Source organism: Neobacillus sp. D3-1R, assembly GCF_052180215.1.
Lineage (GTDB): Bacteria > Bacillota > Bacilli > Bacillales > Cytobacillaceae > Pseudoneobacillus.
Genome location: NZ_CP197471.1, coordinates 2,362,853 through 2,420,523, shown reverse-complemented (window position 1 = coordinate 2,420,523; position 57,671 = coordinate 2,362,853). Strand labels below are relative to the sequence as shown.

Sequence of the window (57,671 nt, the reverse complement as noted above, 5' to 3'; positions counted from 1 at the left end):
GGATGATACATTCGTTATTCATACACCATTAATGTGGTTAAATAAAGCAGAAACTTGGGCTTTAGCCCATCAATTAGAAGCGTTTGAATTTGTACGTGAAAAAACGTTAACTTGTTATAACGGTGTTATTTCTGATGGATGTGGACAGTGTCCTGCATGTGTTTTAAGGAAAAGAGGACTTGATGATTTCCTAAAGGGGGAAGTTAGCGATGTACGGATTTAGAATCGTGGATAAACTCCAAAAAATAGACGAAGACATCCAACGTAATCAGTTGAAATACCATTCCAAGCGTGTATTAGTAAGTAAGGAATTCACCTTTGATGCGGCCCATCATTTACATGCCTATGAAGGAAAATGCAAAAATCTCCATGGTCACACGTATAAAGTCGTTTTTGGGATAAGTGGTTTTGTGGATGATATCGGGTTAATGATTGATTTCGGTGATATAAAAGAAATTTGGAAAAATGAGATTGAGATTTTTCTAGATCATCGATACTTGAATGAAACTTTACCATCGATGAACACAACGGCTGAAAATATGGTCGTTTGGATTTATGAAAAAATGAAAGAATCCTTATTAAATAGAAAAAATCAGTATCAGCAAGCAAGAGTGGAGTTTGTCCGATTATATGAAACTCCTACAAGTTACGCAGAGGCTAGACGGGAGTGGATGGAAGAATGAGTAGAATTCCAGTAATGGAGATTTTTGGTCCGACCATACAGGGAGAAGGAATGGTGATTGGACAAAAAACAATGTTCGTTCGTACAGCTGGATGCGATTATTCGTGCAGTTGGTGTGATTCTGCATTTACTTGGGATGGTAGCGGAAAAGATGATATTAAACAAATGGATGCTAATGAAATTTGGACTGAACTAAAAGCGGTTGGTCAAAGTAATTTTTCGTTTGTTACTATTTCTGGTGGGAATCCAGCTCTACTTAAGAATTTAGATTCTCTGATTAGTATTTTAAAAGAAAATCAGATAAAAATAGGGATTGAAACCCAAGGAAGTAAATGGCAAGATTGGCTGCTCGATATCAATGAGCTGACCATTTCCCCGAAGCCACCAAGTTCAAATATGGTTACAAACTTTGAAATTTTAGATCACATTTTTCAAAAATTAGAAGCGGGAAATTTTAAGGGGAATGTCAGTTTAAAAGTTGTTATTTTTAATGAAGCGGATCTGGATTTTGCAAAAACGGTTCATAAAAGGTATTCCAATATACCATTCTATTTACAAGTTGGAAACGATGATGTGACTAATCCAAATAATATTGAACTGATTCAAAATTTATTAAATAATTATGAAACGTTAATTAATAGAGTAATGGCTGACAATGAATTAAATAATGTAAAAGTATTACCGCAGCTTCATGCCCTTATTTGGGGAAATAAAAGGGGCGTTTAAGAAGAAAACTTTTTACTTTTTTTAGACCTAAAATACCTATTTTAGGTCTTTTTATGGTTAAGGAATTTATTAATTTTAAACATGTGAATAACTTAGGACGAAGTTTTTCGTAATCCAGCTCCAGCGCCTAGCCCCTCGAGGTCATATAACCTGTTTTGTAAGAAGTCAAAGTGCAGACTTCTTACAAAACAGAACATTTGCTTGTCGGGGCTGATCGAGGCGCTTGCGCTTTTTGTTCTTGAATTTGTCGAAAAAAAGGAAATAGGTCTTTTGTCTCGAATATTTTACTTGAAACAAAATTCATTTGATAGGAAGAAAAAAATGCTAACAATATTACTTATCCTTATCATATTTATGACAATGGCAATTGTAGCGAGCCTTATTATTAGAAAGATAAAACAGAAAAAAGTAAGAAGAACTATCTCAGCAATAAAAGAAGTTGGTGGGATTAGTGAGATAGACATTGTCGAAATTGGAGGCATTAAACAACATATTGTTTTTGAAGGTGCTGATCGGAAGAAGCCAGTATGTTTATTTATTCACGGTGGTCCCGGTTCCCCCTTTCCATTTGGGGTAAGCTCACGCTCTATATTCCCTGATCTGACTGAAAATATGATAGCTGTTTATTTTGATCAAAGGGGGTCAGGTAAAAGCTATAACAAAAACATCGATATTCAATCAATGAATCTCGAACAGTTTATCTCGGATGCGAATGAAGTCGTTGATTATACAAGAGATAAAATGAAAAAAGATAAAATTTATATTGTTGGTAATTCTTTCGGTACTATAGTAGGAACTGAATTAGCATACCGTTATCCTGAAAAGTTTCATGCCTACATTGGATTAGGTCAAATTTCAAATATCATGGAAGGGCAAAAGCTTGCTTATGATTGGTTAAAAACTGAAGCAACAAATAAACATGATCAAAAAACATTAGGCATATTAGAGAAAATAGGAGAACCTCCTTTTTACCATGGGAAACAAGAAGGTAGATTTGGTGATTTGTTAAATAAATACCCTGGCTATAACTATTCAGATGATCAGACAGAAAAGGCGAGTATTTTCAGTATAATTAAAGGGGCGTTTATTTCTCCGGATTATACACTTTCTGATATTTATAAAGTTCTGGTCTCTGGTCCAAAGTTTAGTTTATTTGATAGTAAAGATTTACAGAATAAGATTATTCGTACAAATTTTATCGGAAGAATCATCGAATTTAAAACATCCATATATTTTATTCAGGGTATACATGATAAGGTTGCTAACTATGATTTAACAAAAGAATACTTTGAGATCATACAAACTACTGGAAATAAGGAGTTTATTAGTTTAGAAAATTCGGCGCATTATCCGAATAAAGAAGACTTTGAGAAATTTAAAAGGGAATTAATTAGAATTGTTAATTCTTAAATTGTTGGTTGTTTAATGTAAAAACGGTAAGGAGTGTATTCATAATGTCAGAGGCTCAAGCAATATTAAAAAAGTTAAATTATAAGGACAACGGACAATCGGTATTAGTCATAAATGCTCCTAATTCATATAATAAAGTTTTAGAGGTCTTTATTGGTGAAGTTCATAAGGAAATAAGAGATGAATCTTATGATTTTATACAAGTGTTTGGAACGAATAATGTAGAGTTAAAGGAACTTGCACTTGGCGTTTCTACCTTAATCAGTGATGATGGCTTACTTTGGCTATGTTATCCAAAGAAATCATCAAAGGCATATAAAGATTCGGATTGCAGTCGTGAAACTGTCATGGGTATGCTGGCTGATCAAGGTTATGAACCGGTCCGTATGGTGGCTATTGACGAGGATTGGTCGGCTTTACGTTTCCGAAAACCTGAAAATATTAAATCTATGAAACGCAAATTTGCTGTAACGGAAGCAGGAAAGCAACGTGCAGAATAAAAATGAAAAATGAAACAACCCCTCTAAAGCTTTAGTGCTTTAGGGGGTTTTTTGTATATTAATGTATTTAATAAATTTTTCCAATTTATACATTGACCAGAGTAGTCAGTGGGAGTAAACTTTAATTGACCGGATTGGTCAATTGAGTATTACCGGAGGAAAGGCATGTTCTCAAAATTTTTTAATTTAGATTTAGAAAAGCAAGAACGTATCATAAATGCAGCCGTTAAGGAATTTGCTCAAAAAGGGTATGTTAAAGCATCTACCAATGAAATCGTAAAAGAGGCAGGGATTTCTAAGGGCTTGTTATTTCACTATTTTAATAACAAACAAGAGCTTTTCTTGTTTTTATATGATTATCTAATTGATCTTATCATGAATGATTTTTACGCAAAAATCGATTGGACAGAAAAAGATTTACTGCTAAAGCTCAAGCAAATCACTATGATGAAATTTGAATTATTTTCAAGATTTCCTGACATGTTTGACTTTGTCCGAATGGCCTATGAGGAAGAAGCGTATGAGATAAAAAAGGAACTTGAAAAAAGAAATAAAGATGCTATTGCTAGTAGCTATCGTAAGCTTTTTGAAAATGTTGATGCTTCATTATTTAAAGAAGGTATTGATGTACAAAGAGCTATTGCCATTATCATGTGGACGATGGAGGGATTAGGAAATCAGTTACAGGAGAAAACGAGAATTTTACCATTAAATCAAATAAAGATTGATGAGATTTTAACTGAAATGGATGTCTATATTGAAACACTAAAAAAAGGCTTTTATAAGTAATAGAAATAGCAGGGAGGGTAATTTAGATGAATGTTATTGAAATTAACCATTTGACAAAAATGTATGGTAACGCTAGAGGAATTACTGATATTAGTTTTAATGTGGAACAGGGTGAAATTTTTGGATTTATTGGTCCAAATGGTGCTGGTAAATCAACCACCATTCGAACCTTACTTTCACTCATTTATCCAACTAGTGGCAGTGCAAAGATTTTTGGAAAAGACTGTATTCAATTTGGTCCTGAAATAAAAAAAGAAATAGGTTATTTACCGTCTGAAGTATTTTACTATGACAATATGAAAGTAAAAGATTTATTAAAATACTCTGCCAGCTTTTACAAAAAAGATTGTAATAAAAGAATAAAAGAGCTCGCTGAGATTATGGATTTAGACCTCAATAAGAAAATTGATGACCTTTCCTTAGGTAACAAAAAGAAAGTGGGTATTGTGCTAGGGTTATTGCATGAACCTAAACTCATCATTTTGGATGAGCCAACTAGCGGATTAGATCCTCTTATGCAACAACGTTTTTTTGAATTGCTTGAAGAAGAAAACCGAAAAGGGGCAACGATTTTATTTTCTTCACACATTCTAAGTGAGGTTCAACGATTATGTAATCGGGTTGCCATCATTAAAGAGGGTAAGATTATAACAGTTGAAAAGATTAGTACATTAAAAGAAAATACCTACAAAAAATTTAAGGTTGAGTCAAAAAAGAAAATAGACCCACTCTCTTTTACTATTAGTGGAGTAACAAATTTGGTCACTAATGGGAATATCACAAGCTTCATATTTAGAGGAGATCTGAACCTCATGTTGAAAAAACTTTCCGAAATGGAATTAACCAATCTATGGATCGAGGAACCAGACTTAGAAGAAATCTTTATGCATTACTATGAATAGGAGGTTTAGAAAGCTATGAATATCTTTTTATACGAATGGAAGGCTTATCGAAAGTCAACCATTATTTGGTCAATCGTTTTACTAACATTAGTGGTACTTTTTATGTCAATGTTTCCCTCCATTTCTAAGGATGCAGTACAATATAAAAAGTTGCTTGAAGGATATCCGGAAGGTGTAAGAAAAGCAATTGGTCTTAATATTGATAGCTTTTTTTCTCTACTTGGCTTCTATTCATATTCTTTTCTGTATATTACCCTTTGTGGGGCCATCCAGGCTATGAATTTAGGAGTCTCCATAGTTAGTAAGGAAGTCAGAGAAAAAACAGCTGACTTTCTATTAACAAAACCAGTTACACGTTCAAGTATTATAACTTCTAAAGTTATGGCGGCATTGACAGCATTATTGGTCACAAATATTGTTTTTATTATAGGGTCCAGCTTAGTAGCCTCCCAAGTAAAAGTAGAGGATTTCAGTAAACAGGCATTTTTTCTTATCTCGTTAACTTTACTCTTTACACAGTTCATTTTTTTTGCGCTAGGACTCGTTTTATCAATATTGATGAAAAAAATTAAATCTGTTATTACCGTTTCGCTTGGAACAGTGTTTTTCTTTTTTATAATAGCCATGCTAAGTTCAACAAGTGGAGATGGTGTAGAACGCTATTTATCTCCTTTTAAATTTTTTGATACAGCCTATATTATCAAACATTCAAGCTATGAACTTTCTTTTTTAATTACTGGGATTGTGATTATGATCGTTTCCATTTTTACAAGCTATTTGGTTTATATAAAAAAGGATATCCATACCGCTTAAAAATAGGAAAGGAGGGACAGGAATGAATATTTTCTGGCGTGAATTAAAAGCCAGCAGAAAATCACTTATTATTTGGTGTATCGGAGTCATTTTCATGATTATATCCAGCATGAGTAAATATGCTGGGATGTCATCTTCAGGTCAATCCATGAATGAATTGATGGAAAGTATGCCTAAATCACTTCAAGCAATAATGGGTGCAGGAGCTTTTGATTTGTCAAAGGCTAGTGGCTATTACGGGACCATTTTTCTATATTTATTGTTAATGGCAACTATTCATGCAGTTATGATAGGAGCCAATATTGTATCAAAAGAAGAAAGGGATCATACTGCCGAGTTCTTATTTGTAAAACCAATCTCAAAAAAGAACATAATCACTTTTAAACTAGCAGCAGCCCTTTTACAAATCATTGTATTTAATATAATTACACTGATTTCTTCAATTCTTGCTGTTGCTAAGTATAGCAGTGGGGAAAAGGTGACATATGACATCACTTTATTAATGCTGGCGATGTTTATTTTACAACTTTTGTTTATGGTGATTGGCAGTGCCTTGGCTGCTGTTATGGAAAATCCCAAATCTTCAACAGCGCTTTCAACAGGACTTTTATTAATAACGTTTATTTTATCCATCATAATTGATTTAAATAGAAATTTAGAGAGTTTGAACTACTTTACTCCATTTAAATACTTTGAAGCTAAAAATATAATGTATGGTGGAAGTTTTGACATTCCATTTGTCATATTATCACTTGTTTTAATTGCTACACTTTCGACTATTACATTTGTGTTTTTTCAAAAAAGAGATTTACATTTGTAAATGATGGGGAAATCTAAAAAGGAACCTCTTTTAAAAAGAGGTTCCTTTAAGAGAAGATGAATTCTCCACCTATTTGAAAGTCGATCCAGTAAACTTTATATGATTACCATTGGTTATCATCTAGTCTCTTATCTTGTAGCTGGCATTATTATCGGGTTAATGTAAAAAAACAGCAAATTGAGATCTTTCGCTCATATTGCTGTTTTTTTGTTGGTCTTTTATTTATTGATATCCCCTATATACATATTGTTCCTTTGGAGCATTGGTTTTTGACCAACTTTCCACTTTCACATATGGAATATTTGTCTTAAATGGCTGATAGTAGATGGTTGATAACTTACCTTTAACCGAAATCCACTGATCATTATTTAACTTTGTTCCTTCAGGCATATCCACCATCATTCCAAAAACTCCTGAATCGGCAATACAATGGATCACACCGAACCGAAAAACAAAAAGTTGGTCTTTATCCGCTGATTCTTCATCGTGAAAAACAAATCCAGTAAATTCTATTTCCTTTCCATCAAACTCGCCTGGGAAATTATAGATTGTTTCCATTGCTTTCAAATAATTTGTATCAGTTAATACAATGGAATTCTTTGAAATTAAATTCTTCTTATCTTTATTGATTAATTCACGATAAGCTTCCTCACCAAAGTATACACTCGTATCGGGACGTAAAAATTGCTGCTGTGCGTAAGGGTCACCTTTACCCTCATTATAGATAGGAAAATGAAAACCTTTTGCCTTTACTATATTTGAGTCAAGAGTAGCTACTGGAAAAAACAGTCCAGATATGATTGGGAAGGCAAAGATAGGGTAAACAATTAATTTTTTATACCATTTGTCTTCCTTTGAATGATGATGACCACAATGGTCATGTTCACAGTCATGATGATTTTGTTCTTCCTTAAGAATAATGATGATTTGAACAATTGATAAGATAGCTAAAGCAATACCAGCACTAATGGAAAGATAAGAATATTTCATATTGATATATTTACTAATTTCACCTGAAGTGTGTAGGTGCATAATTAAAAAAGTGAAGCAAATTAATATAAGTCCTCTTACCATAATCGACCCACCTTAAAATAGTAATGAGTATAAGAATACGACAATCGTAACTGTCGAGATAACGATAAAAACTAGCCTTCTATTAAAAGTGCCTAACATCATTAGTAAATTTTTTATATCAAGCATTGGACCAAACACTAAAAAGGCAACTATTGCTCCGGTAGAAAATGTTGTTCTGAATGAGGAAGCAATAAATGCATCAGCTTCGGAACAGAGAGATAGAATAAAAGCAAGAGCCATCATAACTAATGATGATGATGCTTGACCTTGTCCGATTGAAACAAGTGTAGAGGTTTTAATAAAGGTTTGCACACACGCAGCAATTAATGAACCAACAATTAAATACTTACCCATTGAGAAAAATTCTTCAACTGCATGCTCAAGAGTCTGCCACATTTTCTTTTTAAAAGAAATAGGAGCTACAGAGTGTTGATGTGAGTGAAGTTTTTCAAGCAAAGGATTTCCTCTATATAAAAATGCAATGACAAGACCAACAATAATGGATACTAAAGCAGCTCCCAATGCTCTGTAAAATGCCATTCTCCAATCACTACCAAAGGCAATATAAGTAGAGAACAAGACAACAGGATTTATGATTGGTCCCGTTAGCATAAAAGCAATACCAGCGTATATAGGAACACCTTTTTGGACTAATCTTTTTACTATAGGGACAATTCCGCATTCACAAGCAGGAAACAAAGCTCCTAGGAAGCTAGCAAAAAGGACAGCTAATATTGGATTTTTAGGCATGATTTTTGCCACCATCTCTTCTGTGACAAACATTTGAATGATACCAGCAATTATGACTCCTAAAATAACAAAGGGCAAAGCTTCTATTAATATAGAAATAAATATGGTGTTCATTTGAAAAAAGGACTGTTGTAGTTGTGAGTTTATCATTTTGATACCTCCAAGATAGAAGGATACTTTTCCGTAAACCACTATACTCTGATTTTTACCATTCGTCTATTATTAAATTATAGAAACATCGTTCTACAAAAAGATAAGATCTGTCTCATTACATGTATAAATATGGTAAAATTTTTTGAGATGAATCTTTTTAATAGGAGGAGAAATATATGAGTCTATTTGAAACACAACCAATAATAGAAACAAAACGATTTTTATTGAGACAAATGACATTAGATGATGCACAAGCTGTATTTGAAAACTTATCTGACCCTGATGTGACAAAGGATATGGGAGTTAGTCCATTTCAAAGTGTCGAGGATGCAATAAGTCTAATTAACTTTATGAATAACCTTTTCGAACAAAATATCGCACTCAGATGGGGAGTTATAAGAAAAGAAGATCAACAGTTAGTTGGAACATGCGGCTTTAATGCTTGGGATACCAATCGTGGTTCACGAGTTGAAATTGCCTATGACCTAGGTAAAGCATACTGGAGAAAAGGATATATGTCCGAAATTTTAGAGTCACTTATTCAGTTTAGTTTCGAACAAGTTGGGTTTCACCGTGTTGAAGCACTTACAAATCTTGATGCGACACCATCCATGAATCTACTCATGAAACTAGGCTTTAAAGAGGATGGTATCCTAAGAGGTTACGCGGCACACGAAGGTCATTATGTTGACCAAAGATGTTTTTCACTACTAAAACATGAGTGGAAGTAATGAAAATATCAATCTAAAACAGCAGTTCTATACTGCAGTTTTTTAGATGATTTTTAGGGGGAGTTTATGAATGTTTGTTTTAGTTTTAAAGTACAAAAAGTCACTTGAGGAAGTAGATAAGGAATTGACCTCACACATTGACTATTTAGAAAAATATTATAAACTACAAAAATTTATTTGTTCTGGAAGAAGAGACCCAAGAATTGGAGGAGTTATTCTTTGTAGGGTAAGTAATAAAGAAGAAGTAGAAACCATCATTAAAGAAGATCCATTTTATTTTAAACAGATTGCAGAATACGATATCATTGAATTTTCACCTACCAAATATGCTGAAGGATTTGAACGTTTCTTATAAATGGAATCATATATAAAAGAAAATAGACCAAGCAGTAGATGCCTGGTCTATTTTTGATAGGTTAATGGATTAATAGCTTTGCAATCAGAATAGCACCTAGAGCCAATGGTCCTTGCAAAACAAATCCTATCCAAAAATAAAATAGTAGTTGTTTGATTGTAATCCAATGTCCTTTAAATAAATATCTTAGAACAAAATAACAATACGGAAAGATGACCATAAATGTTGTCATGATACCAGGGACGTAGCTATGAAAAAATACAAACTGCATGACGTGACCTAATCCATTTGCTAAAAAAATACCAGGTACTAGAAAATAAAAAAGGGTCAATGGACTCATACCTAAAAAACGTTTCCCGTTTACCGAATAATAACAGCCAATTAAGGCAACTATCCACAACAAAATAAATGCAAACATAAATTGAAAGGTGTTTATTTGGACAGGAATGATATTGGAGTGTTCTTTAATAAATCCCTCAATGGTTAAAATTTCCTCAATGTCATGAATTAGAAAAAAAATAGGGAAAAGCCATATAAATCTAGTCATCTTCGTATCGAACATTTTCTTCAACTCACTTGTAAAATTTTTCTAATTATCATTTTAACATGAACAAATCTAAATTGAATCAATTTATTAAATTCAACTTGACTTAAAGTTAACTTTAAGTTGTAAGATTTCCTTAGGTAACATAAGGAGGAAGTCAAATGATGAATCAAAGAGTATACATTACCAAGCCTGGGGAAGCATCTGTATTAAAATTAATCGATGAACCCTTAAAGGAAATCGCTGAAAATGAAGTAAGAGTTAAAGTAATAGCAACTGGTGTAGCATTTGCTGATATGATGATGAGAAAGGGAAAATATCCTGGAGCTCCTGGATTTCCTTTTGTCCCTGGTCATGAAGTCGTTGGAGTTGTAGAAAATATTGGGAGAGAGGTAACGAATTTTAAGAAAGGTCAATTTGTAGCATCGTTTTGTAAATATGGGGGATATTCTCGTTTTGTGCACTTATTAGAAAAGGATCTTGTTCTCATCCCGGATGGTGTAGATCTCTATGAGGCAGCAGCGATTATATTAAATTATTTAACTGCCTATCAATTACTTTATCGAATTGCTGAAGTCCAAAAAGGCAATACTGTCCTAGCACACGGTTTAGGTGGAGGAGTAGGAACCGCTCTTTTGCAATTAAGCAAAGAGCTAGACATCAAGCTTTATGGAACAGCTTCTGCAAAAGATAGACAAAAGTTTATTTCAGAAGGTGTATTTTACATCGATTATCGAACTGAAGATTTTGTGAAACGAATGAATTCCTTAGAGCCAAATGGGGTCGATGTAGTTTTTGATGGGGTAGGGGGATTTAACTGGCAAAGATCTTATCAGACTTTAAAGCGGGATGGTCTTTTTATTGGTTATGGATTTACCTATGCTGCTGAAGATTCAGTTCAGTCAAATGAACAACAATTTATGGTGGAAGAGTGGAATCGAATTTTACATACAGAGAAGACATCATCAGGTCATAAAGGAAAATTCTATAGTATTTCAAAAGTTTCCCAACAGGAACCAAATACAATTCTCGAGGACTTAAATCAACTATTTAAACTCTTAAAAGAGTATAAAATTAAACCAAAAATTGCCCACAAAGTCCCGTTAGAGGAAGCAGTAACAGCTCACCAATTGTTTGAAAAGGGTATAGATGGTAAAATACTGTTAATCTGTCAGTAAGTAGGTGGACCTAAATGTATACGATTGGGGAAACTTCCATAAGAACAGGAGTACCGTCCCATACGATTAGATATTATGAAAAGTTGGGATTAGTTCCTTTCGCAGAAAGAAGAAATGGAAAAGACCGTCAATATTCCGAAAAGGATATCCGTTTTTTACAGTTTCTAATTAGTTTAAAAGCTACAGGAATGAGTTTACATGAATTAAAAGAAATCGTAGATGCTGGCTGTCTACTTGATGCTTCGCCAGATGATCATAAAGACATTCTAGTAAGAAGGAAGCTCATCTTTGAAAAACACTTATCTAAACTTATTGACCAACAGGAATCTCTTAATCAAGTCATTATACAAACAAAAGAAAAAATGCAGATTTATGAGGATTTATTAAAATCCATCTAGTACGGGAGAGTTAATGAAAAAAGAGCATCGAAAAACTGCTTCGATGCTCTTTTCTATTAACCTCTTATTTTTGAGGTTTTACATATATTGCACCAGAGGATTGAATAGAAATGCATCCTTCCAAATCATCATTTGTTAAAAATCCTAAGTTTAATGCAGCCTTTACTTTTTCTTCATCTGGCTTTTTGATAATTTGAATTAAATCTAACATATTTAAACTCTCTAAACGATCGACTGTTTTCGCATTATCAAATTTTTCAACTCTACGAATTTGTCGCTGTAATTTGAAATCCTCAATAATCAGTTCTCCTTTTTCGTTGACTCCAACGCTTTCATCAAAATAGTGATGAAAAATCTTCTTTAACTCTTCAAGTTTCATCTCTATTTCCTTCTTTTGTTCATTTAATTGGTTATACTCCCATAACATCGTTTTGCTTATTTCCTTATACATTAGTTCCTCATTCCCCCATCCAAATTGATACTTCATCATATGGTCAGGGGCTTGAAATTATAACATTTAAACAGTGGAATTTTGGGAATAACTTAAATCTCTATGTAATCAATTCTATTTTTTGTCCACTTTGTCCAGACAAGCCATTATTCGGTTACGTATATTATTAGTAATAATTATTTGTAAAGGAGTAAGGTTTTTGAGCATACCGGACAAAAATAAAATGCACATGGACAATAAAGTTAAAAATGGGATTATTAAGGTGGGAGTTATTGTATTACCTGGGGCACAAATAGGTGCTTCAGACCCACATTCAAGAACTCCGAAAAGAGTGAAAGATGAAATAGCTGCAGCCAATGAAATATGGAAACAAACAGTAAACGGTAGATCACAGGGAATAACCTTTAAGATTGTAAGTTGTAATTATGTAGATAACTATCCAAAAGGAATAGGAAGAAATTTAAAAGACTTTCCATGGCACGAAAATATTGAATCCATTTTATTGGAAAAGGGAAGAGAACTATGCCCAACCGCACATGTTTATATATATTATATGAATGGAGATCACATTGGACCTAAATATCCAAATGGATCCCATACTGATGCCATTACCTTTCGTGATGCACCTATTGTTATCTTATCTAATGGAGCGATTACTCAGAAATATATTCTTGCTCACGAACTTGGTCATATTATGTATCTTCACAATCTGCATGGAAATATCTATGATCCAAATCCCTTTCCTGGGGATCCTGACCATAATGCATCCCCTCATAATCTAATGTATCCTGTAAGTGATTATTGGCCAGCACCTCCGAATAAACCTAGCATTACATTTGCCCAACTACAAAAAGCATTAAACACAAGTTTCATCTACTAGTCATTAGTTTAGTAAATAATTTTAAGAGCCCAGTAACTTTTTCCTGCATTTCTCGTCTCTTATAGTGCCGGCAATAAAAGAACAAGAGGTGTAAGGATATGAATATCACCAAACGTATTGTGTATGGATTATCAACGTTTGTTTTAATAACATCATTAGTCGCTTGTGGAACATCCGAAAAAGGGACTGTTGAACCTAAAAAGGAAGTAAATGGGGCATCACCAGTAAATGAAAATAAAGGAATTGCAGCTGGGAAATTAGTTGGAAGCCTTTCAAAGGGTACTCAAAATGGCCAGCAAAAGTATCAATTTTCGATTAGAAATGATAAAGAAAAAGAGGAAGTCTTAAAATATAGCAGTACTCAGGAATTTGATTACACAATAAAGGATCAATCAGGTGTGGTTGTGTATACCTATTCTATGGATAAAATGTTCGCCCAAACACAATCTGAAAAGGTGTTAAAGCCAGGTGAAATAATCAATTTAGATATTGATTTAACGGAGGATCTAAAAAAATTAAAACCAGGAACCTATCAACTGGAAGTCTGGTCTTCTGCACTAGAACAACAAGACTTACGCGCCGAGACACAATTTAATTGGGGTGGAGTTGGTGAAGGGCTGGAAGAGGAAGGCAAATTAAAGGGTTTTACCGTTACTTATGTTGGATTAATGGATAATAATTCTATAGAGGTTATTAATGAAGCGGGAGAATATGAACATTATCGTTTATCTGAAAAAGTAAAACCTGATTTTGATTCCCTAAACAAAGATGATAAAATAACCATCTACTATATTGAAAAAGATGGACAAAAGATCATTGAACAGGTAACAAAAGAATAGCTTTAAAAATATGGACTGTACAAATTAGTACAGTTCTTTTTTATATTATTAGATAGAAAATGTTACTATAATAGAATATATTGGAAGAATTAAATATAGGAGTCAATTTAGATGGAACAAATGTTAAAAAAAGCTCTCTATGCTTACTCTATTGGAAACGATTCATTAATAATTGAAATGGTACTTCATCAAAATAGCTGGCATAAGGATTTACATTTTAAAATTAAGGTAAATGGATTGTCTTATTCAGCTAGATTTATGCCTTATAATAGAAGCCAAAATGAAGTGTTTGGCCATATTTCTGATGAAGTACTATACGAGCAAATTCAGTTTTGTGAGCATTTAATTAGCCATGATATACCATTCATGAGACTAGTATATACGAATGAAAATAAACCTTTTGTATTTTTAAAATGGAATAAGGAAACATATCGTTTTCTGTTATTTGAATGGATAGAAGGGACGCATATTGTAAACATTAGTGAAAATAGTGCAATGAATTTTGGTCAATATGCTAGAAAAATTCATGACATTTCCAATACCTACCACAGTGCTATTTTTAAAAAGACATCTCATTTAGTTGGATATACAAATTTTAAGGAGAAACTCCTTGATATTATAAAGACAAATCAATTAACAGAGCGTTCTTCTAAGAATCTTAAGCAATATATAGAATTGACCCAATATCATCTAGAAAAAGGAAAGACTACTGATCTAGATTATATTATTCAATCTGACCTCAATCCACTTAATATCCTTTGGGATGAGCAAAATAAAGTTATAGGGATTGTTGATTTTGAATCAATAGGCTACAGTGACCGAATTGAAGGATTAGCATGGTTAATAAAATGGTATTCTCGAACAAACGGTATACACTCCCGTAAGATGTCATCAGATGTTGCCCGTGCTTTTTTAAACGCTTATAATCATGATTCCTTTCTTAAAGATTTAGATTTTGATAGACTATCATCCCTTATTTGGCTTTCAGGTTGTATGAATTGGAACTTTTTACAGAAAACGACCAAATTACTTGAATCTAATTCAGATGAAAAAGAGCTAGAAGCCCATTTAGATGATTATTTAAAAAGGGGAGAAAGTCTTTTAAACTTAATAAACAATCCTGTTAGCTAAATAAGTGACGTATATCATTAAGGTAACTTATTTTATGAAGTTTTTATACTATTTACGATTTTTAATTGGAATAACTTCAAATATCTATTATGATGTAAGAGGGAATCATATGATTCAATTATCAACCATTTTTCGGGGGGATACAAAATGGAACACGTACAATACCGTGTAGAAAAAGATTTTCTCGGTGAAAAGGAAGTAAATGTAAACGCTTACTATGGTATTCAAACCTTACGTGCTGTTGAAAACTTTCCTATTACTGGTTACCGTATTCACGGTGAATTAATAAAAGCAATGGCAATGGTTAAAAAAGCAGCAGCGTTAGCTAATATGCAATCTGGTCGACTTTATCATGAGTTAGGAAATGTAATCGTTCTAGCGGCTGATGAAATTATTGAAGGTAAGTACCATGATCATTTTATTGTGGATCCGATTCAAGGGGGAGCAGGAACTTCTATCAATATGAATACGAATGAAGTTATTGCTAACCGAGGGTTAGAATTATTGGGTAAGGAAAAAGGGGATTATTTTCATTTAAGTCCGAATTCCCATGTTAACATGGCTCAATCAACGAATGATGCTTTCCCAACAGCTATACATATATCAACTTTATCTTTATTAGAAACATTACTTGTAACGATGAAAAAAATGCATGATGTTTTTGCAAAAAAGGCTCAGGAATTTGATTCGATCATTAAAATGGGTAGAACTCATTTACAGGATGCTGTTCCCATTCGTCTTGGACAAGAATTTGAAGCATACCGTCGAGTGGTTGAACGCGACATTAAGCGCATTAGCAATACACGTGAGCATTTATATGAAGTTAATATGGGTGCAACCGCTGTTGGAACAGGCTTAAATGCTAACCCTAAATATATAGAAAATGTTGTTATTCACTTGCGGGAAATAACGGGTTTTCCTTTAGTGAATGCTGAACATTTAGTAGATGCGACTCAAAATACTGATGCATATACGGAAGTTTCTGCGGCGTTAAAGGTTTGTATGATGAATATGTCTAAGATTGCCAACGATCTTCGTTTAATGGCTTCAGGCCCACGCGTTGGATTTAACGAAATCTTTTTACCAGCACGTCAACCTGGTTCATCTATTATGCCTGGAAAAGTTAACCCTGTAATGCCAGAGCTAATAAATCAAGTAGCATTCCAAGTGATTGGAAATGATCATACCATTTGCTTAGCCTCTGAAGCGGGTCAATTAGAGCTGAATGTAATGGAACCTGTTTTAGTTTTTAATTTAATTCAATCGATAAGCATTATGAATAATGCATTCAATGCGTTTACTGATTATTGCTTAGCAGGTATTGAAGCGAATGCTGATAAAACGAAAGCGGATGTGGAAAGAAGTGTTGGTATCATTACCGCGATTAATCCTCATCTTGGATATGAACCAGTTGCCAGAATTGCTAGAGAAGCAATTTTAACCGGTAAATCGGTCCGCGAACTTTGTCTGGCTTATGATGTTTTAACAGAAGAAGAACTAGATCTTATTTTGGACCCATTTGAAATGACACATCCTGGTATTGCTGGCGAATCATTATTAAATAAAGATTAAAAAAAGGAAGCTTGGCTTTGATGCCAGGCTTTTTTAGTTGCATGTATTTTGTTATGGTTTGGTGATTGTAGAAAAATGTCGAATTTTGCAGTATAACATTACCTTCCGATGAAATAACTATATATAAGCAATATAGAAATAGGTGGTAGAATGATTACAGATACAGGTTATCGATTTATTAAAGAAGGAAATGAAATGTTAAGGTCTATTTGGCTTAACGATGTATTATTTTCCATGCATTGGTTTTTCGTTGTACTATTGACGATTGCACCTTGGGTTGTTTGGTATTTTTTACGAGATCCCTCTAAATCGAGGCAATATTTTATTTCGTCTTGGGTTATTATTTTATTTTCCACTATTTTAGACCTAATTGGTCTGTCATTTGATTTATGGCGTTATCATACTAGTGTTTTTCCAATTATGAGTGGCATTATTCCATGGAATTCTTCTCTTTTGCCAGTATGTTTATTAATTGTTTATAAAATAAAAGAAACATGGAGTCCCATTATTAAAGGACTGGTCGTTTCGGCAATCATAGCTTTTATTGGTGAACCCTATTTTGATTTTTTAGGAATAACCGAACATCATCAATGGAGGCATATTTATTCGTTCCCAATTTATTTTCTTATTTATCTATTTAGTTATTATATCGGTTTATCTATGTCCAAAAATCCAAACCATTCCATTGATAGGGATGAATCCGATGAGAAATATAATACTTTATTTCAGTATTCCTGTAATGCCATTTATTACATCGAGAAAACTCACCTAGAAAAGAACTATAGATTTACGGACGTAAATGACACATTTATTAAAGAGATGGGGTATTCTTTAGAAGAATTAAGACGACTTGACCCACGAATGATTTCAGATCAAAGCTTTTATAATATAGATATAATATAAAATATCGTCCATTAGTGAATAATGGTGAAATACAGTTAAATACAGTTTTAGTTACAAAATCTGGGGAGAAAAAATATGTAAAATTATTCTGTAAAATGTTTAAACATAAATACAAAACGGAAATCTTATCGATAGCCCAATTTTTAAATGAAAAAATAGGTGAAAATAAAGTCAATTAACTTAAGATTTTCTCGAATACTAAATACATGAAAAAAGCCCAGCTGATGCTGGGCGTACTTTCAAAAATTTAAACACTCTGATTAACTGCTTCAAGCCTTTTTCTCATGCCAGTAGAATACAATAGTACAATAATACTAGTGGTAATTAGCGTTCCATGAAAAATCCAAACCATTTTTGGCAACGATAATGCTTCCAACACAAAAGGTGCAACAACAAATCCAAGAGCAAAACCTAAAGATTTTAATAACATTCCAACCCCGAAGATTCTTCCTCTAATATGATTGTCTGTTTTTTGTAGGATTGTTGCATGCAGAGTCGTAAAGCATGCATCAAAAATACCCGTTAAGAAAGCAAATGGCAATATGATCCAAATGTTGATGTTTGACAGGAAGGTAATAAACCCTGTTGACATAAGCATCGCGGTAATAAAACAGGCGTAATAGAGACGTGTTCCTTGTAAAAATTTCAATTTTGGTATAATCATTGTTGCTAGTACAGAACCTATTCCCCAAACGCCCCAAATTAACCCGTAATAAAAGCTTTGTTTAGATGCATCAATTTCTTGTGCAAGTAATGGTATTCCTAAATTATGAGATGCACCGGCAAACGCACCAACTAAGAAAACGATATTTACTAGAAACAGCATTGGCGCTAACAGAATGAATGAATAAACCTCCTTTAAGTCTCTGCCAATTGATATCATTTTCTCTTTAATCCCATTGGTTAGTGCCCCGTTCTTAGTAGATGAAGTTGTTTCCCACTTCAGTTTTAATAAAACAACAGCTGATAAAAGATAGGTAACAGCGTCGATAATCAAAGTGACTTGATTTCCGAGAAAGTCGGTTATGACCCCAGCACCGATGAAACCAAAAACTAAGCTAATGGAGGTCAGTCTTGAGATTAGTGCATTTGTTTCCAACACCTTATTTTGACCAAATATTTGAGGAATTTCGGCACTATAACTAACGGCAAAAAAGCTGCTCGTTAAACCGATTAGAAAACAAACAATAATAATCATAATGGGATTTGGAAAAGGAATTAAACTAAGAATAATAACGGCCCGAAAAAGATCGGTATAAATCATGATTTTGCGACGATCAAAACGATCGGCTAGCACTCCGGAAAATAAACTAGATAATACTCCACCTAACGTTCGAAAGGCCATAGTAGCAGCTAACCAGGCAGAGCTCCCTGTTGCTACATACATTAAAACATTGATGGCTATCAAATCCATAAATGTCCCTAGATCTGAAAAGGCTTTGACATATAAGAAAATTTTGCGATTCATTTGCTTCTCCCTTATTCATGAGGTAATTAACGTATTTTCTATTTTAAAGATTTTGAATTTACTTCGCAATACGAAATTTTAGAAATATTAGGATTATAAAACTTTTTTATTTAGAGATTTTCCTATATAATTCTTCCAGAAAGATTAACAGTAAGGAGAAATCAAATGAATTTAAAATCACCTGAACAACTTGCGCAGCTTCAATTAGATGCCTACAATTCCAAGAACCTTGAAGACTTTGTAGAGCAATACGATGACAATATTATTGTGATGGATTTCCCTTCCAATCATATTACTTTAGAAGGGAAAGCAGCCTTTACGGAACGTTACAAAAAGCTTTTTTTAGATAATCCACAGCTTCATGCAGCATTAAAAAATCGTACGATCATGGGAAATCATGTTATTGACCATGAATATTTAACAGGCAGAGCAGATGGTAGTACTGGTGAAGCTATAGCTATTTATGAAATGAATGACACACATATTACCAAGGTGTGGTTTATAAGATAGGGAAAAGCACGCCTTTTTTTATCAGGCATACGCTAATGAAAAAAGGTGTGATGGATAAATGATCCATACGGTCAAGCCTGGAGAGTCACTGGCTTTGATTGCATCCAATTATCGTATTCCTTTTGGAAGGATTTTAGCTGCCAATCCTAAGATCACAAATCCCAATATTTTATTTGTTGGTCAAAAGGTAGAAATCCCTGGGCTACCAGAACCAAGTAGCATTCCATATCATATTCAAGTTTCACTAGGTCAGAGAAAATTGACTCTTTTTCATAACGGGCAAATTTATAAAATTTATCCGATTGCAATAGGGAAAATTTTAACGCAAACACCATTAGGAGAGTATGTGATTGTTAATCGTGAGCCCCAGCCTGGTGGCCCATTTGGTGTTATGTGGCTATCCCTTTCAAGAAGGGGCTATGGTATCCATGGTACAAATAATCCATCATCTATAGGAAAAGCTGTCTCGCACGGATGTATTAGAATGTATAACAAGGATGTATTGGAAGTAGCAAGACTTGCTCCAAATGGTACTAGAGTAGTTATTCAATCTTAATTTAATAATTTTAGGGCATAAATCTAAAATTTCTAGGGAAAATAATCATAAGACTTGTAGCTCAATGGTAGAGCAGCCAGCAAAGTTCAATCGTTCTTTGTCTGAGCATCTCGTAGGTTCGATTCCTACCAAGTCTTATTCTACATGTCTTTGGAGTGATACCTATGAAAAAAGAACCTACATTCCCTAATAGAGAGCAGTTAGACGAAGCATTTACACTTCTTCAAGATCAAATAACCAGAATCACCGTTGAGGAAGAAGAAGAAATGATAAAAATGGATGATGAAAAGTAGAAGATAGCTTGTGTTAAATTTTAAAAAAATGGTTCTGTTAAAGAGCAGTGTTGATTTATAACAAAGTTGATTGGAGCGGAAGGTACGAGACTCCTGCGGGAGCAGCGGGACAGGTGAGACACCACAGGAGCGATAGCGACGAGGAGGCTCACTGCACGCCCCGCGGAAAGCGAGTGCCTGTAGCGGAAATCAACATTCTTGTTTAACAGAGCCTAAAAAATAAATATGTTGACAATCGAAATAATTTACACTATTATCAGCTTATTAAATTAAATTATTAAAATATTTCTTCTTATCAAGAGAGGTGGAGGGACTGGCCCTTTGAAGCCTCGGCAACAGGTTCTTTTGAATACTGTGCCAATTCCATCAAACAAGTATTGTTTGAAAGATGAGAAGAGAGTTTAAATTGAACTCTCTTCTTTGAAGAGAGTTTTTTATTTTTGCGAAAACCCTACTAAGTAGGGTGGAAAAGTAGAGATTGAGCAAAGTGTAGAGGAGAATGTGCAATGAAATATGGATTTTGGTTACCCATTTTTGGTGGTTGGTTACGCAATGTAGAGGATGAGAATATGCCGCCAACATTTGAATATGCAAAAGAGGTCATACAATCAGCGGAAAATTGGGGGTACTCAACAACACTCATTGCCGAGTTGTATTTAAATGACATTAAAGGACCGGAGCATGACTCTCTTGAAGCCTGGTCAACAGCAGCAGCCCTTGCAGCTGTTACAGAGAAAATAGAAATTATGACTGCCATTCGTCCTGGTTTTCATAATCCAGCCATTGCTGCAAAAATGGCTGCTAATATTGATCAAATTAGTAATGGCCGTTTTACTCTTAATGTGGTTTCTGCATGGTGGGCTGAAGAAGCGCGTCAATACGGTGGAATATTTACAGAACATGATGAGCGTTATGCTAGAACTGAAGAATTTATTGATGTATTAAAAGGTTTGTGGGAAGAGGAAACATTCTCATATGAGGGTAAATTTTATGATTTAAAAGATACAAAGCTTTTCCCAAAACCAGTTCAACGCCCTAATCCTATCCTTTATGCGGGAGGCGAGAGTGAGAAAGGGAAGCAGACAATTGTTGAAAAATGTGATGCTTACGTCATGCATGGTGGGACGGTTGAGGAAATTAGAACGAAAGTAGAGGATATGAAGCTACGTCGTGAAAAAACTGGAAATGTACCTTTGTCCTCGTTTGGAATGGCGGCGTATGTCATTTGCCGTGATACAGAGGAAGAAGCTTTAGCTGAACTTGAAAAAATTACAACTGTAAAAGAAACAAGTGGTTATGCGGGCTTTAAGGATTTTACAACTAAATCACAGCTTGAACAAAAAATCCAATTACAAGATTATTCTGTTTCTAACAGAGGTTTACGGCCTAACTTAGTTGGTACCCCTGATCAAATTGCTGATCGCATTTTACAGTATGAAGAAGCTGGTTTGGACTTATTATTACTTCAATTTTCACCACAGCTCGAGGAGATGGAGCGTTTCGCCAAACAAGTAATGACATTAGTTGAACAAAAACGTGGTCTGGTAACAAACTAGGAGGATAATAGAGATGAGTAAAGTATATGTAATTCATGAAAACAGTGAATGGACTGTTCATTTAACTAGAAGATTAGAAGAGCTAGGCATTCCTTTTGAGGAATGGCATTTAGACGAGGGAACTGTGGATTTATCTAGTATTCCGCCGGAAGGAATTTATTACAGTAGGATGAGTGCGTCATCTCATACACGTGACCATCGTTATGCCCCAGAATTTACTTTGCAAGTGTTAGCGTGGTTGGAAGCACATGGACGTACTGTTTTTAATGGTACACGAGCATTACAGCTCGAAGTTAGTAAGGTTCAACAATACTTAGAGTTAAATAAGTATGGTGTTCAAACTCCGCGTACCATTGCGGCAGTTGGAAAAGAGAATATTTTAAAAGCGGCAAAATCGTTTGAAGGTAAACCTTTTATTACAAAGCATAATCGCGCAGGTAAAGGTCTAGGGGTACAATTATTTCAAACTTTTGGGTCATTAAAAGCTTATGTGGAAGGCCCTGCGTTTGAAGAGCCAGTTGATGGTATAACATTGATACAGGAATACATACAGGCTCCAGAAAGTTTTATCACTCGTTGTGAATTTGTTGGAGGAAAGTTTGTCTATGCAGTAAAAGTTGACACTTCCGAGGGCTTTGAATTATGTCCAGCAGATGCTTGTCAAATCGGCGATTTATTTTGTCCAGTAGGAGAAGAAGTAGAAGAAAAACCAAAGTTTCAAATTCTTGAAGGATTCTACGACCCAATTCTTGCTAAATATGAACAAGTATTAGCAGGAAACAATGTAAAGGTTGCTGGTATTGAATTTATCCGAAACCAAGATGGCGAAATTTTCACCTATGATATTAATACAAACACCAACTACAACTCAGATGCTGAAGCAAAAGCAGGAAAATACGGCATGCTCGAACTCGCCAAATACCTAAAAACTGCACTAGAGCAAAGCGTTAATGCAGTGGGGGTCTGACCCCCGTTGCTTTAAAGCGTTAAAAAAGCCCCATGTTTGGGGCTTTTTGTTTATACGATTTTCTATGGATGAACTTTATCTTTATTCTGTACCTAAATTCTCTCTAGTTAATTCATGTTGTTTGTTCCAATAAATTAATTTTAATGACCATAAGAAAAAGAGTAAGCCAAAGATAAAATATAAAGATCCATTTAGTAAACCCATTGTTCTTGGCTCAAAGAATTCTAATAATACCCCCGTTAAAAACATAGATATTCCAAGTAAAGTGTTAGCTAAAGTAGCGGATAAACCAAAATACATACCTTGAAATTTTACAGGGATGGTTTCCATGACAACCGTATCAATTAAAGTATTACCAACCCCTCCGAAAATGGTTAATATCCCAAACAGAATAACAACAAGGGCAAAAGACTGGGATTGACTAACGATTGTTAATATTAAACCTTCCATCATCATACAAGAAAAACCAAATAGAAGGTAATGCCCCTTTATCCATTTCGTAATAATTGGACTTAGCACAAAACCTGTTCCAAGGACACTATATAAAATCCCAACTCCTAAATCTGCGGCATGAAAAGTTTCAACAGCATAAACACTAATTAATACATTCTCAATTCCATTCGCAAAAGGAACAAGCATTTCAATAGACACGAGCATGATTAATAAAGAGGAAGAAAGTATTACAGCAAATAATTTTGTCATCTTTGTCTTTTCAGTTTTATCGGTAACGTTTTCCTCTAATTGAACTTCTAAGCTAGGAATGGTTGTAATAATCAAGCCTGCTATCAAAAACGACAAAATATTAATGATAAAGGCAGCCTTTGCTCCAAAGACGAATGAAACCAATCCACCAGTTAAAGCCCCAATAATTAAAACAAAACCGACTAACACTTGTTCCCAGGAATTCACCAATTTTATGTTTTTTTGTTCAACAATAGCAGGAATACTTGCTCTTCGTGTAGGAGCATATAGGGCTTCACCAGAAGCTAATAAAAACGACCCCACATAAACAATCCACATGTCATCGGGGCTATTAATCCATAGAAATGATAACGCAATAATAACACGGGAAAAGTCTGTATAGATTAATAGTTTCTTACGCGAAAGTTTTTCTGCAATGGTGCTGCTAAGGGGCCCAAAGAATAAGAATGGCAGCATCCGTACGGCAAGTGTGATTCCCACTGATAAACCAGAGCCTGTCATTTGTAAAATAAGCGTCATTAAAGCTACCTGGCTAAATCTATCACCAATACCATTAATGATCCCTGCATACAAAAGCCTACGATAGGCTTTTTCTACTTTTAATGTATGAAACATTTTCAACACCTTCATTCGAATAATATCTAATTTAATAATTATCTAATTAGATATTAATCGAATCTATAGAAAAAAGAAACCATATTTTGAAAAATATTTCCTATTATTTTCGAAGGATGATTTATCAGATACTTATACAAACATTTTTAGAAGGTGTATAATAAATAGGCAATCGGAATAAATTTCGAAAAGAGAAAAACGACAAACAAAAAACTAGTCTCCTAGTATAAGAGGAGGAGCATTATATGTTTGAAACAGCTAAGCAAATATTAAAAACGCATTTTGGATACGATGAATTCCGTTCTGGACAAAAATCAACTATTGAACACGTGTTCGCTGGTGACAATACTTTATGTGTTATGCCAACTGGTGGCGGGAAATCATTATGTTATCAAGTTCCAGCCCTCGTTTTTTCTGGGACTACCATTGTCATTTCACCACTAATTTCCTTAATGAAGGACCAAGTAGATACGTTAGAGCAATTAGGGATTGCTGCCACTTATATAAATAGTAGCTTATCTCAAAAGGAAATTCAGGAACGCATGCAGTTAGCCAAAAAAGGAGAGTACAAGCTTCTTTATATTTCACCTGAGCGACTCGAATCAGGATTATTTTTAAGAGAGTTAGCGGAGGTGGAAATACCACTTATTGCCGTTGATGAAGCACACTGTATTTCCCAGTGGGGACATGATTTCCGCCCTAGCTATCTATATATCTCCAGTATATTAAACCATATCCCAACCAAGCCAATCATTCTTGCTCTTACGGCAACTGCCACCTCACAGGTACGTCAAGACATCTGTCAGTCACTTCGTATTGAAAAGGAAGTAGTCACTAGTTTTGAACGTAATAATCTTTCTTTTTCTGTGATTAAAGGTCAGGATAGAGATAAATTTTTGCTTGATTATGTCAAAAAGAATAAAAACGAATCTGGTATTATTTATGCAGCCACCCGTAAAACGGTGGACCAATTGTATGAAGCTTTAAAAAAAGCAAAAGTTGAAGTTGCACGTTATCATGCAGGACTTAGTGATCATGAAAGATTAGAACAGCAAAATGCATTTTTGCAGGATGAAAAGCCGTTAATGGTGGCGACTTCTGCATTTGGCATGGGAATTGATAAATCGAATGTTCGATATGTCATTCATTATCAGATGCCGCGAAATATGGAGAGCTATTATCAAGAAGCAGGAAGAGCTGGCCGTGATGGTCTTGAAAGTACATGTATTTTATTGTATGGGGCCAGTGATACGCAAATCCACCGTTTTCTCATCGACCAAACATTAGAACGCGACAGAATTTCGATGGAACTAGAAAAACTTCATCAGATGGTTGGGTATTGTCATACGGAAAACTGTTTACAGTCGTGGATTGTTGAGTATTTTAATGAGGCATCGCCTGGAAACTGTGGACGTTGCAGCAATTGTACTGATACAAGACAAGCTGTTGATGTAACGAAGGAAGCACAAATTGTCCTTTCATGTTTGGTTAGAATGGGTCAGCGATTTGGTAAATCAACGGTGGCTAAGGTCCTAACAGGATCAAAAAGTAAAACGATTACCCAATTTCATTTCGATCAATTAACCACTTATGGAATGATGCAAAACAAGAGTGCAAAAGAAGTAACGGAATTCATTGATTACTTAATCACGGAAGGTATCATTGGAATTGAAAACGGACAATTCCCAACTATTTTTGTTACAAATAAAGGGAAAGAAGTTTTAAGAGGAAATCAAACCGTTACTAGAAAAGAAGAAATGCAAGCGAAGACGATTACGAAAAGTGATCCATTATTTGAGGAGCTTCGACTTCTTCGTAAAAAAATTGCAGAAGCAGAGAAGGTTCCGCCGTTTGTGATTTTTTCAGATACTAGCTTACAGGATATGTGTGTAAGACTCCCGATGTCTAATCCAGAATTTTTAAATGTTAAGGGTGTCGGTACCCATAAACTTGAGAAGTATGGATTAGAATTTATCCAAAAAATACGAGCGTACTGTGAAGAAAATCCAGAAAGATTAAGTGATAACCTAGAAGAAAAAGAGAAAACAAAAGTTCTAAAGCCAAAAAAAGACCCCGAGGCAAAAGCATCTCACCTTGTTAGTTACGACATGTTCATAAATGGTTCGTCAATTAAAAACATTGCCACGGAGCGAGATATGTCTACAACGACGGTTGAATCACATATTATTCGCAGCGCGGAAGAGGGGCTTTTTATAAACTGGGAAGAAGTCCTACCAATCCAATATAGACCATTAATTGAAGCAGCTGTTTGTGAAGCAGATACTGAAAAATTAAAGCCAATAAAAGAACGATTACCAGAGGAAGTTACGTACTTTATGATTAAAGCTTACTTTTTCTTAAAGCATCAATAAGTATTTTAAACAAGGATCAATTTATTGATTCTTGTTTTTTTATGATGGACGAATGAACCTCAGATTGACTTTTTAGAATATTTAAAATAGTATCTGAATAAACAGGTATTACTGAAAATAAATGTAGGGAGGCAATAAATTGACTCTGAGTGATATAAAAATAGAAGAACCGTTATTCTCTGATGCAGATTTTGAATCCACCATGTTAACCCCGAGTTACCGAATAGACCTTCGGAATCCCACTAATGAGCATCTTGACCGATTTTTCAATGCAAATATAGTTTCGGATTGGTCACAGCTATCTTGGAAAGAGGTTGGAAAACCTTATGAAGTAAAAACGATTGCTAATTCAAAGCGCGAATGGGAACAGGATAACGGAGAAATGTCTGTGAAAGCCTCATGGGAATTTTTTAATCGTTCATTCCATGAATGGTTTGTAAAGGATATGCCAACTGAATTGTCCAACTCAAAAGGTGAACTTAAAAAGTATCTTGCACGTTTCCAAATGCAAGAGGTAAGTAAAGCACTTGGGGAAACGATTCGGCTATCTTTATGGAATTATGCTCATCGAATTGAAGATGGTGTCTGGGATCCAAGAGGTAAAAGAGCTTTATTTGAAGGGATAGATGTAAAAAAACCACGAATTCTATTTCTAGGTGCAGCGGAAGGCTACGAGGCAATGCAGTTATATGCAATGTATCCTGAAGGTGAAGTAGTTATGGTGGATTATGATGAATTTTGCAAAACGGATCGCTTTGGTCATTTTCCAGATAGTTATCCATTTTTAGGAGCCAACCCGCGTTCGGGAAACCCGAGAGTATGGCACAAAAATCAAATGAATATTCATTATCTGGTTGATGATATCCGAAACCTGCCATTTGGTAAGGAATTTGATATTGTTTTGAGTGTTGGGTTATTAGAACATTTTCCTGATGAATTTAAAGCGGAAGCAATGGATTGGCATAGGAAATTCCTAAAACCTGGTGGCTATGCGATCATGACAACACCTAGACTTCAATTAAAATCACGACTATTTTATACCATTATGGCGGATGTTATGAATCATACATATAGAGAGCTCATGGATATCCGTCAAATGGGATTGTATGTCTATGAAGCCGGGTTTGATATTTTACGTCATGGATATATTAAGGTCCATAATGGGATTGTTGCAAGACCGAGGTAGTCTATCATATTTTATAATTAGAGGATAAAAGATGAAAAAAATAATTATTATTGGTGCCGGCATAGCCGGCCTTTCTTCTGCCATTTGCCTTCAGAACATTGGCTACGATGTGAAGGTTTATGAAAAATCTAATAGCATTAGAAATGGTGGAGCTGGTATTACATTATGGAATAATGCGATTCATGCACTGAACTATATGGGAATTAGTTCAGAAAAACTCTATGAAAATAGTAAAATTATTACCCAGTCAAAGATCATTACTTCAAATGGCCAAATTCTAACGAATATTCCATTGGAACAAATATCTACTAAATATGGTGGGAATACAGTAGGTATAGAACGGTCCAAATTACATTCTTTATTAATAGAAAGAATGAATAATACACCAATTATTACGAATAAAAAGTTCTTAAGATTACAACAAGAAAAGAATAAGGTTTTGGTTTTTTTTGAGGATGGTTCAGTAGATTCCTGTGATTTAGTCATTGGAGCAGATGGTATACATTCAAATGTTCGAAAACAAATGACAAAAGATACGAAGCTGCGTTGGAGTGGTTACACTTCATGGAGGGGAGTTACTACCTTTAGTCATGAATACTGTCAAACAGGATATATGTTTGAAGCTTGGGGTAAGGGAGTACGTTTTGGATTGGTTCCTGTTTCAAATCACAAAGTCTATTGGTTTTCTACAAAAAATCAGCGACATCCGGATTCTCAGCTAGATAAAACGAATAAAGAATACCTTGTGGATTTATTTTCCAATTTTATCGAACCTATACCACTAGTATTACAATCTACAAATGAAGATGACATTATTAAAACCGATATTTTTGATTTATCTCCACTCCAATAAAAAAATGGACCTCAGGGAGAATTATTTTGTTGGGAGATGCTGCCCATGCAACCACTCCAAATTTAGGACAAGGGGCTTGTTTAGCTCTAGAGGATGCTGTTGAATTAGCAATGTGTTTAAAACGCCAAGGTGAAATGGAAACAAATCTAAAAATGTTTGAAAAGAAAAGAATGAAAAGAGCACATTCCATTGTGAATCAATCTTGGCAACTAGGAAAAGTAGCACAAATAGAGAATCCACTCTTAGGTTACATTAGGAATCACCTTGTAAAAAAGACACCAAACAAAATCAAACAAACACATTTTGATAAGACAATAGGATACAAGATAACAGAGTTAAAAGGATAGACCTATTTGGTCTGTTTTTTTATTAAAGCTCTTTGTCATTGCTACTCACTGTACTATTTATCCATATCACAACCATAGACTATTATAAAGTATGAAAAAAGGTGTGATATCCATGGCAATTCATATTGTTAGAAACGGAGATACACTTTTGGCAATTTCACAAAAGTATCGGGTATCTATACCCTCCATTTTGAATGTGAATGGTCTTGATTTAACAAATTATTTAATGCCTGGTCTAGCACTTTATATTCCTACATCGGAATTACCCATACGAACTTATCGAATTCGGCCAAGAGACACATTATGGAACCTTTCAAAGATCTATAATACCAGTGTTTCCAATATAATAGCGGCAAATCCCGGAGTGAATCCAAACTTTTTATCCATTGGACAAAAAATAAATATACCATCTCCTCTTAAAATGAATCTTGAAACGTTAGGGTTTATTTTACCTACAACTCCAGCAGTTCCGCTTTTAAGTCAATTAGCCAATCAATTAACATACTTAGCCATTGTTTCTTATTCGCTTACAAACGAAGGTTGGGGGTATGTTCAGCAAGAGGATCTCCCTATCGTTACCGAATGTAAGAGAGTAGGAATAAAGCCATTATTGTTAATACGAAATTATCAAAATAATGTATTTAGCCCTGAACTAATTGGTGGAGTCCTAGGGAACCCTGTTTATAGAAGAAACTTAATATTAAGTACTACCAATCTAGCAAGGCAACGTGGTTACGAAGGGGTAAGCATTGACTTTGAATTTATTCCGCCGGCGAATAGAAATGATTTTATTTTATTTCTAAAAGACCTAAAAGGTGCCTTAGGTAACCTTATATTACATGTAAATGTTCATGCAAAAACAGAAGATATCCCAAATAATCCGATCATTGGTGCTTATGATTATCAAGCTATAGGAAAGTTTGCGGATATAGTTGGAATCATGACCATTGATTATGGTTATCCGGGTGGTCCTCCTGACCCCATATCACCCGTATGGTGGGTAGATCAAGTTCTACAATATGCTACTACTTTAATACCTTCTAATAAAATACAGATAGCTTTTCCGTTATATGCTTATAATTGGAGAACATTAGACAATAAAGTAGTTTCAATGTCTAATTTAGATGCGCAAAATTTTGCACTTCAACAAACGGCTATCATTCAGTATGATTTACTGGCCGCAGAGTCATGGTATCAATATTGGAGTGGTACAGAAGAACATATCGTTTGGTTTGAGGATATTAGAAGTATTACAGAAAAATATAAATTGATTGATTTCTACCAGCTACGAGGAGCTACCTTTTGGCATATAGGATTAAACTTCCCACAGAATTGGTCTTATTTAGGGCAAACGATGAATGTAATGAAATAAAAAATAGAAACCCATATATAATGGATTTCTATTTTTTTTATCGATTCAATGTTTGCGAAGGAAAAACATTTAACGGCTGTTCACTTTTTTTATAAAAACGAATCGCCCACAACATAAATAAAAACATAAGGGCTGGAATACCATAATCGACGATTTGTGAAAAAATCGTATTATCCCCTACCTTATTAATGATAAATAAACTACTGTTCGGTTTTCCGAGTTGTCCTGACATTAATCCATAAAACATATTGGAACCAAAATGGATTCCTGTATTAGCCCAGATTGATCCGGTTTTGTAAAATGCATATGTTAAAGAGAGCCCTAAAATAATTGAAAAAATAATATTGCTCAAACTAAATCCTGCATACCAAAAATCCTCTAATGCATAAATAAGGATACTGATAGCTAAAACCCATTTAACATTTAATGAATTCCTTAATAACCCAATTAAATAACCGCGGATTATAATGTCATTAATCAGCGATCCTAACAAATAACCAACCACTACCTCTAATAAGGGCATTCCAATAAAGTGGTTATTTATCCCTTCATATTGATAATCACCAATTAAGAAATAATAGCTGTCCCATAATGCCCAAAAAGAAAAGCCAATGATAAAGCTAATAAGAAAATTTCTTCCCCAGCCTTTATGAAAATGAACTCCCATACCTGGTAATCCGTTTATTCCAACAAATTTTGCTACTAAATGAGCAAGTGGGAAAAAGAGAAGAATGGTAGCCAATTGCAAATATGAGTTTGATAGCTTAACAGGAACGAGATTAAAGTATAAATCTAAGAAAATAAAACCCAAGATACCAATTAATATTTTTCGGTTCACTATAAAATCCCTCACAAATCAAATTTGAATCCATAGTACCATAATAGAGGGAAAAATAGTAAAAAATAATTAATATTGGAATATATAGTTGACATAACATTATTATGTGAAATAAAAAATAGATTTATATTACTAGAGAATGAAAAAAAGGGGTAGCGAATATAAATATTTATGATAAAATCAATTTTGTGAATTAAATAATTATCCGCTTCCAGCGGTAGAGGTTCTAGCTACCCTCTCTAAAAAACTAAGGAAATCAGTACAGCTTTCTTAGTTGTGCTGTTTTTTTATTTATAAGGGATTATTATTTGTTCAAAAATTATACAGAGGAGACATCCATATGAGAATCTTTTTATATTTAATTTCTATTGTAACGGCCAATGTGGTAACTGCCGCTTTTGCTCCATTAAACATAGGTGCATTTATTGTACCGATGGGAACATTGTTGATTGGAGCTACTTTTATTTTTCGTGACCTTGTACAAAATAAATATGGACGTAAAAAAACCTATATATTTATCGGACTTGCGTTAATCTTGTCCGCAATAGTTTCGAATATATTAGGAGATACACTTTTAATCGTACTGGCTTCTGCGGCATCATTTGCAGTAGCAGAAACGACAGATACAGAAATTTACTCTCGTTTAAAGTTACCAATGGCATGGCGTGTTTTTTATAGTGGATTAGTTGGTGGTTTGCTAGATTCTGTTATTTTTGTCATTATTGGACTTAGTCCATTAGGGGCTAACTTTTTACCATGGGAAGCAGTACCGTTTGCTATTATAGGGCAGGTATTGGTAAAAACCATCATCCAAGGTATGGGTGCTGTAATCTTAAATATGGTAAACAATCATTCCACAAAAAATGCCATTTCAAATTAATGATTCAAAGTTAAAAAGGACAAAGCATCTGATGGCTTTGTCTTTTTTAAATTGAAAAAATGAGTTTTAATAAGCAATTTAATAATGTTTTGCTAGAATTTATTAGTGTAATTATTCCTAAATACTCTGTATTAAAATGATAAAATGGTTTTTTCTCAATAAGTTATTCGCCTATTTTGTGTCTAATTTATAAATTTTGGTGACAATGGGTAGGGTAGAGGATTCATTTATTTTTTGTCTTTATAACTATAAAGCTTTATTTACATGTATAATGGACACGTTATGACTTAAACGTTAAAGAATGGAGTAGTACTAGTTGAAAAATTCTACTAAGAAACATTTCATAACAATTCTTAAATTGCTTGTCCCTTTAGGGCTTTTGGCCTTTATCTTTTGGGAGGGAAGAAAGTTTATAAATGACATTGATTTGTCTTTACTAAAGAAACATATAAATGACATGAATATTTATCAATTACTGTTAATCCTGTTTGTGGGATTAGCTGGCGTTTTTTCAATGACTTTTTATGATTTCGTTCTTAATAAGCGATTAGATATGAAAATACCGAAATTCAAGCTTATTAAGTATTCCTTTATTAGTAATACAATGGCTAATTTATTTGGCTTTGGAGGGTTTGCTGGAGCAGCACTTAGAACGTACTTTTATCAAAGGTATAAAAAAGATCGTGTCTTGGTATTAAAGGGAATAGCAGAGAATTCTGTTTTCTACCTTACTGGTCTTTCTGTCTTATGCAGCATCTTTTTGTTTGGTTTTTTTCAATCATCAATTCTAGAGGAATATTCTTGGCTGAAATTCGTTATTTGGGGAATTGCTCTATATTTGCCAATAATGGTAACCATTTTAGTTTGGACAAAGAGGATTGATTTAAGAAAGAAAGAAGAACGTACGTTTACATATAGTTTAATAATCATTTCAACAGTAGAATGGTTTTTTGTTTTTTTTACCATTTATGTTATTTCAAAGGTATTAGGACTTCCGGTCACGTTTGCCGAAATACTTTCTATAGGTGTTGTAGGAGCATCTGCCGGTGTAGTAAGTATGATACCAGGGGGATTAGGATCGTTTGATTTAATCTTAATCTTGGGTTTAACGGGGCTAAACGTAATGGAGGAGCAGGCGCTTCTACTTTTATTACTTTATAGAATAAGCTATTATTTTTTCCCGTTTATAGTTGGTTTTGTGTTGCTTATCCGCTATGGATGGAAACAATTAAATGAAAAATGGAGTGGTGTTCCAGAAATTCTTCTTGAACATATTAGTCATTTGATCTTAACACTATTGGTCTTTTTTTCTGGGGTTATCTTATTGACATCTGCATCATTACCGGCCGTTATTGAGCGGTTAAGGTTTATGCACCGAATTATCTCCATGCCCCTTATGAATTTATCCCATTTGCTTTCCGTTGCAGTTGGTATCACTTTGTTAGGGTTAGCCCGCGGGATTGAATACAAAGTGAAACGGGCCTATTATTTAACATTCGTTATGCTAATAGTTGGTGCTATCTTTACTCTATCGAAAGGCTTTGATTATGAGGAAGCCATCTTTGTTCTGTTTGTTGCTTGGGTTCTATGGTTATCTAGAGGGCGTTTTTATCGTTTAAATTTCGTCCATACCTGGGGGAGAATGAGTGTCGATTTAATTATTATACTTGGTGTATTGAGCTTCTATTTAGTTTTGGGATATGCAAATTTACCTGAAGCCCCTTTTAAAATTCCAGCTAAATTTCGGGATTTTATTTATACAGAGCCTTCTGATTTATGGTTTAGTGGAATTATTGGTTTCCTTTTGGCGAACATCATTTTATTATTATTTTTCTGGATCAAAGGTCCTTTGAAATGGAAAAAAATGTTGTCTAATAACCATACGTCTGCCATTTTGAACCATCTTGATAAATATGGTGGAACTGTACTTTCCCATCTTATGTTTTTACATGATAAGGCTGTTTACTGGACAAGCAATTCAAAAGTATTATTTTCTTATCAAACGGTTGCAGATAAATTAGTTGTACTAGGGGACCCTGTTGGTGAGAAAGAGTTGATTTTTAAGGCGATTGAGGAATTAAGAGATAATACTGATCGGTTTGGATATACTCCAATTTATTATCAAGTCAGTCAAACCATGTTACCTTATCTACATGAAAACGGATATGACTTTTTAAAGCTGGGGGAAGAAGGATATGTGAACTTAGAAGATTTTTCTCTCAGCGGAAAAAAAATGAAGTCCCTAAGGGCCAGTAAAAATAAATTCGATAAGGACGGTTATAGGTTTGAAATCATTCATCCGCCGTTTTCACAGGAGTTATTTCAGGAATTAAAAAAGGTTTCTGACCATTGGTTGGGAGGGAGAGAAGAAAAAGGGTATTCTCTTGGATTTTTTGATAGAGAGTATCTCTCCCTAACTCCGCTTGCCATTGTCAAAAATCCGGAAGCAGATATTATCGCCTTTGCCTCTATCATGCCAGTTTATGACCGACACCAGACCGTATCTATTGATTTAATGAGATTTATGCCAGAGTCACCAAATGGAACGATGGATTATCTTTTTCTAAATACAATGGAATGGTCCAAACAGGAAGGTTACAAACGTTTTAATCTTGGAATGGCTCCATTATCTAATGTTGGAATATCAAAATACTCTTTTCTAAGTGAGAAGATTGCTGCTCAAATCTATAATCAAGGTCATGTCTTTTATCATTTTCAAGGTGTGAAGAGATTCAAAGAAAAGTATGCAGATTATTGGGAGCCTAAATTTTTGGCTTATAAGAAAAAGACTTCTCTATTTTTTACGATGTTGCAATTAACCTATTTGATTGGGAGAAAAAATACGAAATAATAAAGCCCCTTAACTTTCTAAAGGTTAAGGGGTATTTTATCGGTGGTCTTATGTAACAGATTACTTATTTTAAAGTGCTTTCTTTTGTATTCATTGCTTGAGGAATGTATACACAGAAAGGTTCACTCTCCATATAATCTCCTGTCACTGCATATGTGCGGGAACGGGAGCCCCCACACACATATCTAAATTCACAAATGCCGCATTTACCTTTATAAAGATCAGGTTGGCGAAGCTCTTTAAACACTTTTGATTCACGATAGATGGTGCTTAAAGGGGTTTCCCGAATATTTCCTCCCTTAATAGGTAATAGTCCACTAGGAAATACATCTCCAGTATGTGAGACAAAAGCAAATCCATTCCCATCGTTTACTCCTCGTGGTGCCCGTTTTAATCCGTCAATCATAGAAGCCATATTCTTCGTTAATGTATCTTCATAACGTATTTCATTTATACTTACCTGATTTTCGCGAGCTTTCTGCTGAAAGACTACTCTGCGATAGTGTTGAGCTGCCGTTGTTTTAATATCATAAGGAGCTGTTTTGCTTAATTCGTATAGCCATCTAAAAACTTTTTCATGCTCAGCAGGGGTTATACACGCATCCAGCTGGCCGCGTCCAGTTGGAACCAACAAAAAGATGTACCACATAACCGCTTTTAGCTCTTTTATTAATTCCGCCATTTGCTCAAGTGAGTTGTAATTATAGCGAGAAATAACCGTATTGATTTGTAGCGGCATATTTAATTCATTTAAGTATTTAATTTTTTCAATGGTTAAATCAAAAGAACCTGGTGTCCCACGAAAATGATCATGGATTTCTGGAGTTGGACCATCCAAACTAAATCCCCATCGTGATAAACCGACTGCTTTAGCACGCTCCATTTTTTCAATTGTCACGTTTGGGGTTGCACTTGGTGTCATGGAAACACGCATTCTCTTTTTTATAGCATAATCTGCTAATTCAAAAAGATCTTCTCGCATCATGCAGTCCCCACCTGTGAACACCAGCATAGGATTGTTCATTTCATAAATCTCATCAATAAGTTTCATACCTTCTTCATGGGTAAGTTCATTCGGATCTGGTCTTAGCTGAGCGTCAGCTCTACAGTGCACACATTTTAGCTGACAAGCTCTGGTAACCTCCCAAATGACAATATAGGGGTTGAGGTTATAATCTATCATCGTATCACTGTGCGGATGACCTTGTGAATGAAGGTTCATTTTTTATCACCATACTTCTCTCAATATTAAAAATAAAACAAACCATACTTATACATTCATTATAAAATTCAATCTACACTTACTGGCTAGATGCATTGTTACAATATTTCTACAAACTTATGAGCAATTCGTGAATAAGGAGTTTAGGTTTCGACAAAATTCGGGTGATAACTGCCGCTTGTCGAATTTTAAACATTAAAGTTATGTTACAGGAATGTTACAAAGTTCGGGATAATAGTCCTAGGTAAGGCGCTTGGTTCTTTTTGTACCAAGAGTCAAGGAATTTGTTCTATTTGAAAAGAAAAATGTTTATTTTACCAATATAGTAATTCGGTGGCAGCTCATCCAGTTTTTAATTCTATTAAAATACTTTTCTGACAATTAATATAAAACTATAAAATATAAGAGTAGGAGAGAACATCATGAAAAAACAACTACTTGTTGCTGCAACTGCTGCTGGATTATTATTTACAAGTTTTAATGGAACGGCAAGTGCTCACGAAAATACATACAGGGTGCAATCCGGTGATACCCTCTGGAAGATAGCTTCTGCAAATGGGATTACTGTGACTGACCTTAAGTCATGGAATCAATTATCCTCTGATATGATTTACATCAATCAATCTTTAACACTATTAGCTCCACATACTCATACCACTACTACAAATTATGTTGTGAAATCTGGCGATACTTTATGGTTAATATCTAAGAACGCTGGCATGACGGTTGATGCTCTCAAAACTCTTAATGGCTTAACTTCTGATATGATTTATGTTGGACAAGTTCTAAAAATTGAATCCACTTCAACAAACACGACGGCGACAACTGCTTCGGTTTCAAAAGTAGATGCTCTTGTAACGGAGGCTAAAAAATATATTGGAACACCATATGTTTGGGGAGGATCAACACCATCAGGCTTTGATTGCAGCGGTTATTTAAACTATGTTTATACAAAGGTAGGAGTTTCCATCCCAAGAACGGTTGCAACGATTTGGAATGCGACAACACCAGTTTCTTCACCAAAAATAGGAGACATCGTTTTCTTTGATACAACAGGTGGTCCATCCCATGCAGGTATATACCTAGGAGATAATAAATTTATTCACGCAAGCACTTCACAAGGTGTCACCATCAGTGACTTAAACAACACCTACTGGAAACCTAGATACCTAGGAGCCAAAACACCATTTTAACAAACTAACGCTTTGCCGCACCGGGGGTCAGACCCCCGGTGCTTTAAAGCGATGAAGGTTGTTGGGCTGCCAACAACCTTTTTCCCATTTTCCTATGTTTGTTTATTTGATATGATAGAAGAAAACTAGAGTTGATATTTTTAAATGATGCAAGCCGATGGTTCTTGGAGGTAATCATGATACGTTCGAGTTTATTTAAAGAGGTGTTTGAACAATCAAGTGTTCCTCAAATGCTCTCTACCTTTGATATGTCTGTGAATATAGGGAATAGGGCGTTTTATGATTATTTAGGATATTCCAAAGAGGAGTGGGAGCAGTTATCTGTAAAAGATATATCCCATCCGGAAGACTTTGTAATCGATGAACAATTAATGGGAGAGATGAAGCAAGGGGTACGATCTCATTATCAAATTGAAAAGCGCTATTTTCACAAATTGGGTATGATTCTAACCGCTACACTAACGGTTTCCCTAATAAGAGACCCAGAAACAAATGAACGTTATTACTTTGCTCAAATCAATGATTGTACGGACCAATATGCGATTGAACAGTCACTTCGAAAAAGCGAGCAAAAATATAGATTACTTGCTGAACATTCTTCGGATATTATTATGTTACATGATGTGAATGGAACCTATCAGTACATCTCTCCTTCAGTAGAATCTATTATCGGTTACAAACCAGCGGAAATGCTGGGTACACTTCCATATGATTATGTCCACCAAGATGATATACAAACTCTCTGGGGAAATCATCAGAAACTATTAAAGAACGAAGAAACACTTCAACTTGTTACCTATCGTGTACGAAAAAAGGACGGTTCCTTTTCTTGGCTCGAAACTAGTATAAAAGGTGTTTATGATGAAGAAACAGGGGAGCTTACAGAATTGATATCGGTTTCAAGGGATATTCAAAAAAGAATCGAAACGGATGAGCTTTTACGTAAATCGGAGAAACTAGCTGTTGTTGGTCAAATGGCAGCGGCAGTTGCCCACGAAATTCGAAATCCTCTTACTCCGATAAAGGGGTTTATGACACTCTTATCAAAGACAAAAGAATACAATCCTATGTATATAGAGATTATTCTGAGTGAATTAAAGAGAATTGAATTAATTATTACCGAGTTCCTATCAATGGCAAAACCCCATCATAAAAAATGGGGGACCATCTATCTTGATCAATTGGTTGTTCAAGTATCTAATTTATTGCAATCGGAAGCCATTATGGATAATAAAGAAATTATTCTCGATATACAAAATAAAATACCAAGAATCATAGGTGATGAAAATTCGTTAAAGCAAGTAGTGGTAAATGTTATGCGCAATGCATTAGAATCACTTAATAAAAATGGGAAAGTTAAAGTGACCCTTTATAAGGAAGAAGGCTACATTTGTATAAAAGTGGTGGATAATGGATGTGGCATTTCGGATGAACGTCTTACAAAAATTGGTGAACCTTTTTACTCTACAAAAGAAAAAGGTACAGGACTTGGTTTAATGACAAGCTATCAAATTATACAGAACCATAATGGTAAGATGGATATTAAAAGTAAAGAGGGCGAGGGAACGACTGTCATTATCTCTATGCCAATTAAGTACAAAACCCGTCTATGACGGGTTTGTTTTATTTGATGTTTTGAAGCTCAGAAGAAACTTCGTATAAATCTCCATTGGTATCTTTAAATAAAAATTCATCCTTAATTTTCCCATATTCCTTTGCCCAATACTGACGAACAATACTTCCATCCTCATTCACTTTCTGGATTACCAACACATTAGAAAATTCACCGATCGGCAGAGTTAACTTTTCTGTCAAACTAGTGATTTTCCATTGACCCACTTTCTCTCCAACATTTAATGGAAATCTTAACAATGGTTGAATGATGAATCTACCTTCAAAAGAAGAGGGGGTTGGGATATCGTCTTCATAAAAATCAGGCTGCTCATAGACAAGAGCAATTTCTTGATCAGTTACTTTATAGATTCTAAAAAAACGATTTCCTCCATTATCCATAACTGCTGGATAATAAGGTCCTTCATTTGGATAAAACTTCTCTGTATATTGGGCAAATTCATTACCAATTCCGATGAAAAATTTATCAATAGGTGTTTTTGGGAAATAGTCTAAAAGTGAAATTTTTTGATTTTCTACAACTGGAGGGGGATTGGTGTGGGAATCTTTTGGAGGCTGTTCTGTTTTTGTTACACAGCCAGATAAAAGCAAACAGGATAGAAATAGAAAGAAATATTTACGCATTTTTACACTCACCTCCTCAAAAAAATCTTCTAATAATTAGACGTTGTGCCGTTAGATAAGTTTCGCTTTTTCTAGCATAAAAAAGAACTAGCTTCGTGATACAAGCTAGTTCTTCTCAGCAATTTTTGAAACAGAAGGGAATAATAAAGTAAAGCATGTTCCATTTTTTACTTTACTTTCAATTTTTAATTTACCGTTCATTCTTTTTAAAATATCTAATGAAATCATTAATCCTAAACCTGTCCCTTTTGTTTTGGTCGAATAATAAGGTTGTCCAATTAATTTAATTTGTTCTTTTGAAATCCCGATACCTTCATCTTTAATTTTAATGACAATTTCACCATTCACTTCGTAAGACTTTATCTCTAGCATTCCACCCTCTGGCATCGCTTCGATTCCATTTTTAATAATATTTATGATTAATTGTTTAAATTCATTAGGATCCCCCATGATTTGCATACCATCCTGGATGTGTACATTAAAATCAACAGCAGAAATCATGGAATAAGGTCGTAAGAATTCAATGACGTCCCGTAGGCTATTTGAAATAAAGATAGTTTCATATTCTTGTTTATGAGGCCTAGCTAAAGAAAGAAAATCATCTATAATTTGTTGAGTTCGTTCAAGTTCATCTAAAGAAAGAGTGACATACATATTTTGGTTTTCCGTTAAATTCTTTTCATCCTTTAATATCTGCATAAAACCTCTAATCGTTGTCATTGGATTACGAATTTCATGTGCTACTGAAGCTGCTAATTGACTAATCGCGTTAAGTTTATCCGCCTGTTGAAGTTTTTTTCGAATCATTAAATAGTTCTCATTTAATTCTAGTAAATAGATGACCAATGATAATGCGCAAAACGATACTAGTGTAAAGATTAATACATAAGCAGATTGGTTTATCTTATCTAAGCTAAGTAAGCTAATTATTCTTGTTATGGATATTAGCAGGTAGATTCCGAAAGCTATTGTTATCTTTCGCTTAAGTGAAATAGACTGATACACCTTTCCGATAAAGAAAAAAATAATACTGATAATCGTATAATTAAGAACCACAAAATGTATGTTTGGATCATTTGCGATTAGTTTAAATATACACAGTGCAACCATTAGAAAAAGAGAAATTTTCCGATTTAAATAAAAGAAAGCGATAAAAATCGGTATAAATTTCATGTCAAAAACGATATTTTCACCTATTTCTACAGGGAATAGAATGGTTAAAATAAAGGATATTAAAACGGAGCCTAAAAAAGCAATCTGGTACTGTCGATCGTCTTCATCTATTTTGGTTAACCTATGTATGAAGGGGATAAAAAGCATGATAAACAAATGGAGAAATAATTGCTCAAAAAAATGGCTCAAGTATGTCCCTCCTTAAGGTAGTTCAGGTAATAAATACTTTTAGTATAGCAGAGGGATAGTTGTTAGAATATATAAACTATTAAAACTTTTACGAATATAGGTAGAAAGCACTAAAAAAAGCTTCTTAAATAGAGAAGCTTTCTTGAGTAGGTGATTTCTAGAGCTGTAATATGTTTGGAGAAGAATCACCTTCGTTATTCATTAAGCGTATCTGTGAAGGATCTATTTGAAGAACAATATAATTTGGATCATTTGGACCATCAAACCAGTTTGCCATTTTTTCATTCCATAATTTTGTTTTCAATTCATCGTCACGAATCTTGGCTGTACCCTCAATTTCTAAGTAACCGTCTCCATATCCTTTTCCTTCATATCCTAATAAAATATGTACATTTGGATTCTGTTCGAGCTCCTCTATCTTATGGGTTTCTGTACTTGTAGCAGTATATAATGTCAAACCTTCATGATGGAATGTCATATATCTTGAATGAGGTTTATTTTTTTCTACGGTTGCTAAAGTACCGACATTAGAATCATTTAAAATTTCTTCTATTTTTTCCCTTAATTGTTCCTGGTTCATATATTTTGCTCCTTTTCATTAGATTCGTTGATATTATCCCAAATATTTCATCAAACTAATCTACACATTTTACTAAAAATTCACTTTTATTATTTCGTCTTCCGTAGTAAAATGAGTTGAAATAATTTGAAAATAAGTAAACACATCACCGCTTCAACGTACCGGGGGTCTGACCCCCGGCACGTTAAAGCGGTGATGTGAGAGGTATAGCGATTAATGTGGAGAAAGAGGATGAAATTGTGGAGCAGGATTTAAGTACGATTAAACATAATGAGCGGTACAGCATTTTAAATGGAATAGCTTCAACGGTTGTTACTAGTATTAGTAATAATTATTTCTCCTTATTTGCGATTAGTGTATTAGGAGCAACGAATTATCAGGTTGGATTAATTTCTTCTCTGCCGCAATTTATTGGAATGTTCGCTATGATACTTGGGTCATTTTTACTTAGTAGATTAGAAGAAAAGAAGAAGTTTACTGCACTATCCATATTATTTACTAGACTTTTTGTTTTTGCGATGGTCTTTATCATGTATGTACCTGATGAATACAGAAGTTGGGTTTTTGTGTTATTAATTGGATTTATGAATTTGCCTGGGTCTTTTACTCTTTTAAGCTGGCAATCCTTTATTGGAGACTTAATCCCGGATCATCGTAGGAGTGGCTTTTTTAGTGAACGAAATCGAGTTCTTACCATTGTCGGGATGATTTCGACGTTTTTAATGGGAATCCTTCTTCAACAATTTGATAAAGCGAATCCTGTACCTTATCAATTTATATTCTTTTTTGCGTTTATTTTTGGTGTATTGGAAATGTATTTTTTATTAAAACATGTAGAAAGAAAAAAGGAGAAACAACATTCTTCTTTCGTAAATAAAAAGCTTAGCTTTGACTGGGGAATATTAAAAGATAAACGTTTCTTAATCTTCCTTTTTTGTGCCCTGTATTTCAACTTTGGATGGCAAATGGCATGGCCGCTTTTTAATATTTATCAAATTAAAGATGCACATGCAACTGGATTATGGATTAGTTTGTTTGGGGTGGCTAATTCAATTGCGCAGGTTGCAAGTTATAAATGGTGGGGGAAAATGGCTGATAAGCATACCAACGCTAAAATGCTTATTTATTGTTCCCTTGGTATGGCAACGGCACCAGTTTTAACAATATTATCTAAAAACTTATATTATTTACTGGCTACTAATATATTTACTGGTTTGTTTGTATCAGGTACGGTTTTAATCCTGTTTAATCAGCTTTTAGAAGTGACAGAAGAGGAAAATCGTAGTAATTATATTGCTAACTATAATGTATTGTTGGCGATAATTGGATTTGTTGCGCCACAATTTGGTGTATTTTTACTAGAGACTACCAACATAAATGTTGCTATGACCATATCGACTATAATACGTGCATCGAGTGCTTTTGTATTTATTTGGTTATACTTCACATTGAAAAAAGGAAAGCAACATCCAATTAAAACCGCGTTAGAACAATAATCATCCAGTCGAATAGACTGGATTTTTTTATAGTGAGTTGTGTTAATTTATTCTATAATGAAAAGACAAACCATTTAATTGGAGGTTAAAATCATGAGTCAATGCCAAATCGATCATTCGATTGAAGATGTAAAGAAAAAATTTGAGTCACAAAGCGATTTTTTACCAGAAGAAGTGAAAGAATTATTCAGTTCGTTTTTTTCGGTTGCTCATTCTCAAGAAAAACTAAACGAAATCTTTCATTTATTGAAAAAATATGATCTCTCAAGTGAAGAAGAAAAGACTGTAAGAAATGAGAAATTTTTACAAGTATTAAAATAATACCAGTGATCAAGGTTGAAGAAGGGCCTGAAGATAGGGTTTAGAATTTCATTTTCTAAGCCTTTTTATTGAGTTCATTATAGTGAGTCCAGGGGAGGGATGTTGTGAGTAATCGTGTAAAAATTTCAATCAGATCTTTAGTTGAATATGTTTTTCAAAGCGGAAGTATTGACCAACGTTTTCGAACATCCCAAGCTATGACAGAAGGAACGAAGGCACATCAAAAGATTCAACAAACATATGAAGAAGTTGACCTTAAAGAAGTACCTTTGAACATTGAGTTAGAATGGAATCGCATTTTATACGAAATCGAAGGCCGCTGTGATGGAATTTTAATGAATGCAGAGCAAGTGACCATCGACGAAATTAAGTCTACTTCCCATGACTTGTCCATGATTTCAGAATCTAGTTATCCTGTCCATTGGGCACAGGCCAAATTTTATGCCTATATATACGCCAAGCAACAAGGCATAAAAGAATTAACCGTACAATTAACGTACTTTAATATTAACAATGAGGATAAAAAGCAGTTTGTTCAACGATGTCAAATAGGTGAATTAGAAGAATTTGTTTATGATGTCATTGCAAAATATGCTCCTTATGCTGAACTACGACTTAAACATCAGCAAAATAGAAATGCGAGTATCGAAAAGTTATCATTTCCATTTGAGCAGTTTCGCAAAGGGCAACGAAAGCTAGCGGGTGCTGTTTTTAAGACGATTTCAGATAAGCAAAACTTATTTGCGATGGCCCCAACCGGTATTGGCAAAACCATATCTACCACTTTTCCAGCCATTAAGACATTTCAAACAAATGGGATTGAAAAAGTATTTTATTTAACAGCTAAAACGATTACAAGGCAAACAGCAGAGGAAGCCTTTCAGTTAATGAAAGGAAATGGGCTTTGTTTACACTCCGTGACTATTACAGCCAAGGAGAAAGCCTGTTTGAAAGAAAAAACGTTATGTCAAAAGGATTATTGTGAGTTTGCAAATGGGTATTATGATCGCTTAAATGGTGGTATTTTGGATATTTTGCAAAATGAAGAATCCTTAGACCGGCAAATCATTGAAAAGTATGCTAGAAAACATATGCTTTGCCCGTTTGAGTTTTCGTTGGATCTTTCATACGCAGCCGATGTGGTGATTTGTGATTATAACTATATTTTTGATCCAAGAATCTCACTTAAGAGACTTTTTGAAGATCAAAAAAAGGAAACGGTTTTATTAGTAGATGAAGCCCATAACTTAGTTGATCGTGCTAAAGAAATGTTTTCAGCTGAAATCTTGAAATCTAGTTTTTTGGCGCTGAAAAAAGCATATGAAGGCAAAAATATGATATTATCTCAAACCGCTAAAGAGATTAATAATCAGTTTTTATTGTTAAAGAAACTGGCTAAAGAAAACGATTCTGTTATTTTTGAAAAGGTATCAGAGGATTTTTTAGTATCTTTAGAGCAGTTCCGAAAAGAAGCGGAGCATGAATTATTACATCAAGCTGGAACGACAACAGATGAACAGTTATTAGAAACTTATTTTTTAACGTATAACTTCCTTAGAATACAAAAGCTTTATGACGAGCGATTTATTACATTTATCGAAATGGAGAAAAATGAAGTCAAACTAAAAATGTTCTGTCTCGACCCTTCCAACCATTTAAAGCAAATGACAAAAGGATATCGTTCTAAAATATATTTTTCCGCCACCTTAACACCGATTGATTATTACCAAAATTTATTAGGTGCAAGTGAAGAAGATTATTTGATTGGGATACCTTCACCATTTGATCGTGATCAAGTAGCTTTCCATATTGAACCTTTATCAACTAGATTTAAAGACAGAGAGAGGACCAAATCGCAAATTGTAAAAATTCTTGCTGAATTGGTAAAAAATCAGCAAGGGAACTTTTTGATCTTTTTCCCTTCCTATCAATATATGATGTCAGTGTATGAGCTTTTTATGGATGAAGATATAGTTGTTGAAGTTCTACTTCAGGGCCAAGGGATGTCCGAACAGGAAAGAGAGGATTTTCTCTTGGCTTTTCAGCCAAATAAAACAGAAACTTTAGTAGGCTTTGCTGTTTTAGGAGGCATCTTTTCAGAAGGTGTTGACCTGAAGGGAGATCGCTTGAACGGGGTAGTCATTGTTGGAGTGGGCTTGCCTCAAATTGGACTGGAACGCGATTTAATAAAGGATTACTTTAATAAAGTCGGGAAAAAGGGCTATGACTATTCCTATGTTTATCCTGGGATCAACAAAGTTCTTCAAGCGGGAGGACGACTCATAAGGTCAGAAGAAGACGAAGGGACCATTATTCTGATTGATGACCGATTCCTAGAGAATAAATACCAAAGGCTACTACCAAAAGAATGGACCGAAGGGAGGAAACTCCATCCTTTACCACATTAACGCACCGGGGGTCAGACCCCCAGTGCATTAATGTGGTAAAGTGGGTAATGGAATGCTAGTATGAAAAATTTTCAATGTTGTGCGACGTGTGTAAATTTTAAAGCAGAAAAATCCCAATCGGGGATGCGTTACTCCTGTGTTCGACTGGGCTATGATACCAAGCCTGACTACCAGTTCAATTGTTGGAGTCCAAAAGAAAATATAAAGAAAATCATTGATAAACTTTCAAAGTGATTACCATAGAATGAGATAAAGAGAGAAAGTTTATTTTACCCCTTTAAATCTTCGAGGAATAAGCCTCACGAATTAAAGGGGTAAATTTTTATGAAAATTCTTCTGCTTTTAATTCTATTTTTTCTTTTTAATATTTCTGAATTTAATGGTAAAATAGATTTGTTTCGAAATCTGAAAGATTTGGAGTGTTTGCTATGACAGTAAAAGTAGGGGTAATCGGCCTTGGTGCTATTGGGGAAAGAGTATTAAATAAATTCGTTCAACATCCTTTAACGGAAGTTGCAGCAGTTTGTGATGTGAGTGAAAATCGTTTAGAAGCAATTAAACAAAAACATAATGTTACTACATATACAAATTATAAAGAAATGCTTAAGGATGATTCTATTAATTTAGTATATTTAGCCGTTCCACCTAAATTTCATCATCGGATTGCACTTGATATCATAAGTGCGAAGAAGAATTTCTTATGTGAAAAACCGCTGGCAAATTCGATTTCCGAAGCCTCCGAGATGGCTCAAGCAGCAGAAGAAGCTAATATTGTAAATGCGATTAATTTTCCAATGGTGTATTCCAATGTTTTTCAAAGTTTTAAAGAAAAAATTGTTAATGGTGAAATAGGTACGGTAAAACGTGTAGAAGTACAAATGTATTTTACGACTTGGCCACGCGCATGGCAGAAAAACGATTGGATTGCAAGCAGGGAACAAGGTGGTTATATTCGCGAGGTTGGACCACATTATATCCAAATGGTTCAAGATGTTTTCGGTAATTTGAAAAATGTACAATCGTTTGTGGACTATCCTGAAGACCCAACTCTTTGTGAAAATGGGTTTGTTGCTAGAATGGAGCTTGAAAACGGTACAACCGTTATGTTCAATGGCTTAAGTAATATTGGACAAAAAGAACATATCTCCTTTAAGGTATATGGAGACAAAGGAACGGTTGAAATCACAAACTGGAGCGTTTTATCCTCATCTGAAGGCGACCAGGCACCTGTTACACATCCTCTTCAACGTGAAGACAAATATGATTTAGTAGAAGAACTGGTAAAAGCTATGAATGGGGAAGAAGCACTTCTTGTTTCATTCCGTAAAGGCTATGAAGTACAAAGAGTTTTAGAAAGTTTACTTGGAAACGCATAATTTAAGAAAGCTGACTCCCTCATTTATACAGGAGTCAGCTTCTTTATTATAGAGATTCTTCTAATTCATACCAATAATGACAAAGGGTTTCCATCCCTTTATCGAAGTTTTCTAAATGGAAATGTTCGTTTGGAGCATGGAAATTTTCATCTGGAAGACCAAAGCCCATTAATACCACTGGCTTTTCTAAAATTTGATCAAAGGTTGCTACGATTGGAATTGAACCTCCACCACGAGTATAGGAAGTGGGAACATTATAAACCTTTTCATACGCACGGCCAGCTGCTTGAATGGCAGGATGATCAAATGGAGTTACAAAAGGTGCTCCCTTATCAAATAAAGAAACATTAACCGTTACTCCCGGTGGTGTGTGTGCTTTTACGTGCTCTTGTAGAAGGGCAGCAATTTCATCTGGATCCTGATCAGGTACAAGGCGACAGGTGATTTTTGCATGTGCTTCAGAAGGGATAACTGTTTTGATTCCTTCCCCTTGAAATCCTCCGTAGATTCCATTCACATCTAGCGTAGGACGAACCCATGTTCTTTCCAGAGTCGTGTAACCTTCTTCTCCATACATTTCAGGTACTCCAAGCTGCTTGATGAAAGATTCGTCTTTAATACCTAGTGCATTATACGCTTCTTTTTCATCTGCAGATAGTTCTTGAACTTTATCATAAAAACCATCTACTGTAATTTGCCCCTTTTCATTATGAAAGGAATTTACAATTTCAACTAGTGCGTGAATTGGATTATGAATGGTACCGCCGTATAAGCCGGAGTGTAGGTCGCTAGAAGGACCTTTTACATCGATTTGTACTCCGCAAAGTCCTCTGAGTCCGTAACAAATAGTAGGTTTTCCGCGTTCCATCATGCTTGTATCAGAAATGACAATAAGATCTGATGATAATTTTTCTTTATGTTCCTCAACAAAAGAAGGGAGATTTGGACTTCCGACTTCCTCTTCACCTTCAATTAAAAATTTTACATTGATTGGAAGGGTACCAGTAGTTTCAAGGATGGCTTGTAATGCTTTTACATGCATAAATACTTGTCCTTTATCGTCACTTGACCCACGAGCGTAAATCTTTTCGTTACGGATTTCTGCTTCAAAGGGAGGGCTGTCCCATAGATGAAGAGGATCAACAGGCTGAACATCATAGTGCCCATAGATAAGGACAGTGGGACTTCCTTCAGCTTTTAACCACTCTCCCGTTACCACTGGATGACCTTTTGTTTGATGAATTTCAACCTTTTCCATTCCGATACCTGTTAAAGAGTTGGCCATCCATTGAGCGGCTTTTTGAACATCCTCTTTATGTTCTGGAAGAGAACTAATGCTAGGAATAGCTAAAAATTCCTTTAATTCATTTAAATGTTTTTCTCTGTTTTCAGAGAGATATGTAACGATTGCTTGTTCCACGAAGCAGACCTCCTTTAAAAATCATTCACTATAATATTTCTATATCGGGAAAAAATATTCCTGCTTTTACGCATTAAAGCGCTGGGGGTCTGACCCCCAGCGCTTTGACGCGTTAAGCTGATTTAGTAAGATTGGATTGCTTTTCTTTGCCTACGCTTACAATTCCCATAAAAAATCTTATCGTGAAGATGATACTTGCAAAAATAATGAGGATACCACATACCGCCCCAACTTGGTCAGATGCGACCCATTGTGGTAAATGTTCTGCCCAGCGGCGTGGAACACTAATGCTGCCTGCATATAAAAATGAACCAGTTAATCCTAAGAAGAAAATGAAGTATAATACGATACTGAAAAGATCCCAACCATTTTCCTTTACTTTTCCTTCTTGGTTATTAAAGTAAGACATAAAACCAAATATCATAGTGATTACACCCATTCCCATATACATATGGAAGTGGCCAGGGACCCATTTTGTATTATGCATAATATGATTGATGACAATTGTCGCATCAATAATGGCAGGAATCGCACCAGCTAACCAGCCAAACATGGATAAAAAGAATAATAGGGACCAAAATGACCATTTAATTCCGGAACGGTAGACAATCATTAAGGCTCCATATGCGGTTACGACCATAACTGGTAATCCATTTGCGTATGAAAAAACTTGTCCAATAATGAGCATCCATTTTGGTACGGCAAAATCCATTAATAAGTGATGGGTATAAATCATTAAAGTAAATAAAGTAGAAAAATTCCATGCGATTAAGAACGCTTTATTTGATTTCCATGGGCGATTGGTTGCAGCAGAAAGTCCTTCGTAAACAGCAATAACAGCCATGTAAATCGTAGCATTGGCAAAAATATGACCGAATGCATAGGTTAAATGTTTTGCTAAAAGCGGATCAATAGAGATTGCTGGATTTAAAATATTTAAAATGGAAAATACAATCACTGTTGCTCCTGCTAAAATCGCGGTGGAGTTACAAATAACAACCATTGTACTTGCCACAATTGCGGATGGTGGACCATAGCCCGTTTTTTTTCCTAAAATATAATCCCAACCTAAAGCTTTGTGAAGCCCACCGTAAATACGAGTAATATGATAGGCAACGTATCCATATATGATTAAAAATCCTGATCCTAAAAGGAGTAAACCAAATAAGAAAAATAAGGCACCTATAGAACCATTAAATTCAGCTGATTTTGATGGCAGCGGATATAAAAATGTCCATCCATCTGAAAAGTTAAAAGCAAATATCCCGAGTAATATTAAAGCGACACCTAATAGAAACATAATAAAATTTAGAATAAGTACCTTTGGATTAAGCGGTAAGTATTTGGATAGAAAATACCACATGATTGATAAACCACCAAGTGCTGCAATCCCTACCATACCAGTTCCGTGTGCTGTCATGATTTTATAAAATAATTCTGGAGAAAGTTCAAGCATTTCTCCTTGATTAAGTAACATCAAAACCCCGAATACCATCATAAGTAATATGACTATGGCTGTCGTAATAAGATGGAACATAATTCCTCTTTTAGCTAAGGGTTTAATTGTGTATTCCATTTTAGTTTGCCCCCTTATCTTTTACCGTAATTTCTTTGACCATAACATGATGACCAACGCTGCAGTATTCCAGGCAAAGAATTTTATATTTTCCTGGTTTATCAAAAGTATGGTAGACAGAATTCGTATACTCTGGCATGGCTTGAGTTTGAGCAATTAGTTTCATGTTTTGATCATATAAACCAAAACCATGAGTGACATCTTTACTTGTTACTCGGAATTCAATAGGTTCCCCAACCACAAATTCCTCGTTACTAAGTTCCCATCCAAATTGAAATCCTTTTACCTCAATAACTTTTAATTCATTTGCTGAAACACCATGTTGGTGGTGATAAGGAAGCTTTGTTAATGTCATTCCGGAAACCACGGCCATTACGGCAAGAACTCCAATGAAATAGTACTTTCTAATTTTGTAGCCTTTTTTTTGGATTGGACCGTATTCCTTTAATCTGCCTGACTCTCCGTATACAAAAGCGAATGCTAGTGCAATAAGGAAAACCAGAAACAATGTCACAGTCCAAGCGATTTGTTGATACATTTCTTCCCCTCCAGTTTCTATTTATCTCCCATGAAATTTCTCAAGTGGCTCCCCAACCATTTGAAAATTTCGTTCTCATTTTACGTCAAGTCATTAGAAAATACTGTGATATATATCAAACTTAAGGTAATAACCGTAATAAATGTAAAAAACCAACATTTCATCGCTTTAAAGCACCGGGGGTCTGACCCCCGGTGCTTTAAAGCGATGAAATCATGCGAGGAAATGTGTTAATTTTCAGATAAATATATTGACTTTTCACTATTTACACGGTATCTTTGTTCTAAAACATATAACACATAAATAGTATTACGATAAATAAACGTTATATAAATGTTTTATAATCTTAATACTGTTTATCAGACATATGCTGGAGGTGGAAAGTTTTGAGTGATAGAGTTTCATCCCAACAACAATTAAGAGAAGAAGAAAATTACCAACTTTTTATGGAACGGATTCAAAAGGGAGAAAAAATTGAGGCGGATGATTGGATGCCTGATGAGTACCGCAAAACCTTGATCAAGTTAATTTCCATGCATGGGATTAGCGAAATTATGGGAGCGCTCCCTGAAAAAGAATGGGTTCCGAAGGCGCCATCATTAAGAAGAAAATTAGGGATAATGGCGAAGGTCCAGGACGAAATGGGTCATGGTCAATTGTTATTAAGGGTAGCGGAAGATTTAATGAAACCTTATGGCAAAAACCGTGAAAACATTATGGAAGATTTATTTTCAGGAGATTTAAAGTTTCATAACGTTTTTCATATGGAAGCTCCAACCTGGGCTGATGCTGGATTAATTGGTTGGTTAGTGGATGGTGCGGCCATCATCACGCAAACTAATATGCTTGATGCCTCCTACGGCCCATATGCAAGAGCATTGAAGCGTATCTGCGCTGAAGAAGTCTTTCATGCACAGCACGGAGAATCCATTATCATGGCATTAGCCGAGGGAACACCGGAACAAAAAGCGATGATTCAGGACTCTATTAATAGATGGTGGGATTCGTTATTAATGTTTTTCGGACCTGGAGATGCTTCGACAACGGGAACAACAAAACAAGACATTACCATAAAATATGGCATTCGTACTAAAACCAATGAAGAATTGCGTCAGGATTTCTTTAGCAAATACATTCCGAGAATGCTTTCTCTAGGGCTAAAGCTTCCTGATGATACGATGCATTTTGATGCGACCCAGCAAAAGTGGATTTATAAGCAACCCGATTGGAGTCAATTTAAGGAGATTATTAAAAATAACGGACCAAAATCAAAAGAACGTTTACGTCTTCGTAAAATCTCCTATGAGACAAATGAATGGGTCCGCGCTGCACTTGGTTAATAAAAAGGGGGAAGGTCGATGGGAAGCGAAGGCTTCTTTCAAGAGTTTGAAGTATTTAGTAAAAGAACGGATATCTCTCCGATGCAATATCAATTTTCTTTATTAGCTCCTAACGAAGAAATGGCACTAGTAATGGCTCAAGAAAATTTTATGAGAAGAGAGCCTGTAGCGGATATTTGGGTTGTAAAGAGAGAGCATATCCGAAAAATGAATCGCGAAGAAAAGGATTCATTATATCGACTTGACAACAAGGATTACCGGAATACAAAAGGATATGGGTATTTAAAAAAGAAATGGCGTCAATATGAACAAGGAATGTTAGATGAAAAAGAAATTATGTCATGGGGAGGGAAACGTCAATATGACCAACACGAATAATATTGATGCGAAAATTACTGACAACAAAGCCCTCCTAGACTTGCTTTTTCAAATGGCTGATGATGATTTTATCATTTCCTACCGTGGATCTGAATGGTTAGGGTTAGCTCCTCATATCGAAGAGGATGTTGCATTTTCTTCGATTAGTCAGGATACAATGGGGCATGCAGCTATGTTCTATCAATTATTAGAAGGTTTAGGTGCTGGTGATGCAAATGACTTAGCGCATAGCAGAGCGTCTAGCGACCGTAAAAATGCTATTTTACTAGAAAAAGTAAATGGGCCAGGACATTATCTTGTAGAACCACGGTATGATTGGGCTTTTGCTGTTGTCCGTAATTATTTTTATGTACTGGCTAAAAAAGTAAAAATTGAATCCTTGAAAAATAGTAGTTATCTACCTTTAGCAGAAGCGGCTATCAAAATTAATCTAGAACTCTATTATCACCATCTTCATTGGAAAACTTGGTTCAGCCAGTTAATAAAAGCGGGCGGGGAAGCGAGAACGAGAATGGAAGCAGCTATCAGTATTGTTGCGGAAGATATGGATGGCGTTTTTCACCTAGGCTCTTATGAAAAGGAAATGGTCGGATCAGGCCTTATCCTAAGCTCAAAAGAATTAAAAAACCAATGGTTCCAAATGATACAGCCGGTAATTGAAGATTTACAGCTTTCACTTCCACCTTTTGCGATGAAAACTGGTAATGGACGATTAGGCGAGCATACTAAGGATTTAGATGATGCACTATCTACACTTAATGAAGTATATCAAATGGATCCGACTGCTGCATGGTAATGAAAGCAGGTGACGGAATGCTGCCGCAAAAAGAAATTCTTGAATCAGCTATTTTGAAAGCGCTTCAAACAGTGAAGGATCCTGAAATTTCAACCGTATCCATTGTCGAATTAGGGATGCTGGAAAAAATCACAAATAGTCCTGAGAAGGTAACGATCTTTTTGTTACCTACTTTTCTTGGCTGCCCTGCATTAGAAATCATAAAAAATAATGTTAAAAGTGCAGTAAGTCAAGTTGCTGAAACGATTGCCATAGAAGTGGAATTTTTATTAAGTCCGCCTTGGACCTCTGACAGAATAACGGAAGAAGGACGGAGGCAATTACTTGAATTTGGAATTGCCCCTCCGCCCCAATTCTTTTCCGAAACAGGAGAGTGGAAGGTTGATTGCCCCTATTGCGGCTCAACCTATACGACGCTTGAAAACTTGTTCGGACCAACAGCTTGTCGCAGTATCCTATATTGTAAAAGTTGTAAAAATCCATTTGAAGCAATGAAGCCAATGGCTAATTTGTAAAGAATTGCGACAATCATAGAATAAAAGTAATTTTCATAAGCATATAAATAGATTTGTTATAAAACTATTAAAACCAACTTTAGGAGATGAAAAATATGATTAAAATGATCGCTTTATACAAACATCCTGAAAACAAGGAAGCATTTGATGACCACTATTTCAATGTTCATGCGCCAATAACTGCCAAAATCCCAGGTTTACGAAAAATGGAAGTAACGAAGATTGTCGGCAGCCCAATGGGTGGAGAAGGTAAGTACTATTTAATGTGTGAAATGTACTATGACGATATGGATTCTTTAAAAGCAGCCATGAAGACGGAGGAAGGTAAGGCTTCTGGTAAAGATGCCATGTCCTTTGCGGGTGATATTATCACGCTGATGATTGGTGAGGAAGTGAATGAGTAATACGTATCAGTATATTTTAGTCCATACTGATGGGCCGATTGCGCATATTCAGTTAAATCGGCCAAAAGTTTTAAATGCGCTAAATCGTCAAATGGTTTCAGAAATCCTTCATGCGTTAGAATCCTTTGACCAAGACAATGACATACGGGTGATTTTACTAAGTGGAGTGGGACGCGCATTTGCGGCAGGAGCCGATATCGATGAAATGGCTGAGGTTCATTCTACTGACTTAGAGCTGTTGAATCAATTCACTGATTGGGATCGAATTGCCTGGATTAAGAAACCGATTATCGGCGTTGTTCACGGTTTCGCCCTTGGCGGAGCATTTGAATTAGCCCTTTGCTGCGATTTATTGTGGGCAGCAGATGATGCGGAATTCGGATTTCCTGAAGTAAATCTTGGAATTATGCCAGGTGCTGGAGGTACCCAACGCTTAACCAAGCTTGTTGGAAAAACCAAAGCAATGGAATGGCTTTTTACTGGTGCGAGAATTACTGCAAAAGAAGCTTCCCAGTTTGGAATAGTCAACAAGCTCATTTCAAAAGAAGTTCTTTTTGAAGAGGCAATAAAGTTTGCTCATGCTTTAGCAAAGCAACCACCGATTGCTATACGTTACATTAAAGAAGCCGTTTTAAAAGCGATTGATCTTTCTTTATACGAAGGCATGCAATATGAGCGTAAAAATTTTTCGCTTTTATTTTCTACCGAGGATCAAAAGGAAGGTATGAAAGCCTTTATTGAAAAAAGAGAACCTGATTTTAAAGGTAGGTAAGGGGTGTCAGACATGTTTGAAACAATCCAGTATGAAATTCGGAATAAAGTCGCGTGGCTGACGTTAAATCGCCCCGATAAATTGAATGCGTTTACAAAACAGCTAAATAAGGAGATGGCAAAAGCGTTAAAAGAAGCCTCAAAAGATAAAGAGGTTCGCGCTATTGTCATCACAGGGGCAGGTCGTGCTTTTTGTTCTGGACAGGATTTAGGTGATGTGGATGAAAATATGGACCATGGAGAAGTACTTCGTCAACACTATAATCCGATGATGAGAGCGTTATCCAAGTGTGAAAAACCAGTCATTGCTGCGGTCAATGGCGTGGCGGCTGGTGCCGGATTTAGCTTAGCACTTGCTTGTGATTTTCGTATTGCCAGCGAAAAAGCAAGCTTTATTCAAGCATTTATCCATGTTGGTTTAGTACCAGATTCAGGGAACTTGTATTTTCTACCACGGTTAATTGGCCATGCAAAAGCATTAGAGTTAGCTGTATTAGGAGAAAAGGTTTCGGCAGAGGATGCTTATCGGCTTGGACTAGTAACGAAAGTCGCAGCAGTAGATTCCTTTGAAGCTGAAGTTTCTCAATTTGCAGAACGGCTTGCGAACATGCCGACAAAAGCGATCGCTTTAATTAAAAAGAATTTACGAGCAAGCTGGAATGTGACCTATGATGAATTTTTAGAGCTTGATGCTCAAGGCCAACGAATCGCTGGATTAACAGTCGATCATGCAGAAGGAGTTCGAGCCTTTTTAGAAAAACGAAAGCCCGTTTTTAAAGGGATTTAAATCAAAGGAGTGAAGAAATTGACATCCGTTAAAGAGCAAAAATTTGAACAGTTAGAAACAAAACGTGATATGTACTGGATGATTATTAATGGTGAACGAGTGGAAAGCAGCAATGGGGATACATACATTACCTACAATCCAGCAACTGGTGAGGCTATTGCCAAAATTGCAAAGGCAACAAAAGAAGATGCTGAGCGTGCCGTTCAAGCAGCGCGTAATGCCTTCGATCTAGGTAAGTGGCGCTTATCTCCAGTAAATAAAAGATCAAGAACCTTAAATAAAATCGCTTCTATTATGCGTTCTCGTTTTAACGAGTTAGTAGAATTAGAGATTTTAGATACAGGTAAATCTCTTGGAGCGGCTCAAGGTCAAGTTATGCAAGCGATTGAAGATTTTGAGTTTTATGCCGGGGCGATTGTGAGCCATCGCGGTGCAAATAATAGTATGCCTGGACAGTTCCAAAATATTACGGAAAAAGAGCCGGTTGGGGTTTGTGCGCAAATCATCCCTTGGAATTATCCATTAATGATGGCCGCTTGGAAAATTGCTCCTGCTATTGCCGTTGGTTGCTCAGTAGTAGTAAAGCCAGCTACTTTAACTCCGCTTACGGCAATCGTGCTTGGAGAGATCTGCTTAGAAGCAGGTGTTCCGGCTGGGGTTGTCAATATCGTTCCTGGAGCTGGCTCTGAAATTGGCAACTACCTAGTGGAGCATCCGCAAGTGGATAAAGTGGCTTTCACTGGTTCCACACCGATTGGGAAAAATATTATGGCAAGAGCATCTGAAACGTTAAAACGAGTAACTCTTGAATTAGGTGGGAAATCCCCTAATATCGTTTTTGCTGATGCAGATTTAGATGCTGCAGTTGATGGGTCTTTATTTGGAATCTTCTATAATACCGGACAGTCCTGTGAGGCACGTTCACGTTTATATGTTCAAGAAGATGTTTACGATGCATTTATGGAAAAATTCGTTGAAAAAACAAAGAAGTTGCAGCTTGGCAATCCTTTTGCGAAGGAAACTCATGTTGGGGCTATCATTAACCGTGAACAATTAGAAGTGATTGATGGCTATGTACAATCTGCTATCCAAGAGGGAGCAACGATTGTTACTGGAGGTAAAGAAGCAAAGGTTGAAGGCTACGAAAATGGTTTCTGGTATGAGCCAACGATTATTGCCAATGTTCATGATGATATGAAGGTTGTGAAAGAAGAAATTTTTGGCCCAGTGGTAGTGGTATTGCCGTTTAAGGATGAAAAAGAAGTAGTAAAGCGTGCCAACACTAGCGACTACGGACTAGGTTCTGCCATTTGGACAACGGATTATGCTCGTGCAACTCGAGTATCGAAACAAATCCAAGCTGGAATTGTAATGGTGAATTGTCCGTTCTCTGCATTCCCTGGAACACCATTTGGCGGTTATAAACAATCTGGTTTCGGCCGTGAATTATGTATCGAAACACTAGATTTATATTGTGAGACAAAAAGTGTGATTTCCTACTTCGGAAATCGTCCGTTAAATCCATTTGGACTATAGATTGACTAAGAGAGCACTCTGTTAAAAATGAGTGCTTCTCTTCTTTTTTCATCGAAAAGGGGGTAAATCAACATGCAAAATATTGTGGTAATTGGATCAGGGGTCATGGGCCGTGGTATTGCCTATGTAAGTGCAGTGGGTGGTTTCACTACGACACTAGTAGACATTAATGAACAGCAATTAAAAGGTGCGCAAAAGGAAATTGAGCTTATTTTTGAAAAAGCCCTGCAAAGGGATAAAATAACGCAACAGCAAGCAAATGAGGCGCAGACTTTATTAACGTATTCCAATCACCTCATTCCAGCAGTAAAGGAAGCGGATCTTGTCATTGAAGCGGTTCCGGAAGTTGCTGAAATCAAGAAATCTATTTTTGAGGTGATTGATCAACATGCTTCTGCTGAATGTGTCTTCGCTTCAAACACCTCAACG

Annotated in this window: 59 protein-coding genes, 1 tRNA gene and 2 riboswitches (2 of these 62 running past the window's edge); of the genes, 46 read left to right on the top strand and 14 right to left on the bottom strand. The window is 35.3% G+C overall.

Translation table 11 applies throughout. The features are described from left to right. From queC to ACSBPO_RS12415, 9 genes are all read left to right on the top strand, one after another. Window positions 1-223: the end of a 7-cyano-7-deazaguanine synthase QueC gene (queC, locus tag ACSBPO_RS12455; protein WP_442593695.1), read on the top strand. 446 nt of this gene lie to the left of the window's left edge; only the last 223 of its 669 coding nucleotides appear in the window; its start codon lies beyond the left edge, outside the window; the stop codon is at window positions 221-223. Then, a complete protein-coding gene (gene queD, locus ACSBPO_RS12450) occupies window positions 210-683 on the top strand; it encodes a 6-carboxytetrahydropterin synthase QueD (RefSeq protein WP_442593693.1) in 474 nt (157 codons plus the stop codon). The genes queC and queD overlap by 14 nt, the downstream gene beginning before the upstream one ends. Next, window positions 680-1,408, top strand: coding sequence for a 7-carboxy-7-deazaguanine synthase QueE (gene queE / locus ACSBPO_RS12445; RefSeq protein WP_442593691.1), 729 nt, complete (start codon window positions 680-682; stop codon window positions 1,406-1,408). Before queD ends, queE begins: the two co-directional genes overlap by 4 nt. A 321-nt stretch (window positions 1,409-1,729) precedes the next feature. Further along, on the top strand, window positions 1,730-2,818 hold the full coding sequence (locus ACSBPO_RS12440; protein ID WP_442593689.1) for an alpha/beta fold hydrolase: 1,089 nt from the start codon (window positions 1,730-1,732) through the stop codon (window positions 2,816-2,818). A 44-nt stretch (window positions 2,819-2,862) separates the two neighbouring features. Then, a complete protein-coding gene (locus ACSBPO_RS12435) occupies window positions 2,863-3,318 on the top strand; it encodes a DUF3052 domain-containing protein (RefSeq protein WP_442593687.1) in 456 nt (151 codons plus the stop codon). Window positions 3,319-3,483: 165 nt separating this feature from the next. Next, window positions 3,484-4,107, top strand: a complete 624-nt coding sequence (locus tag ACSBPO_RS12430) for a TetR/AcrR family transcriptional regulator (protein ID WP_442593685.1) — start codon at window positions 3,484-3,486, stop codon at window positions 4,105-4,107. Window positions 4,108-4,133: 26 nt separating this feature from the next. Further along, entirely contained in the window at window positions 4,134-5,009 is an 876-nt protein-coding gene (locus ACSBPO_RS12425) for an ABC transporter ATP-binding protein (RefSeq protein ID WP_442593683.1), read from the top strand. Window positions 5,010-5,024: 15 nt separating this feature from the next. After that, entirely contained in the window at window positions 5,025-5,822 is a 798-nt protein-coding gene (locus tag ACSBPO_RS12420; protein ID WP_442593681.1) for an ABC transporter permease subunit, read from the top strand. 22 nt (window positions 5,823-5,844) lie between these two features. Then, on the top strand, window positions 5,845-6,642 hold the full coding sequence (locus tag ACSBPO_RS12415) for an ABC transporter permease subunit (protein ID WP_442593679.1): 798 nt from the start codon (window positions 5,845-5,847) through the stop codon (window positions 6,640-6,642). A gap of 222 nt (window positions 6,643-6,864) precedes the next feature. Here ACSBPO_RS12415 and ACSBPO_RS12410 read toward each other — a convergent pair whose 3' ends face one another. Together ACSBPO_RS12410 and ACSBPO_RS12405 are read right to left on the bottom strand one after the other, a co-directional pair. After that, window positions 6,865-7,716, bottom strand: coding sequence for a TIGR03943 family putative permease subunit (locus tag ACSBPO_RS12410; RefSeq protein ID WP_442593677.1), 852 nt, complete (start codon window positions 7,714-7,716; stop codon window positions 6,865-6,867). A gap of 12 nt (window positions 7,717-7,728) precedes the next feature. Next, window positions 7,729-8,616 carry a permease gene (locus tag ACSBPO_RS12405; protein WP_442593675.1) on the bottom strand — a complete coding sequence of 296 codons (888 nt, stop codon included), beginning with the start codon at window positions 8,614-8,616 and terminating at the stop codon, window positions 7,729-7,731. 179 nt (window positions 8,617-8,795) lie between these two features. Between ACSBPO_RS12405 and ACSBPO_RS12400 the strand changes: the two genes are divergently transcribed. Both ACSBPO_RS12400 and ACSBPO_RS12395 read left to right on the top strand, forming a co-directional pair. Further along, the gene (locus ACSBPO_RS12400) at window positions 8,796-9,350 is read left to right on the top strand and encodes a GNAT family N-acetyltransferase (RefSeq protein WP_442593673.1); all 555 of its coding nucleotides are present in this window, start codon (window positions 8,796-8,798) and stop codon (window positions 9,348-9,350) included. A gap of 70 nt (window positions 9,351-9,420) precedes the next feature. Further along, on the top strand, window positions 9,421-9,705 hold the full coding sequence (locus tag ACSBPO_RS12395; RefSeq protein WP_442593671.1) for a YciI family protein: 285 nt from the start codon (window positions 9,421-9,423) through the stop codon (window positions 9,703-9,705). 61 nt (window positions 9,706-9,766) lie between these two features. Here the strand turns inward: ACSBPO_RS12395 and ACSBPO_RS12390 are convergent, their stop codons facing one another. Continuing rightward, a complete protein-coding gene (locus ACSBPO_RS12390) occupies window positions 9,767-10,267 on the bottom strand; it encodes an HXXEE domain-containing protein (protein WP_442593669.1) in 501 nt (166 codons plus the stop codon). A 143-nt stretch (window positions 10,268-10,410) separates the two neighbouring features. On the opposite strand from ACSBPO_RS12390, the gene ACSBPO_RS12385 reads away from it, so the two are divergent. Both ACSBPO_RS12385 and ACSBPO_RS12380 read left to right on the top strand, forming a co-directional pair. Continuing rightward, on the top strand, window positions 10,411-11,427 hold the full coding sequence (locus ACSBPO_RS12385) for a medium chain dehydrogenase/reductase family protein (RefSeq protein WP_442593667.1): 1,017 nt from the start codon (window positions 10,411-10,413) through the stop codon (window positions 11,425-11,427). Between the two features lie 14 nt (window positions 11,428-11,441). Beyond that, a complete protein-coding gene (locus ACSBPO_RS12380) occupies window positions 11,442-11,825 on the top strand; it encodes a MerR family transcriptional regulator (protein ID WP_442593665.1) in 384 nt (127 codons plus the stop codon). A 64-nt stretch (window positions 11,826-11,889) separates the two neighbouring features. Here ACSBPO_RS12380 and ACSBPO_RS12375 read toward each other — a convergent pair whose 3' ends face one another. Next, the gene (locus ACSBPO_RS12375) at window positions 11,890-12,276 is read right to left on the bottom strand and encodes a hypothetical protein (protein ID WP_442593663.1); all 387 of its coding nucleotides are present in this window, start codon (window positions 12,274-12,276) and stop codon (window positions 11,890-11,892) included. Between the two features lie 199 nt (window positions 12,277-12,475). Here ACSBPO_RS12375 and ACSBPO_RS12370 point away from each other — a divergent pair, with 199 nt between their 5' ends. The 5 genes from ACSBPO_RS12370 to ACSBPO_RS12350 all read left to right on the top strand — a co-directional run bounded on the left by ACSBPO_RS12370 (window position 12,476) and on the right by ACSBPO_RS12350 (window position 17,601). Beyond that, complete coding sequence (locus ACSBPO_RS12370; RefSeq protein ID WP_442593661.1) at window positions 12,476-13,156, top strand: hypothetical protein; 681 nt, start codon at window positions 12,476-12,478, stop codon at window positions 13,154-13,156. Between the two features lie 98 nt (window positions 13,157-13,254). Then, window positions 13,255-13,995 (top strand): BsuPI-related putative proteinase inhibitor, encoded by a 741-nt coding sequence (locus ACSBPO_RS12365; RefSeq protein WP_442593659.1) that lies wholly within the window; start codon window positions 13,255-13,257, stop codon window positions 13,993-13,995. A gap of 111 nt (window positions 13,996-14,106) precedes the next feature. Next, on the top strand, window positions 14,107-15,126 hold the full coding sequence (locus ACSBPO_RS12360; RefSeq protein WP_442593657.1) for a phosphotransferase enzyme family protein: 1,020 nt from the start codon (window positions 14,107-14,109) through the stop codon (window positions 15,124-15,126). A 147-nt stretch (window positions 15,127-15,273) separates the two neighbouring features. Then, window positions 15,274-16,698, top strand: a complete 1,425-nt coding sequence (aspA, locus tag ACSBPO_RS12355) for an aspartate ammonia-lyase (protein WP_442593655.1) — start codon at window positions 15,274-15,276, stop codon at window positions 16,696-16,698. A gap of 150 nt (window positions 16,699-16,848) precedes the next feature. Then, a complete protein-coding gene (locus tag ACSBPO_RS12350) occupies window positions 16,849-17,601 on the top strand; it encodes a CBO0543 family protein (RefSeq protein ID WP_442593653.1) in 753 nt (250 codons plus the stop codon). A 247-nt stretch (window positions 17,602-17,848) separates the two neighbouring features. Here the strand turns inward: ACSBPO_RS12350 and ACSBPO_RS12345 are convergent, their stop codons facing one another. Further along, complete coding sequence (locus ACSBPO_RS12345; RefSeq protein ID WP_442593651.1) at window positions 17,849-19,069, bottom strand: MFS transporter; 1,221 nt, start codon at window positions 19,067-19,069, stop codon at window positions 17,849-17,851. A 165-nt stretch (window positions 19,070-19,234) separates the two neighbouring features. On the opposite strand from ACSBPO_RS12345, the gene ACSBPO_RS12340 reads away from it, so the two are divergent. The 6 genes from ACSBPO_RS12340 to ACSBPO_RS12315 all read left to right on the top strand — a co-directional run bounded on the left by ACSBPO_RS12340 (window position 19,235) and on the right by ACSBPO_RS12315 (window position 22,951). Continuing rightward, window positions 19,235-19,579, top strand: coding sequence for a nuclear transport factor 2 family protein (locus ACSBPO_RS12340; RefSeq protein ID WP_442593649.1), 345 nt, complete (start codon window positions 19,235-19,237; stop codon window positions 19,577-19,579). Between the two features lie 58 nt (window positions 19,580-19,637). Then, on the top strand, window positions 19,638-20,135 hold the full coding sequence (locus ACSBPO_RS12335) for a L,D-transpeptidase family protein (protein ID WP_442593647.1): 498 nt from the start codon (window positions 19,638-19,640) through the stop codon (window positions 20,133-20,135). Window positions 20,136-20,185: 50 nt separating this feature from the next. Beyond that, a tRNA-OTHER gene (locus ACSBPO_RS12330) sits at window positions 20,186-20,272 on the top strand. Window positions 20,273-20,299: 27 nt separating this feature from the next. Further along, the gene (locus tag ACSBPO_RS12325) at window positions 20,300-20,428 is read left to right on the top strand and encodes a hypothetical protein (RefSeq protein WP_442593645.1); all 129 of its coding nucleotides are present in this window, start codon (window positions 20,300-20,302) and stop codon (window positions 20,426-20,428) included. A 289-nt stretch (window positions 20,429-20,717) separates the two neighbouring features. Further along, window positions 20,718-20,823, top strand: a riboswitch (SAM riboswitch). Between the two features lie 111 nt (window positions 20,824-20,934). Beyond that, a complete protein-coding gene (locus tag ACSBPO_RS12320) occupies window positions 20,935-21,984 on the top strand; it encodes an LLM class flavin-dependent oxidoreductase (protein WP_442593643.1) in 1,050 nt (349 codons plus the stop codon). Window positions 21,985-21,997: 13 nt separating this feature from the next. Continuing rightward, window positions 21,998-22,951, top strand: coding sequence for an ATP-grasp domain-containing protein (locus tag ACSBPO_RS12315; RefSeq protein ID WP_442593641.1), 954 nt, complete (start codon window positions 21,998-22,000; stop codon window positions 22,949-22,951). A gap of 81 nt (window positions 22,952-23,032) precedes the next feature. Here ACSBPO_RS12315 and ACSBPO_RS12310 read toward each other — a convergent pair whose 3' ends face one another. Further along, window positions 23,033-24,268, bottom strand: a complete 1,236-nt coding sequence (locus ACSBPO_RS12310; RefSeq protein WP_442593639.1) for an MFS transporter — start codon at window positions 24,266-24,268, stop codon at window positions 23,033-23,035. A 245-nt stretch (window positions 24,269-24,513) separates the two neighbouring features. On the opposite strand from ACSBPO_RS12310, the gene recQ reads away from it, so the two are divergent. From recQ to ACSBPO_RS12285, 5 genes are all read left to right on the top strand, one after another. After that, window positions 24,514-26,640: a DNA helicase RecQ gene (gene recQ, locus ACSBPO_RS12305; protein WP_442593636.1), complete on the top strand. Its 2,127-nt coding sequence runs from the start codon at window positions 24,514-24,516 to the stop codon at window positions 26,638-26,640. 139 nt (window positions 26,641-26,779) lie between these two features. Continuing rightward, window positions 26,780-27,826 carry a class I SAM-dependent methyltransferase gene (locus tag ACSBPO_RS12300; RefSeq protein ID WP_442593634.1) on the top strand — a complete coding sequence of 349 codons (1,047 nt, stop codon included), beginning with the start codon at window positions 26,780-26,782 and terminating at the stop codon, window positions 27,824-27,826. A gap of 31 nt (window positions 27,827-27,857) precedes the next feature. Then, complete coding sequence (locus ACSBPO_RS12295; protein WP_442593632.1) at window positions 27,858-28,679, top strand: FAD-dependent monooxygenase; 822 nt, start codon at window positions 27,858-27,860, stop codon at window positions 28,677-28,679. A gap of 26 nt (window positions 28,680-28,705) precedes the next feature. After that, entirely contained in the window at window positions 28,706-29,026 is a 321-nt protein-coding gene (locus ACSBPO_RS12290) for an FAD-dependent monooxygenase (RefSeq protein ID WP_442593630.1), read from the top strand. Window positions 29,027-29,138: 112 nt separating this feature from the next. After that, the gene (locus ACSBPO_RS12285; RefSeq protein ID WP_442593628.1) at window positions 29,139-30,398 is read left to right on the top strand and encodes a glycosyl hydrolase family 18 protein; all 1,260 of its coding nucleotides are present in this window, start codon (window positions 29,139-29,141) and stop codon (window positions 30,396-30,398) included. Between the two features lie 37 nt (window positions 30,399-30,435). Here the strand turns inward: ACSBPO_RS12285 and ACSBPO_RS12280 are convergent, their stop codons facing one another. Continuing rightward, the gene (locus ACSBPO_RS12280; RefSeq protein WP_442593626.1) at window positions 30,436-31,236 is read right to left on the bottom strand and encodes a CPBP family intramembrane glutamic endopeptidase; all 801 of its coding nucleotides are present in this window, start codon (window positions 31,234-31,236) and stop codon (window positions 30,436-30,438) included. Window positions 31,237-31,450: 214 nt separating this feature from the next. After that, a riboswitch (PreQ1 riboswitch) is annotated at window positions 31,451-31,493 on the top strand. 83 nt (window positions 31,494-31,576) lie between these two features. On the opposite strand from ACSBPO_RS12280, the gene ACSBPO_RS12275 reads away from it, so the two are divergent. Continuing rightward, window positions 31,577-32,116 carry a VUT family protein gene (locus tag ACSBPO_RS12275; RefSeq protein WP_442593624.1) on the top strand — a complete coding sequence of 180 codons (540 nt, stop codon included), beginning with the start codon at window positions 31,577-31,579 and terminating at the stop codon, window positions 32,114-32,116. 316 nt (window positions 32,117-32,432) lie between these two features. Continuing rightward, the gene (mprF, locus tag ACSBPO_RS12270) at window positions 32,433-34,967 is read left to right on the top strand and encodes a bifunctional lysylphosphatidylglycerol flippase/synthetase MprF (RefSeq protein WP_442593622.1); all 2,535 of its coding nucleotides are present in this window, start codon (window positions 32,433-32,435) and stop codon (window positions 34,965-34,967) included. Between the two features lie 64 nt (window positions 34,968-35,031). Here mprF and ACSBPO_RS12265 read toward each other — a convergent pair whose 3' ends face one another. Further along, a complete protein-coding gene (locus ACSBPO_RS12265) occupies window positions 35,032-36,189 on the bottom strand; it encodes a TIGR04053 family radical SAM/SPASM domain-containing protein (RefSeq protein WP_442593620.1) in 1,158 nt (385 codons plus the stop codon). 422 nt (window positions 36,190-36,611) lie between these two features. On the opposite strand from ACSBPO_RS12265, the gene ACSBPO_RS12260 reads away from it, so the two are divergent. Together ACSBPO_RS12260 and ACSBPO_RS12255 are read left to right on the top strand one after the other, a co-directional pair. Further along, window positions 36,612-37,382 carry an NlpC/P60 family protein gene (locus ACSBPO_RS12260; RefSeq protein ID WP_442593618.1) on the top strand — a complete coding sequence of 257 codons (771 nt, stop codon included), beginning with the start codon at window positions 36,612-36,614 and terminating at the stop codon, window positions 37,380-37,382. Window positions 37,383-37,558: 176 nt separating this feature from the next. Then, window positions 37,559-38,995: a PAS domain S-box protein gene (locus tag ACSBPO_RS12255; RefSeq protein ID WP_442593616.1), complete on the top strand. Its 1,437-nt coding sequence runs from the start codon at window positions 37,559-37,561 to the stop codon at window positions 38,993-38,995. A gap of 10 nt (window positions 38,996-39,005) precedes the next feature. On the opposite strand, the gene ACSBPO_RS12250 is transcribed toward ACSBPO_RS12255, so the two are convergent. The 3 genes from ACSBPO_RS12250 to ACSBPO_RS12240 all read right to left on the bottom strand — a co-directional run bounded on the left by ACSBPO_RS12250 (window position 39,006) and on the right by ACSBPO_RS12240 (window position 41,580). Further along, window positions 39,006-39,638 (bottom strand): hypothetical protein, encoded by a 633-nt coding sequence (locus ACSBPO_RS12250; protein WP_442593615.1) that lies wholly within the window; start codon window positions 39,636-39,638, stop codon window positions 39,006-39,008. A gap of 105 nt (window positions 39,639-39,743) precedes the next feature. Next, a complete protein-coding gene (locus ACSBPO_RS12245) occupies window positions 39,744-41,000 on the bottom strand; it encodes an ATP-binding protein (RefSeq protein ID WP_442593613.1) in 1,257 nt (418 codons plus the stop codon). 157 nt (window positions 41,001-41,157) lie between these two features. Continuing rightward, the gene (locus ACSBPO_RS12240; RefSeq protein WP_442593611.1) at window positions 41,158-41,580 is read right to left on the bottom strand and encodes a pyridoxamine 5'-phosphate oxidase family protein; all 423 of its coding nucleotides are present in this window, start codon (window positions 41,578-41,580) and stop codon (window positions 41,158-41,160) included. Between the two features lie 239 nt (window positions 41,581-41,819). On the opposite strand from ACSBPO_RS12240, the gene ACSBPO_RS12235 reads away from it, so the two are divergent. From ACSBPO_RS12235 to ACSBPO_RS12220, 4 genes are all read left to right on the top strand, one after another. After that, on the top strand, window positions 41,820-43,076 hold the full coding sequence (locus ACSBPO_RS12235; protein ID WP_442593609.1) for an MFS transporter: 1,257 nt from the start codon (window positions 41,820-41,822) through the stop codon (window positions 43,074-43,076). Window positions 43,077-43,169: 93 nt separating this feature from the next. Further along, a complete protein-coding gene (locus tag ACSBPO_RS12230; protein ID WP_442593607.1) occupies window positions 43,170-43,397 on the top strand; it encodes a hypothetical protein in 228 nt (75 codons plus the stop codon). A 104-nt stretch (window positions 43,398-43,501) separates the two neighbouring features. Further along, a complete protein-coding gene (locus tag ACSBPO_RS12225) occupies window positions 43,502-45,805 on the top strand; it encodes an ATP-dependent DNA helicase (protein ID WP_442593606.1) in 2,304 nt (767 codons plus the stop codon). A gap of 428 nt (window positions 45,806-46,233) precedes the next feature. Further along, entirely contained in the window at window positions 46,234-47,181 is a 948-nt protein-coding gene (locus ACSBPO_RS12220) for a Gfo/Idh/MocA family protein (protein ID WP_442593604.1), read from the top strand. 46 nt (window positions 47,182-47,227) lie between these two features. On the opposite strand, the gene ACSBPO_RS12215 is transcribed toward ACSBPO_RS12220, so the two are convergent. The 3 genes from ACSBPO_RS12215 to ACSBPO_RS12205 all read right to left on the bottom strand — a co-directional run bounded on the left by ACSBPO_RS12215 (window position 47,228) and on the right by ACSBPO_RS12205 (window position 50,715). Beyond that, window positions 47,228-48,601, bottom strand: a complete 1,374-nt coding sequence (locus tag ACSBPO_RS12215) for a dipeptidase (protein WP_442593602.1) — start codon at window positions 48,599-48,601, stop codon at window positions 47,228-47,230. Window positions 48,602-48,713: 112 nt separating this feature from the next. Beyond that, the gene (locus ACSBPO_RS12210; RefSeq protein WP_442593600.1) at window positions 48,714-50,177 is read right to left on the bottom strand and encodes a cbb3-type cytochrome c oxidase subunit I; all 1,464 of its coding nucleotides are present in this window, start codon (window positions 50,175-50,177) and stop codon (window positions 48,714-48,716) included. A gap of 1 nt (window position 50,178) precedes the next feature. Beyond that, a complete protein-coding gene (locus ACSBPO_RS12205; protein ID WP_442593598.1) occupies window positions 50,179-50,715 on the bottom strand; it encodes a cytochrome c oxidase subunit II in 537 nt (178 codons plus the stop codon). Window positions 50,716-51,161: 446 nt separating this feature from the next. On the opposite strand from ACSBPO_RS12205, the gene paaA reads away from it, so the two are divergent. The 9 genes from paaA to ACSBPO_RS12160 all read left to right on the top strand — a co-directional run. Beyond that, entirely contained in the window at window positions 51,162-52,055 is an 894-nt protein-coding gene (gene paaA, locus ACSBPO_RS12200) for a 1,2-phenylacetyl-CoA epoxidase subunit PaaA (protein WP_442600358.1), read from the top strand. An 18-nt stretch (window positions 52,056-52,073) separates the two neighbouring features. Then, complete coding sequence (gene paaB, locus ACSBPO_RS12195; protein WP_442593596.1) at window positions 52,074-52,433, top strand: 1,2-phenylacetyl-CoA epoxidase subunit PaaB; 360 nt, start codon at window positions 52,074-52,076, stop codon at window positions 52,431-52,433. Continuing rightward, a complete protein-coding gene (gene paaC / locus ACSBPO_RS12190) occupies window positions 52,417-53,229 on the top strand; it encodes a 1,2-phenylacetyl-CoA epoxidase subunit PaaC (protein WP_442593594.1) in 813 nt (270 codons plus the stop codon). The genes paaB and paaC overlap by 17 nt, the downstream gene beginning before the upstream one ends. Further along, entirely contained in the window at window positions 53,223-53,744 is a 522-nt protein-coding gene (paaD, locus tag ACSBPO_RS12185; RefSeq protein ID WP_442593592.1) for a 1,2-phenylacetyl-CoA epoxidase subunit PaaD, read from the top strand. The genes paaC and paaD overlap by 7 nt, the downstream gene beginning before the upstream one ends. A gap of 95 nt (window positions 53,745-53,839) precedes the next feature. After that, window positions 53,840-54,148, top strand: coding sequence for an EthD family reductase (locus tag ACSBPO_RS12180; RefSeq protein WP_442593590.1), 309 nt, complete (start codon window positions 53,840-53,842; stop codon window positions 54,146-54,148). Continuing rightward, entirely contained in the window at window positions 54,141-54,920 is a 780-nt protein-coding gene (locus ACSBPO_RS12175; RefSeq protein ID WP_442593588.1) for an enoyl-CoA hydratase-related protein, read from the top strand. Before ACSBPO_RS12180 ends, ACSBPO_RS12175 begins: the two co-directional genes overlap by 8 nt. Before the next feature lie 12 nt (window positions 54,921-54,932). Continuing rightward, window positions 54,933-55,706, top strand: coding sequence for an enoyl-CoA hydratase-related protein (locus ACSBPO_RS12170; RefSeq protein WP_442593586.1), 774 nt, complete (start codon window positions 54,933-54,935; stop codon window positions 55,704-55,706). Between the two features lie 18 nt (window positions 55,707-55,724). Further along, complete coding sequence (locus tag ACSBPO_RS12165; RefSeq protein ID WP_442593584.1) at window positions 55,725-57,242, top strand: aldehyde dehydrogenase family protein; 1,518 nt, start codon at window positions 55,725-55,727, stop codon at window positions 57,240-57,242. 72 nt (window positions 57,243-57,314) lie between these two features. Further along, on the top strand, window positions 57,315-57,671 hold the beginning of the coding sequence (locus tag ACSBPO_RS12160) for a 3-hydroxyacyl-CoA dehydrogenase (protein WP_442593582.1). It continues 498 nt past the right edge of the window; the window shows 357 of its 855 coding nt (coding positions 1-357); the start codon lies at window positions 57,315-57,317; its stop codon lies beyond the right edge, outside the window.

Excerpts from the sequence above, each read along its gene's own strand:
- queD (WP_442593693.1), top strand. The coding sequence starts at position 210 with ATGTACGGATTTAGAATCGTGGATAAACTCCAAAAAATAGACGAAGAC.
- queE (WP_442593691.1), top strand. The coding sequence starts at position 680 with ATGAGTAGAATTCCAGTAATGGAGATTTTTGGTCCGACCATACAGGGA.
- ACSBPO_RS12440 (WP_442593689.1), top strand. The coding sequence starts at position 1,730 with ATGCTAACAATATTACTTATCCTTATCATATTTATGACAATGGCAATT.
- ACSBPO_RS12435 (WP_442593687.1), top strand. The coding sequence starts at position 2,863 with ATGTCAGAGGCTCAAGCAATATTAAAAAAGTTAAATTATAAGGACAAC.
- ACSBPO_RS12430 (WP_442593685.1), top strand. The coding sequence starts at position 3,484 with ATGTTCTCAAAATTTTTTAATTTAGATTTAGAAAAGCAAGAACGTATC.
- ACSBPO_RS12425 (WP_442593683.1), top strand. The coding sequence starts at position 4,134 with ATGAATGTTATTGAAATTAACCATTTGACAAAAATGTATGGTAACGCT.
- ACSBPO_RS12420 (WP_442593681.1), top strand. The coding sequence starts at position 5,025 with ATGAATATCTTTTTATACGAATGGAAGGCTTATCGAAAGTCAACCATT.
- ACSBPO_RS12415 (WP_442593679.1), top strand. The coding sequence starts at position 5,845 with ATGAATATTTTCTGGCGTGAATTAAAAGCCAGCAGAAAATCACTTATT.
- ACSBPO_RS12410 (WP_442593677.1), bottom strand. The coding sequence starts at position 7,716 with ATGGTAAGAGGACTTATATTAATTTGCTTCACTTTTTTAATTATGCAC.
- ACSBPO_RS12405 (WP_442593675.1), bottom strand. The coding sequence starts at position 8,616 with ATGATAAACTCACAACTACAACAGTCCTTTTTTCAAATGAACACCATA.
- ACSBPO_RS12400 (WP_442593673.1), top strand. The coding sequence starts at position 8,796 with ATGAGTCTATTTGAAACACAACCAATAATAGAAACAAAACGATTTTTA.
- ACSBPO_RS12395 (WP_442593671.1), top strand. The coding sequence starts at position 9,421 with ATGTTTGTTTTAGTTTTAAAGTACAAAAAGTCACTTGAGGAAGTAGAT.
- ACSBPO_RS12390 (WP_442593669.1), bottom strand. The coding sequence starts at position 10,267 with ATGTTCGATACGAAGATGACTAGATTTATATGGCTTTTCCCTATTTTT.
- ACSBPO_RS12385 (WP_442593667.1), top strand. The coding sequence starts at position 10,411 with ATGATGAATCAAAGAGTATACATTACCAAGCCTGGGGAAGCATCTGTA.
- ACSBPO_RS12380 (WP_442593665.1), top strand. The coding sequence starts at position 11,442 with ATGTATACGATTGGGGAAACTTCCATAAGAACAGGAGTACCGTCCCAT.
- ACSBPO_RS12375 (WP_442593663.1), bottom strand. The coding sequence starts at position 12,276 with ATGTATAAGGAAATAAGCAAAACGATGTTATGGGAGTATAACCAATTA.
- ACSBPO_RS12365 (WP_442593659.1), top strand. The coding sequence starts at position 13,255 with ATGAATATCACCAAACGTATTGTGTATGGATTATCAACGTTTGTTTTA.
- ACSBPO_RS12360 (WP_442593657.1), top strand. The coding sequence starts at position 14,107 with ATGGAACAAATGTTAAAAAAAGCTCTCTATGCTTACTCTATTGGAAAC.
- aspA (WP_442593655.1), top strand. The coding sequence starts at position 15,274 with ATGGAACACGTACAATACCGTGTAGAAAAAGATTTTCTCGGTGAAAAG.
- ACSBPO_RS12350 (WP_442593653.1), top strand. The coding sequence starts at position 16,849 with ATGATTACAGATACAGGTTATCGATTTATTAAAGAAGGAAATGAAATG.
- ACSBPO_RS12345 (WP_442593651.1), bottom strand. The coding sequence starts at position 19,069 with ATGAATCGCAAAATTTTCTTATATGTCAAAGCCTTTTCAGATCTAGGG.
- ACSBPO_RS12340 (WP_442593649.1), top strand. The coding sequence starts at position 19,235 with ATGAATTTAAAATCACCTGAACAACTTGCGCAGCTTCAATTAGATGCC.
- ACSBPO_RS12335 (WP_442593647.1), top strand. The coding sequence starts at position 19,638 with ATGATCCATACGGTCAAGCCTGGAGAGTCACTGGCTTTGATTGCATCC.
- ACSBPO_RS12325 (WP_442593645.1), top strand. The coding sequence starts at position 20,300 with ATGAAAAAAGAACCTACATTCCCTAATAGAGAGCAGTTAGACGAAGCA.
- ACSBPO_RS12320 (WP_442593643.1), top strand. The coding sequence starts at position 20,935 with ATGAAATATGGATTTTGGTTACCCATTTTTGGTGGTTGGTTACGCAAT.
- ACSBPO_RS12315 (WP_442593641.1), top strand. The coding sequence starts at position 21,998 with ATGAGTAAAGTATATGTAATTCATGAAAACAGTGAATGGACTGTTCAT.
- ACSBPO_RS12310 (WP_442593639.1), bottom strand. The coding sequence starts at position 24,268 with ATGTTTCATACATTAAAAGTAGAAAAAGCCTATCGTAGGCTTTTGTAT.
- recQ (WP_442593636.1), top strand. The coding sequence starts at position 24,514 with ATGTTTGAAACAGCTAAGCAAATATTAAAAACGCATTTTGGATACGAT.
- ACSBPO_RS12295 (WP_442593632.1), top strand. The coding sequence starts at position 27,858 with ATGAAAAAAATAATTATTATTGGTGCCGGCATAGCCGGCCTTTCTTCT.
- ACSBPO_RS12285 (WP_442593628.1), top strand. The coding sequence starts at position 29,139 with ATGGCAATTCATATTGTTAGAAACGGAGATACACTTTTGGCAATTTCA.
- ACSBPO_RS12275 (WP_442593624.1), top strand. The coding sequence starts at position 31,577 with ATGAGAATCTTTTTATATTTAATTTCTATTGTAACGGCCAATGTGGTA.
- ACSBPO_RS12265 (WP_442593620.1), bottom strand. The coding sequence starts at position 36,189 with ATGAACCTTCATTCACAAGGTCATCCGCACAGTGATACGATGATAGAT.
- ACSBPO_RS12260 (WP_442593618.1), top strand. The coding sequence starts at position 36,612 with ATGAAAAAACAACTACTTGTTGCTGCAACTGCTGCTGGATTATTATTT.
- ACSBPO_RS12255 (WP_442593616.1), top strand. The coding sequence starts at position 37,559 with ATGATACGTTCGAGTTTATTTAAAGAGGTGTTTGAACAATCAAGTGTT.
- ACSBPO_RS12250 (WP_442593615.1), bottom strand. The coding sequence starts at position 39,638 with ATGCGTAAATATTTCTTTCTATTTCTATCCTGTTTGCTTTTATCTGGC.
- ACSBPO_RS12240 (WP_442593611.1), bottom strand. The coding sequence starts at position 41,580 with ATGAACCAGGAACAATTAAGGGAAAAAATAGAAGAAATTTTAAATGAT.
- ACSBPO_RS12230 (WP_442593607.1), top strand. The coding sequence starts at position 43,170 with ATGAGTCAATGCCAAATCGATCATTCGATTGAAGATGTAAAGAAAAAA.
- ACSBPO_RS12220 (WP_442593604.1), top strand. The coding sequence starts at position 46,234 with ATGACAGTAAAAGTAGGGGTAATCGGCCTTGGTGCTATTGGGGAAAGA.
- ACSBPO_RS12210 (WP_442593600.1), bottom strand. The coding sequence starts at position 50,177 with ATGGAATACACAATTAAACCCTTAGCTAAAAGAGGAATTATGTTCCAT.
- ACSBPO_RS12205 (WP_442593598.1), bottom strand. The coding sequence starts at position 50,715 with ATGTATCAACAAATCGCTTGGACTGTGACATTGTTTCTGGTTTTCCTT.
- paaA (WP_442600358.1), top strand. The coding sequence starts at position 51,162 with ATGGAACGGATTCAAAAGGGAGAAAAAATTGAGGCGGATGATTGGATG.
- paaB (WP_442593596.1), top strand. The coding sequence starts at position 52,074 with ATGGGAAGCGAAGGCTTCTTTCAAGAGTTTGAAGTATTTAGTAAAAGA.
- paaC (WP_442593594.1), top strand. The coding sequence starts at position 52,417 with ATGACCAACACGAATAATATTGATGCGAAAATTACTGACAACAAAGCC.
- paaD (WP_442593592.1), top strand. The coding sequence starts at position 53,223 with ATGGTAATGAAAGCAGGTGACGGAATGCTGCCGCAAAAAGAAATTCTT.
- ACSBPO_RS12180 (WP_442593590.1), top strand. The coding sequence starts at position 53,840 with ATGATTAAAATGATCGCTTTATACAAACATCCTGAAAACAAGGAAGCA.
- ACSBPO_RS12175 (WP_442593588.1), top strand. The coding sequence starts at position 54,141 with ATGAGTAATACGTATCAGTATATTTTAGTCCATACTGATGGGCCGATT.
- ACSBPO_RS12170 (WP_442593586.1), top strand. The coding sequence starts at position 54,933 with ATGTTTGAAACAATCCAGTATGAAATTCGGAATAAAGTCGCGTGGCTG.